The organism is Streptomyces sp. NPDC002809, assembly GCF_040295435.1.
Classification (GTDB): domain Bacteria; phylum Actinomycetota; class Actinomycetes; order Streptomycetales; family Streptomycetaceae; genus Streptomyces.
Genome location: NZ_JBEOVJ010000074.1, coordinates 1 through 41,202, shown reverse-complemented (window position 1 = coordinate 41,202; position 41,202 = coordinate 1). Strand labels below are relative to the sequence as shown.

At 71.8% G+C, this 41,202-nt stretch carries 38 protein-coding genes; 31 read left to right on the top strand and 7 right to left on the bottom strand.

Annotated features, from left to right (window positions below; all coding sequences use genetic code 11):
- Positions 1-1,035, bottom strand: a 1,035-nt coding sequence (locus ABT025_RS31125) for a hypothetical protein (protein ID WP_351001722.1), incomplete at its 3' end; no start/stop codon positions are given.
- Positions 1,036-1,065: 30 nt separating this feature from the next.
- Between ABT025_RS31125 and ABT025_RS31120 the strand changes: the two genes are divergently transcribed.
- On the top strand, positions 1,066-1,842 hold the full coding sequence (locus tag ABT025_RS31120) for a tetratricopeptide repeat protein (protein ID WP_351001720.1): 777 nt from the start codon (positions 1,066-1,068) through the stop codon (positions 1,840-1,842).
- Positions 1,843-1,900: 58 nt separating this feature from the next.
- On the opposite strand, the gene ABT025_RS31115 is transcribed toward ABT025_RS31120, so the two are convergent.
- Positions 1,901-3,178: a DUF1015 family protein gene (locus ABT025_RS31115; RefSeq protein ID WP_351001718.1), complete on the bottom strand. Its 1,278-nt coding sequence runs from the start codon at positions 3,176-3,178 to the stop codon at positions 1,901-1,903.
- A 71-nt stretch (positions 3,179-3,249) separates the two neighbouring features.
- Between ABT025_RS31115 and ABT025_RS31110 the strand changes: the two genes are divergently transcribed.
- On the top strand, positions 3,250-4,278 hold the full coding sequence (locus tag ABT025_RS31110; RefSeq protein ID WP_351001716.1) for an HAD-IIA family hydrolase: 1,029 nt from the start codon (positions 3,250-3,252) through the stop codon (positions 4,276-4,278).
- A gap of 42 nt (positions 4,279-4,320) precedes the next feature.
- Here ABT025_RS31110 and ABT025_RS31105 read toward each other — a convergent pair whose 3' ends face one another.
- Positions 4,321-5,202: a sigma-70 family RNA polymerase sigma factor gene (locus ABT025_RS31105; protein WP_351001714.1), complete on the bottom strand. Its 882-nt coding sequence runs from the start codon at positions 5,200-5,202 to the stop codon at positions 4,321-4,323.
- A gap of 81 nt (positions 5,203-5,283) precedes the next feature.
- On the opposite strand from ABT025_RS31105, the gene ABT025_RS31100 reads away from it, so the two are divergent.
- From ABT025_RS31100 to ABT025_RS31085, 4 genes are all read left to right on the top strand, one after another.
- On the top strand, positions 5,284-5,991 hold the full coding sequence (locus ABT025_RS31100) for an FMN-dependent NADH-azoreductase (protein WP_351001712.1): 708 nt from the start codon (positions 5,284-5,286) through the stop codon (positions 5,989-5,991).
- Between the two features lie 180 nt (positions 5,992-6,171).
- Positions 6,172-7,131, top strand: coding sequence for a FecCD family ABC transporter permease (locus ABT025_RS31095; RefSeq protein WP_351001735.1), 960 nt, complete (start codon positions 6,172-6,174; stop codon positions 7,129-7,131).
- A 104-nt stretch (positions 7,132-7,235) separates the two neighbouring features.
- Positions 7,236-8,225, top strand: a complete 990-nt coding sequence (locus ABT025_RS31090) for a FecCD family ABC transporter permease (RefSeq protein ID WP_351001733.1) — start codon at positions 7,236-7,238, stop codon at positions 8,223-8,225.
- 89 nt (positions 8,226-8,314) lie between these two features.
- The gene (locus ABT025_RS31085; RefSeq protein ID WP_351001711.1) at positions 8,315-9,127 is read left to right on the top strand and encodes an ABC transporter ATP-binding protein; all 813 of its coding nucleotides are present in this window, start codon (positions 8,315-8,317) and stop codon (positions 9,125-9,127) included.
- A gap of 49 nt (positions 9,128-9,176) precedes the next feature.
- Here ABT025_RS31085 and ABT025_RS31080 read toward each other — a convergent pair whose 3' ends face one another.
- The gene (locus ABT025_RS31080) at positions 9,177-9,524 is read right to left on the bottom strand and encodes an SCP2 sterol-binding domain-containing protein (RefSeq protein WP_351001709.1); all 348 of its coding nucleotides are present in this window, start codon (positions 9,522-9,524) and stop codon (positions 9,177-9,179) included.
- A 97-nt stretch (positions 9,525-9,621) separates the two neighbouring features.
- Here ABT025_RS31080 and ABT025_RS31075 point away from each other — a divergent pair, with 97 nt between their 5' ends.
- The 5 genes from ABT025_RS31075 to ABT025_RS31055 all read left to right on the top strand — a co-directional run bounded on the left by ABT025_RS31075 (position 9,622) and on the right by ABT025_RS31055 (position 14,951).
- The gene (locus ABT025_RS31075) at positions 9,622-9,909 is read left to right on the top strand and encodes a hypothetical protein (protein ID WP_351001731.1); all 288 of its coding nucleotides are present in this window, start codon (positions 9,622-9,624) and stop codon (positions 9,907-9,909) included.
- Positions 9,910-9,916: 7 nt separating this feature from the next.
- Positions 9,917-10,732, top strand: a complete 816-nt coding sequence (locus ABT025_RS31070; RefSeq protein WP_351001707.1) for a TlyA family RNA methyltransferase — start codon at positions 9,917-9,919, stop codon at positions 10,730-10,732.
- Positions 10,729-11,631 (top strand): NAD kinase, encoded by a 903-nt coding sequence (locus ABT025_RS31065; RefSeq protein WP_351001705.1) that lies wholly within the window; start codon positions 10,729-10,731, stop codon positions 11,629-11,631. Before ABT025_RS31070 ends, ABT025_RS31065 begins: the two co-directional genes overlap by 4 nt.
- 83 nt (positions 11,632-11,714) lie before the next feature.
- Complete coding sequence (gene recN, locus ABT025_RS31060) at positions 11,715-13,460, top strand: DNA repair protein RecN (protein WP_351001703.1); 1,746 nt, start codon at positions 11,715-11,717, stop codon at positions 13,458-13,460.
- Between the two features lie 393 nt (positions 13,461-13,853).
- Positions 13,854-14,951 (top strand): glycosyltransferase family 4 protein, encoded by a 1,098-nt coding sequence (locus ABT025_RS31055; protein ID WP_351001701.1) that lies wholly within the window; start codon positions 13,854-13,856, stop codon positions 14,949-14,951.
- 9 nt (positions 14,952-14,960) lie between these two features.
- Here the strand turns inward: ABT025_RS31055 and ABT025_RS31050 are convergent, their stop codons facing one another.
- On the bottom strand, positions 14,961-16,586 hold the full coding sequence (locus ABT025_RS31050; protein ID WP_351001699.1) for a PucR family transcriptional regulator: 1,626 nt from the start codon (positions 16,584-16,586) through the stop codon (positions 14,961-14,963).
- A gap of 175 nt (positions 16,587-16,761) precedes the next feature.
- On the opposite strand from ABT025_RS31050, the gene ABT025_RS31045 reads away from it, so the two are divergent.
- Positions 16,762-17,640 (top strand): sulfurtransferase, encoded by an 879-nt coding sequence (locus ABT025_RS31045; RefSeq protein WP_351001730.1) that lies wholly within the window; start codon positions 16,762-16,764, stop codon positions 17,638-17,640.
- Positions 17,641-17,867: 227 nt separating this feature from the next.
- Here the strand turns inward: ABT025_RS31045 and ABT025_RS31040 are convergent, their stop codons facing one another.
- Positions 17,868-19,670, bottom strand: a complete 1,803-nt coding sequence (locus ABT025_RS31040) for a glycoside hydrolase family 15 protein (protein ID WP_351001728.1) — start codon at positions 19,668-19,670, stop codon at positions 17,868-17,870.
- Positions 19,671-20,076: 406 nt separating this feature from the next.
- On the opposite strand from ABT025_RS31040, the gene pyrG reads away from it, so the two are divergent.
- The 14 genes from pyrG to ABT025_RS30970 all read left to right on the top strand — a co-directional run bounded on the left by pyrG (position 20,077) and on the right by ABT025_RS30970 (position 35,499).
- Entirely contained in the window at positions 20,077-21,738 is a 1,662-nt protein-coding gene (pyrG, locus tag ABT025_RS31035) for a CTP synthase (RefSeq protein WP_351001697.1), read from the top strand.
- Positions 21,739-21,826: 88 nt separating this feature from the next.
- A complete protein-coding gene (locus tag ABT025_RS31030) occupies positions 21,827-22,453 on the top strand; it encodes an NUDIX domain-containing protein (protein WP_351001695.1) in 627 nt (208 codons plus the stop codon).
- A gap of 204 nt (positions 22,454-22,657) precedes the next feature.
- Complete coding sequence (locus ABT025_RS31025) at positions 22,658-24,721, top strand: tetratricopeptide repeat protein (RefSeq protein ID WP_351001693.1); 2,064 nt, start codon at positions 22,658-22,660, stop codon at positions 24,719-24,721.
- Positions 24,722-24,864: 143 nt separating this feature from the next.
- Positions 24,865-25,980 carry an alanine dehydrogenase gene (gene ald, locus ABT025_RS31020; RefSeq protein ID WP_351001726.1) on the top strand — a complete coding sequence of 372 codons (1,116 nt, stop codon included), beginning with the start codon at positions 24,865-24,867 and terminating at the stop codon, positions 25,978-25,980.
- Positions 25,981-26,348: 368 nt separating this feature from the next.
- Entirely contained in the window at positions 26,349-27,467 is a 1,119-nt protein-coding gene (locus ABT025_RS31015; RefSeq protein ID WP_351001691.1) for a ParA family protein, read from the top strand.
- Complete coding sequence (locus ABT025_RS31010) at positions 27,464-28,066, top strand: hypothetical protein (protein WP_351001724.1); 603 nt, start codon at positions 27,464-27,466, stop codon at positions 28,064-28,066. The genes ABT025_RS31015 and ABT025_RS31010 overlap by 4 nt, the downstream gene beginning before the upstream one ends.
- Before the next feature lie 121 nt (positions 28,067-28,187).
- Positions 28,188-29,240, top strand: a complete 1,053-nt coding sequence (locus tag ABT025_RS31005) for a segregation and condensation protein A (RefSeq protein ID WP_351001689.1) — start codon at positions 28,188-28,190, stop codon at positions 29,238-29,240.
- On the top strand, positions 29,237-29,884 hold the full coding sequence (scpB, locus tag ABT025_RS31000; protein ID WP_351001687.1) for an SMC-Scp complex subunit ScpB: 648 nt from the start codon (positions 29,237-29,239) through the stop codon (positions 29,882-29,884). The genes ABT025_RS31005 and scpB overlap by 4 nt, the downstream gene beginning before the upstream one ends.
- Positions 29,884-31,074 carry a pseudouridine synthase gene (locus ABT025_RS30995; RefSeq protein WP_351001685.1) on the top strand — a complete coding sequence of 397 codons (1,191 nt, stop codon included), beginning with the start codon at positions 29,884-29,886 and terminating at the stop codon, positions 31,072-31,074. Before scpB ends, ABT025_RS30995 begins: the two co-directional genes overlap by 1 nt.
- 150 nt (positions 31,075-31,224) lie before the next feature.
- On the top strand, positions 31,225-31,878 hold the full coding sequence (gene pnuC, locus ABT025_RS30990; RefSeq protein WP_351001683.1) for a nicotinamide riboside transporter PnuC: 654 nt from the start codon (positions 31,225-31,227) through the stop codon (positions 31,876-31,878).
- Positions 31,875-32,954 (top strand): AAA family ATPase, encoded by a 1,080-nt coding sequence (locus tag ABT025_RS30985; RefSeq protein WP_351001681.1) that lies wholly within the window; start codon positions 31,875-31,877, stop codon positions 32,952-32,954. Before pnuC ends, ABT025_RS30985 begins: the two co-directional genes overlap by 4 nt.
- The gene (locus ABT025_RS30980) at positions 32,951-33,685 is read left to right on the top strand and encodes an NUDIX hydrolase (protein ID WP_351001679.1); all 735 of its coding nucleotides are present in this window, start codon (positions 32,951-32,953) and stop codon (positions 33,683-33,685) included. The genes ABT025_RS30985 and ABT025_RS30980 overlap by 4 nt, the downstream gene beginning before the upstream one ends.
- The gene (locus ABT025_RS30975) at positions 33,682-34,704 is read left to right on the top strand and encodes an ADP-ribosylglycohydrolase family protein (RefSeq protein WP_351001677.1); all 1,023 of its coding nucleotides are present in this window, start codon (positions 33,682-33,684) and stop codon (positions 34,702-34,704) included. Before ABT025_RS30980 ends, ABT025_RS30975 begins: the two co-directional genes overlap by 4 nt.
- Positions 34,705-34,707: 3 nt before the next feature.
- Positions 34,708-35,499, top strand: coding sequence for a nucleotidyltransferase domain-containing protein (locus ABT025_RS30970; RefSeq protein ID WP_351001675.1), 792 nt, complete (start codon positions 34,708-34,710; stop codon positions 35,497-35,499).
- A gap of 20 nt (positions 35,500-35,519) precedes the next feature.
- On the opposite strand, the gene ABT025_RS30965 is transcribed toward ABT025_RS30970, so the two are convergent.
- Complete coding sequence (locus tag ABT025_RS30965) at positions 35,520-36,242, bottom strand: nucleotidyltransferase domain-containing protein (protein ID WP_351001673.1); 723 nt, start codon at positions 36,240-36,242, stop codon at positions 35,520-35,522.
- Between the two features lie 172 nt (positions 36,243-36,414).
- On the opposite strand from ABT025_RS30965, the gene aroH reads away from it, so the two are divergent.
- From aroH to der, 5 genes are all read left to right on the top strand, one after another.
- Positions 36,415-36,777 carry a chorismate mutase gene (gene aroH, locus ABT025_RS30960; RefSeq protein WP_351001671.1) on the top strand — a complete coding sequence of 121 codons (363 nt, stop codon included), beginning with the start codon at positions 36,415-36,417 and terminating at the stop codon, positions 36,775-36,777.
- Positions 36,774-37,859 carry a prephenate dehydrogenase gene (locus ABT025_RS30955; RefSeq protein ID WP_351001669.1) on the top strand — a complete coding sequence of 362 codons (1,086 nt, stop codon included), beginning with the start codon at positions 36,774-36,776 and terminating at the stop codon, positions 37,857-37,859. Before aroH ends, ABT025_RS30955 begins: the two co-directional genes overlap by 4 nt.
- Before the next feature lie 192 nt (positions 37,860-38,051).
- Positions 38,052-38,768 carry a (d)CMP kinase gene (gene cmk / locus ABT025_RS30950; protein WP_351001667.1) on the top strand — a complete coding sequence of 239 codons (717 nt, stop codon included), beginning with the start codon at positions 38,052-38,054 and terminating at the stop codon, positions 38,766-38,768.
- Positions 38,765-39,427, top strand: coding sequence for a lysophospholipid acyltransferase family protein (locus ABT025_RS30945; RefSeq protein WP_351001665.1), 663 nt, complete (start codon positions 38,765-38,767; stop codon positions 39,425-39,427). Before cmk ends, ABT025_RS30945 begins: the two co-directional genes overlap by 4 nt.
- A 64-nt stretch (positions 39,428-39,491) precedes the next feature.
- Complete coding sequence (der, locus tag ABT025_RS30940; RefSeq protein WP_351001663.1) at positions 39,492-40,961, top strand: ribosome biogenesis GTPase Der; 1,470 nt, start codon at positions 39,492-39,494, stop codon at positions 40,959-40,961.
- Positions 40,962-41,202: the final 241 nt, after the last annotated feature.

Below are 41,202 nucleotides of genomic sequence, written 5' to 3'. Positions count from 1 at the left end.
GGTGGCTTCCGCCGTGATGACAACCGCGGTGGTTCGTCGACCGGTGGTGGCTTCCGCCGTGATGACAACCGCGGTGGTTCGTCGACCGGTGGTGGCTTCCGCCGTGATGACAACCGCGGTGGCTCGTCGACCGGTGGTGGCTTCCGCCGCGATGACAACCGCGGTGGTTCGTCGACCGGTGGTGGGTTCCGGCGTGATGATCGGGCTCCGCGTCGGGACGATGACCGTGGTGGGCGTCCGAGCGGTGGCTTCGAGCGTCGCGACGACCGCCCGCGCGGGCCGGGTCGTGACGACGACAACCGCAGCGGCGGCTTCCGGCGTGACGACAACCGCGGTGGCTCGTCGTCCGGTGGTGGCTTCCGCCGCGATGACAACCGCGGTGGTTCCTCGTCCGGTGGTGGCTTCCGGCGTGACGACAACCGCGGTGGTTCGTCGACCGGTGGTGGGTTCCGGCGTGATGATCGGGCTCCGCGTCGGGACGATGACCGTGGTGGGCGTCCGAGCGGTGGCTTCGAGCGTCGCGACGACAACCGCGGTGGTTCCTCGTCCGGTGGTGGCTTCCGCCGCGATGACAACCGCGGTGGTTCCTCGACCGGTGGTGGCTTCCGCCGTGACGACAACCGCGGTGGTTCCTCGTCCGGTGGTGGGTTCCGGCGTGATGATCGGGCTCCGCGTCGGGACGATGACCGTGGTGGGCGCCCGAGCGGTGGCTTCGAGCGTCGCGACGACCGCCCGCGCGGGCCGCGTCGTGACGACGACAACCGCAGCGGCGGCTTCCGGCGTGATGACAACCGCGGTGGCTCGTCGTCCGGTGGTGGCTTCCGTCGTGACGACAACCGCGGTGGCTCGTCGTCCGGTGGTGGGTTCCGCCGCGATGACAACCGTGGCGGCGGCGGTGGCTATCGAGGTCAGCGGGACGACCGGGACAAGGGCGGTTACCGTGGGCGCGACGACCGCGGTGGGTACGAGAGGCGCGACGACCGCGACCGTGAGCCCATCAAGCGGCTTCCGATCCCTGACGACGTCACCGGTCACGAGATCGACAAGGACGTCCGTCAGGAGCTGATGAGTCTCCCGAAGACTCTGGCCGAGGACGTGGCCAGGAACCTGGTCATGGTGGCCCGGCTCATCGACGACGACCCCGAGCAGGCATACGCCTACTCCCGTATCGCGCTGCGGCTCGCCTCCCGTGTCGCAGCCGTGCGTGAGGCCGCCGGCTTCGCCGCCTACGCGACCCAGAAGTACGCGGAGGCCCTGGCGGAGTTCCGGGCGTCCCGGCGGATGACCGGTTCCGTGGAGCTGTGGCCCGTCATGGCCGACTGCGAGCGCGGACTGGGCCGGCCCGAGCGGGCGATGGCCATGGCGGGCGAGCCCGAGGTGCAGAAGCTGGACAAGGCCGGCCAGGTCGAGATGCGTCTGGTGGCGGCCGGGGCCCGCAGGGACATGGGGCAGATCGATGCCGCCATCGTGACGCTGCAGAGCTCCGAGCTCGCTTCCAGCGCCGTTCACCCGTGGACGCCGCGTCTGCGGTACGCGTACGCGGACGCGCTGCTGGCCGCTGGGCGCGAGGACGAGGCACGTGAGTGGTTCGGCAAGGCGCTGGAGGCCGACAAGGACGGCTCCACCGACGCGTCGGACCGCCTTGCCGAGCTGGACGGTGTCGAGTTCGTCGATGCCCTCGGTGACGACGAGGACGCCACCGCCACCGCCGACGTAGAGTCGCCGGTCGTCGTCGATGCGGACGACGCCATCGATGACGATGACGATGACGATGACGACGACGTGGATGACGAGGACGAGGACGAGGACGAGGACGAGGACGACGGTCCGGTCAAGGCGTAACGCATAGGAGGAGGGCGGCACCCAATGGGGTGCCGCCCTCTTCTGCGTTCGGGGCGGGTCAGCCGAGAGTCAGGCTGCGCAGGACCAGGCCCGTGGCCGGCTTGGGGCCGAAGGAGGTCGACTTGCGGGGCATGGTCACACCCTGCCGGGCGAGGTCGCGAACGACCTCTTCGCGTACCGGATGCATCAGCACCGCCGTGGAGCCGTGGCGCTCGGCCTGTTCGACGGCTGCCTCGGTGTCGTGGATGTAGGCGATGTGCGCCGGGTCGTCGGGGATCTGCCAGACGTGGTCGAGCAGCGCCGAGTGCAGGACCGTCGCGTCGAGGGTGCGCCAGGCGGCCGGCCGGTCCACCGGGACGGTACGGGCCAGCAAGGGCTCGGACGGGCGGTCGGCCAGATGGAAGGCGCCGTCGCCTGCGAGCAGGAAGGCGTTGCCCTCCGCTGCCGCGTCGGCCAGGGCGTCCAGGGCCTGGGCGAGCGACCCCTCGATGATGCGGACGCGGAACAGCCCGTCCAGCGCGGCGAGCGCGTCGACGACGGGCAGCCCGTGCAGCAGCCGGTGTATGGAGCGGACCCGGAGCGGATAGCGAACGGTGTCGACCAGGAGGACCAGGCCGAAGTCCCAGGGGCCGGGGGCGGAGTGCTCCTGCTGGAGACGCAGGTAGGTGGCCCAGCGGTGATGGCCGTCGGCGATGAGAGCCTGATGACCGGCCAGGTCCGTTTCGATCTCCGCCCGGTCGGTGGGATCGGTGACCGCCCACAGCCGGTGGCTGTATCCGTCCTCGGTGGTGGTGGCGAGCAGCGGCGGACGCTGGATGGTCCGCTCGATGACCGCGGTCGCGCCTGTGGCGTTGCCGTCGCTGCGATAGGTCAGCAGCAGGGGTTCGAGGTGGGCCCCGGTGGTCCGCATCAGATCGGCCCGGTCCTCGACGACGTGGGCCATCACGTCCTCGTGCGGGAGCACGATGCCGTCCGCGGGGCCCGAGAGTGCCAGGGCGCCGACGACGCCGCGTTGCAGGATCTCGCCGTTGCGCTGCTCGTAGACGTACAGCGCCGGCTCGGCATCGGGGGCGAGCACCCCTTCGGCCAGCCAGCGGTTCAGGGTCGCGGCGGCCTGTTCGTGCCGGGCGGCCGCGGTGTCGGCCTGCGGGAGGATCAGCCGCACGATGTTGTGCGGGTCCGCGGACTCCAGGTGGTGCAGTCCGTCGGGCCGTACAACCACGTCGTACGGGGGCGAGGTCACCGCCGCGAGGCTGCCTACCCGCTCGGGGACGTAACGCAGTCCACGGAACGGAATGAGACGCAGTCCCTCGTCCGCGGGGCCTCGTGTGTTCATTTCTGCATCGTATGTGCGGTCCGGCGATGCGCGATGATCGGGGGACAGACAGGCTATGAGGAGCGCAGGATATGAGCCAGGCGAGCAGGACCGGACCGAGCGGGAGCAGCACCGCTCTGAGCGAGTCGTACGACACGGCGCTGCTCGATCTCGACGGGGTGGTGTACGCGGGTGGGCAGGCGATCAACCATGCCGTCGATGCTCTCCGTACCGCGCGGGACGGCGGGATGCATCTGGCGTACGTCACCAACAACGCGCTGCGGACGCCGGCTGCCGTGGCTCAGCATCTGACCGAAATCGGGGTGCCCGCCGAGCCCGCCGACGTGATCACTTCGGCGCAGGCCGTGGCACGGCTGGTCGCCGATCAGCTGCCGGCCGGGGCGCGGGTGCTGGTGATCGGGGGCGAGGGGCTGCGGGTGGCGCTGCGTGAACGCGGGCTGGAGCCCGTGGAGTCCGCGGACGACGACCCGGTCGCGGTGGCGCAGGGATACGGCGGGCCGGACATGGCGTGGGGCAGGTTCGCCGAGGCCTCGTACGCGATCAATCGTGGACTCCCGTGGTTCGCGTCCAACACGGACCTGACGATTCCGAGCGCCCGCGGGATCGCGCCGGGCAACGGAGCGGCCGTGGAGGTCGTACGGATCGCGACCGGAGCCGAGCCGCAGGTGGCCGGGAAGCCGCTGCCGCCGATGCACCGGGAGACGGTGCTGCGGACCGGTGCCGAGCGGCCGCTGGTGATCGGGGACCGGCTCGACACGGATATCGAGGGGGCGTTCAACGGGGGTGTGGACTCGCTGCTGGTGCTGACCGGAGTGACGGATGCGGCCCAGCTGGTGGCCGCGGTGCCCGAGCACCGGCCGACGTATGTGGACGCCGACCTGCGCGGGCTGCTGACGGGGCAGCCCGAGGTGACGCGGACGGACGACGCGTACGCGTGCGGCGGCTGGACGGCTTCCGTGCGCGGTGAGGAGCTGGTGCTGGAGGGCGACGGGGACGCGCTCGACGGTCTGCGGGCACTGTGCGGGGCCGCGTGGACGCACGCGGGGGACGGCTCGTGCGCACTGGATTCGGGCAAGGCGGTGGCCCGGCTCGGGCTGTAGCGGTGGTGAGGGGCTCCCCGCTGTCGGTGGCCGCGTTCCCGGTCAGCCGAGAACGGCGAGGTCCAGGCGCTGGAGGCGTGCGGGGTCGGCGATCACGTCGTACTCGGTGATCCGGTCGCCCTCGACGGTCAAGGTGAGCGCGAACAGCAGTCGGCCTCGTGGGGCCACGACGACCCCCACTGTGCCGTTGACCAGCGCCAGTTCGGCGAGCTGCGACCTGTGGGCGAGGGCGGCCGTCCCCTCCGCGACGGCTCGCGCGCCACGGGCCTCGGCCGCTCCGCCCGGCGGCACCGCGATGGCGTCGGCGCGTCGCACCACATCGGGAGCCAGCACCGCGAGGATCGCGGTGAGGTCACCGGCCCGTGCGGCGGCGAGGAACGCCGAGACGACCTGGCGGTTCCGGGCGAGTTCGTCCGCCGGGACCAGGGGAGTGCCCTGCACCTTGTGGCGCGCGCGGCTGGCGATCTTCTTCGTGGTGACCGGTGTGCGCTCGACGATGGGTGCGATCTGCCGGAACGGCACGGCGAACATGTCGTGCAGCACGAACACGACCCGTTCGACGGGCCCCAGGGTGTCCAGAACCACGAGCAGCGCACGGCTCACCGAGTCGGCGAGCACCGCCTCGTCCTCCGGGGGGCTCCCCTGAGCGGCGGCCTGGACCTGGTCGAGTACCTGTTGGCCGGCCAGGTCCTCCCGGCGGGACCTGCGAGAACGCAGCATGTCGAGGCAGATGCGCGTGAGCACGGTCCGTAGCCAGCCGGCCAGGTTGTCGACTTCGTCGGCGTCGACCCGGCACAGGCGGAGCCATGTCTCCTGGACGGCATCATCGGCCTCGTCCGGCGAACCGAGCATCCGGTGGGCTACTGCGCGCAGCCGGCCCCGCTGTGCCTCGAAGCGTTCCGCCAGTGCCTCGTGCTCGTCCATCGGTCACCTCTCCCGGTCCTGCTCCGTCACCTCTCTCGTCCCATGACGAACGAAACCCGGCTGAAGTGACAGGAGAAACCGGTGACCTCCCTGCTGCACCTGGATTCCAGTGCCAATCGCTCCGACACCTCGGTCAGCAGGCAACTGACCACGTTGTTCGCGCAGACGTGGCGGGCGGTGCACGGCCCGGCCGGATACCGCTACCGGGATCTGGCCGGCGCCCCGGTGCCGCCGCTGGAGACCGCCTACTGCTCGCTCGGCCGGCGAGTCGAACGAAACGGCCTCGTCTCCCCGGCCGGAGTGGACAGGCTGATCGCGAGCCCGGCCGAGAAACGGGAATGGGCGCTGACCCGTCCGCTGATCGACGAACTGCTGGAGGCCGGGACCGTGCTGATCGGAGCTCCGCTCTACAACTACTCGGTAGCGGCCTCGCTGAAGACATGGATCGACCGGGTGGGCTTCCCGGGAGCGTTCATCGACCCGGACACCGGGGACAGCCTGCTGCGGGGGACGAAGGTCGTGGTGATCAGCTCACGGGGCGGCGCCTACGGCCCAGGGACCCCACGGGAGGGCTGGGACTTCCAGACGCCCTATCTCCGGGCGTACTTCGGTGACAAAGGGGTGGAGGAGGAAGACGTGCGTTTCATCGACGTCGAGATGACCATGGCCGGCCTGGTCCCGGAGCTGGCCCGGTTCAGGCCCTTCGGGGCGAGCTCTCTGGCTGCGGCGCGCGCCGAAGTGACCGCGGTCGCGTCCGGCGGGCAGCCGGACCTCGGTGATGGCCGGTAGCAGCCGGTGGTGGTGGCCGGTGGTCGCCGGTGACGGAGGCCGGATCAAGGCCACAGCAGGCTAGGCTAACCTAACTCCGTGTTGGTTGAGAGTCCTCCGAACCCGAGCGCAGGCCCGATAGCCGCGCCGGACAGCGCCGTTCCCCCCAGGCGCCATGCGGTACGTGCCGCAGGGCTCCTGGTGGCGTCGGCCGCCCTGGTGCTGATGTGCCTGGCGAGCATCGCGATCGGCGCCAAGGGCCTGCCGCTCGCCGACGTGTGGCACGGCCTGTTCCACTACGCGGGGAGCGGTGACGACGTCCTCGTACGGAAGGTGCGCATCCCCCGGACCGTGCTCGGGCTGATCGTCGGCGCCGCACTCGGACTCGCCGGAGCAGTGATGCAGGCGCTGACCCGCAACCCGCTCGCCGAGCCCGGGTTGCTGGGCGTCAACGCGGGTGCGTCGGCGGCGGTCGTCTCCGCCATCAGCTTCTTCGGGGTCACCTCGCTGACCGGATACGTCTGGTTCGCCTTCGCCGGAGCCGCGATCGTCTCGGTCGCCGTGTACCTGCTCGGCGGCAGCCGGTCCGCCAATCCCGTACGGCTCGCGCTCGCCGGAACGGCCGTCACAGCCGCGCTGTACGGGTACGTCAACGCCGTGCAGCTGCTGGACTCGGCGGCGCTGGACCGGCTGCGGTTCTGGACCGTCGGCTCGCTGGCCTCCGCGAACATGGACACCGTCGGCAAGGTGTGGCCGTTCATCGCGCTCGGCGTGCTGCTCGCGCTGCTCATCGCGCGGCCGCTCAACGCCCTGGAGATGGGCGACGACACGGCACGGGCCCTCGGCGCCCATCTGACCCGGACCCGGGTCCTCGCGATGCTCGCCGTCACCCTGCTGTGCGGGGCCGCGACAGCCGCGTGCGGGCCGATCGTCTTCATCGGGCTGATGATCCCGCACCTGGTGCGTGCGATCACCGGCCCCGACATGCGGTGGATCCTGCCGTACGCGGCCGTGCTCTCCCCGGTGCTCCTGCTCGGCGCGGACGTGGTCGGCCGGGTCGTCGCCCGTCCGTCCGAACTCCAGGTCGGCATCGTCACCGCACTGCTCGGCGGGCCCGTCTTCATCCACCTCGTACGACGCAAGAGGATGTCCCAGCTGTGAAGGCCACCAAGGAGGAGACCGGAGAGACGGCGGAACCGAAGGCGCCGGCGGGAACGGCCCGGTCGGTGCGGGCCGTGCGGACGGCCGGCGGGTACTCGTTCCGGATGAACGTCCGGGCGTCCCTCGTCGTTCTGCTGCTCGGCGCCGTGGCAGCGATCGCGGCCGTCGTCCTCATCGGCAGCGGCGACTTCGCGATGACACCGGGCGAGGTCGTCACCACGCTCTTCGGACACGGCACCTTCCAGCAGGAGTTCATCGTCACGGACCTGCGCCTGCCGCGGGTGCTGGTCGGACTCCTCGTCGGGGCCGCGCTCGGTGTCGGCGGCGCCGTCTTCCAGACCATCTCGCGCAACCCGCTCGGCAGCCCCGACGTGCTCGGTTTCGGCCAGGGCGCGACCGTGGGTGCGCTGACCGTGATCGTCCTGTTCCAGGGCGGGGCGGCAGCGGTCGCGGGAGGCGCGGTCGTCGGCGGACTGCTGACCGGGGTCGCCGTCTACCTGCTGGCGTGGAAGCGCGGGGTGCACGGGTTCCGGCTCGTCCTGGTGGGGATCGGTGCTGCCGCCATGCTCACCGCCGCGACGCAGTACCTGATCACCAAGGCCAACCTGGTCGACGCGACCCGTGCCGTCGTCTGGATGACCGGCTCGCTCGACGGCCGGGACTGGGCGCAGGTCTGGCCCCTGCTCGCGGTCTGCGGTGTGCTGCTCCCGCTGGTGTTCGGGCACGGGCCCGCCCTGCGGGCGATGGAGATGGGCGACGACGCCGCGTACGCGCTCGGCGTACGGGTCGAACGCACCCGGCTCGTCCTGATGGGCTCCGCCGTGCTGCTCGTCGCCGTCGCCACGGCCGCGGCGGGACCGATCGCGTTCGTCTCGCTGAGCGCCCCGCAGCTGGCCCGCCGGCTCACCCGCTCCACCGGCCCCAACCTGGTGGCCGCGACCTTCATGGGGGCGGCGCTTCTCCTCGTCGCCGACTGGATCTCGATGGAGGCCTTCGGCGACCGGCAGCTGCCCGTCGGAGTGGTCACCGGAGTGCTGGGCGGCTGCTATCTGCTGTGGCTCCTGGTGTCCGAGCGCAAGGCGGGCCGTATATGAAGGCCCGTGCGCGGGGCGCGGAACGGGCGCCCGGCACCGAACCCGCACCCCAATCCCTCACCGATCCGACCCACCCCCGGAGTACGACCATGCAGCGCCTCACCGCGGACTCGGTGACCCTCGGCTACGACCAGCGGGTCATCGCGGAGAATCTCTCGGTCGAGATCCCCGACCACTCGTTCACCGTGATCGTCGGCCCCAACGCCTGCGGGAAGTCCACGCTGCTGCGGGCGCTCTCCCGGATGCTGAAGCCGACCCGCGGCAGGGTGCTGCTGGACGGTGAGGCGATTCACGGCCTGCCCGCGAAGAAGGTCGCCAGGACCCTGGGGCTGCTGCCCCAGTCCTCCATCGCACCGGAGGGCATCACGGTGGCCGACCTCGTGGCCCGGGGGCGCTACCCGCACCAGGGGCTGCTGCGGCAGTGGTCACCCGAGGACGAACGGATTGTCGATGAATCGATGGCATCGACCGGGGTCGGTGCACTGGGCAATCGCTATGTCGATGAATTGTCCGGCGGTCAGCGCCAGCGGGTCTGGATAGCGATGGCGCTCGCCCAGCAGACGCCGCTGCTGCTGCTGGACGAGCCGACGACATACCTCGACATCCAGCACCAGATCGACGTGCTCGACCTGTGCGCCGAACTGCACGAGACGCAGGGGCGCACGCTGGTGGCGGTCCTGCACGACCTGAACCACGCCGCGCGGTACGCCACGCACCTCATCGCCATGCGGGAGGGCGAGATCATCGCGGAGGGCGAGCCCGGGGAGATCGTCACCGCGGAGCTCGTGGAGCGGGTGTTCGGGCTGCGGTGTCAGGTGATCCCCGACCCGGAGACGGGGACACCGCTGGTGGTGCCTGCCGCACGAGTGCGGGCGCGGGTGCCCGTGTCCCGGGGCGCGTGACCCCGGGCCACGCCTTGTCCTCAAGCGCCGGACGGGCCTGACCGGGCGGTTACAGCAGCGATCTCAGCTTCAGGAGGTCGCGGAAACCGGCCTCCAGGCGTACCCGGCCCGAGCCCCACGCCTTGGCGAAGTTCAGTTCGCCGTCCACCATCGCCACCAGGTCGTCCCCGGTCATCGCGAGCCGGATCTCCGCCTTCTCCGGGGGCGGTCCCTGGACCGTGTCCAGGACCTGGATCCGGCCGCCTGCGAGGCGGCCGGTGAAGGTCACGTCGAGGTCCTTGATGTGGCAGCTGAGCGAACGGTCGAGCGCCGCCGCGCCGCGCACATCGCCGTCGGCCCCTGCGAGGTTGTCGGAAAGTCTGTCGAGTGCGCTGCGGCACTCCGCCATGGTCGCCATCGTGACCGACGGTACCGCAGCCCTTCGCGGTAGCGTTTCCCGCATGAGCGACTCGATGCCGGGGCCGGACCCGGCCGCCGCAACCGCGCCCGGGGAGATGCCGCAGGACGTACCGCAGGCGCCGCCCGCCGCGGTCTCGCACGAGCCCGCCGGCCCGGCGCCCCTCGGTGTCGTACGCACGCCCACGGGCAGCGCCGGCGTGGACGCGCACCTGGAGCGCCTGGCCGATGCGGACCACCTTCCGGCGGACGGACACATCGAGGTGTACGAGGATGTACACCGTGGCCTGCGCGACACGCTGACCGCGCTGGACGCCAGGCCCGCACCCGCGCCGGTGCCCGCACCGATGCCCCCGTACAACAACTCGTACAACAACAGGAGCTGAACCGAACGTGGCAGGAGTGGCCCGTCGCCGCCTCGACGCCGAGCTGGTGCGCCGAAAGCTTGCCCGCTCACGCGAGCATGCGAGCCAGCTGATCGCCGCAGGACGGGTGACCGTCGGCGGCAACACCGCGACCAAACCGGCCACCCAGGTCGAGACGAGTGCCGCGGTCGTCGTCACCAAGGACGACAGCGACCCCGAGTACGTCTCGCGGGGCGGCCACAAACTGGCGGGCGCCCTCGCCGCCTTCGTCCCGCTCGGGCTCGAGGTGGAGGGGCGGCGGGCGCTGGACGCCGGGGCCTCGACCGGCGGGTTCACCGATGTGCTGCTGCGGGCCGGAGCGGCCCGCGTCCTCGCCGTGGACGTCGGTTACGGGCAGCTCGCCTGGTCGCTCCAGTCCGATGAACGCGTCATCGTCAAGGACCGTACCAATGTGCGGGAACTGACCCTGGAGGCGATCGACGGCGAGGCGGTGGACCTGGTGGTGGGCGATCTGTCGTTCATCCCGCTCGGCCTCGTGCTGCCCGCCCTGGCGCGTTGCGCAGCCCCGGACGCGGACCTGGTCCTCATGGTCAAGCCGCAGTTCGAGGTCGGCAAGGAGCGCCTCGGCAGCGGCGGTGTGGTGCGCAGTCCCGAGCTGCGCGCCGAAGCGGTACGAGAGGTGGCCCGGCGGGCCTGGGCGCTGGGCCTGGGGGTCCGGGGTGTGACGGCCAGCCCGTTGCCCGGGCCGTCGGGGAATGTCGAGTACTTTCTGTGGCTGCGGGCCGGAGCACCGGAGCTGGATCCTGCGGATGTCGACCGTGCAGTGGCGGAGGGGCCTCGTTGACGACGAATGCGGCACGAACAGTATTTCTCTTGGCACACACCGGCCGGCCGGCCGCGATCCGCAGCGCCGAGCTTGTCGTCCAGGGGCTGCTCCGCAACGGCCTGGGCGTGCGGGTCCTGGCCCATGAGGCGGCCGACCTGCCGTTGCCGCCGTCCGTCGAGACGGTCGCCGACGCTCCCGAGGCGGTCGACGGCTGCGAGCTGCTGATCGTCCTCGGCGGGGACGGGACGCTGCTACGGGGAGCGGAGCTCTCGCGTGCCTCCGGGGTCCCGATGCTCGGCGTCAACCTCGGCCGGGTCGGCTTCCTGGCCGAGGCCGAGCGCGACGACCTCGACAAGGTCGTCGACCGGGTCGTCACCCGGGCGTACACCGTCGAGGAGCGCATGACGATCGACGTCCTCGTGCACAGTAACGGCGACATCGTCCACCGGGACTGGGCGCTCAACGAGGCGGCCGTGCAGAAGGTGTCGCCCGAGCGGATGCTCGAGGTCGTGCTGGAGATCGACGGCAGGCCGGTGACCGGGTTCGGCTGCGACGGCATCGTGTGCGCGACGCCCACAGGATCTACCGCGTACGCCTTCTCGGCAGGCGGCCCCGTCGTCTGGCCCGAGGTCGAGGCGCTGCTGATGGTCCCGATCAGCGCCCACGCACTGTTCGCCAAGCCGCTGGTGACCTCGCCGACCTCGGTGCTCGCCGTCGAGGTCCAGCCGCACACCCCGCACGGGGTGCTCTGGTGCGACGGGCGCAGGACCGTGGAGCTGCCCGCAGGCGCGCGTGTCGAGGTGCGGCGCGGCGCCGTACCCGTACGGCTGGCCCGGCTCCACCAGGCCTCGTTCACGGACCGGCTGGTGGCCAAGTTCGCGCTGCCGGTGTCGGGGTGGCGGGGCGCACCGCACTGACCCACGGCGGGCTCCCGTGCCGGGCGGATCCGACGCCGTGACCGCAGCCCGTGTGCGCGCGGGCCCCGAAACCTCGTATGGTCATGTGCGTGTTGGAGGAGATGCGGATACGGTCGCTCGGAGTCATCGACGACGCGGTGGTGGAACTGTCACCCGGTTTCACCGCTGTGACCGGTGAGACCGGCGCGGGCAAGACCATGGTCGTCACCAGTCTGGGACTGCTGCTCGGCGGGCGCGCCGACCCCGCCCTGGTGCGGATCGGCGCCAAGGCCGCCGTCGTCGAGGGCCGGATCACGGTGGCCGAGGGCGACGCGGTGGCGTTGCGGGCCGAGGAGGCCGGGGCCGAGATCGAGGACGGTGCGCTGCTCATCAGCCGTACCGTTTCGGCTGAAGGGCGTTCCCGGGCCCATCTCGGCGGCAGATCCGTGCCGGTGGGAGTGCTGGCAGAACTCGCCGACGAACTCGTCGCCGTGCACGGCCAGACCGACCAGCAGGGGCTGCTCAAGCCGGCCCGGCAGCGGCAGGCCCTGGACCGGTACGCGGGCGACGGTGTCGCCGTGCCCCATGCCAAGTACGCGGCGGCCTACCGGCGGCTGCGCGAGGCCGCCGGGGAGCTCGACGAGCTGACCACGCGTGCCCGCGAGCGCGCCCAGGAAGCCGATCTGCTGCGCTTCGGGCTGAACGAGATCGCCGCCGTCGAACCGCTGCCCGGCGAGGACACCGAGCTCGCCGCCGAGGCGCAGCGCCTCGGCCACGCGGACGCGCTGGCCTCGGCCGCCGCCCTCGCGCACACCGCGCTGGCCGGCAACCCCGAGGACCCGGAGGCCGTCGACGCGCGAGCCGTCGTCGCGGCCGCCGGGCAGGCCCTCGACGGGGTGCGCGCCCACGACCAGGCGCTCGCCGCTCTCGCGGACCGGGTCGGCGAGATCTCGATCCTGCTCTCCGACGTCGCGGGCGAACTGTCGGGCTACGCCGACCAGCTGGACTCGGATCCGCTGCGGCTCGCCGCGGTCGAGGAGCGCCGCGCCGCACTCACCGGTCTCACCCGCAAGTACGGCGTGGACATCGCCGCCGTGCTGGCCTGGGCCGAGGAAGGGGCGGCCCGGCTGACCGAGCTGGAGGGCGACGACGACCGGATCGGCGAACTGACCGCGGAACGCGACGCGCTGCGCGCCGAACTCTCCGGTCTCGGCCAGGCGTTGACGGATGCCCGTACGGCGGCCGCCGCGCTCTTCGCCGAGGCGGTGACCGCGGAACTCGCCTCCCTCGCCATGCCCCACGCCCGCGTCTCCTTCGACATCCGGCAGACCGAGGCGGCGGACGATGCGTCGGGCATCGAGATCGACGGACGCAACGTGGCGTACGGACCGTCCGGTGCCGACGAGGTCGAACTCCTGCTGGCCCCGCACCCCGGCGCCCAGCCTCGCCCGATCGCCAAGGGCGCGTCGGGCGGCGAACTGTCCCGGGTGATGCTCGCCGTCGAGGTGGTCTTCGCCGGCTCCGACCCGGTACCCACCTACCTCTTCGACGAGGTGGACGCGGGCGTCGGCGGCAAGGCGGCCGTCGAGGTCGGCCGGCGGCTGGCGAAGCTCGCCCGGTCGGCGCAGGTCGTGGTCGTCACCCACCTGCCCCAGGTGGCGGCGTTCGCCGACCGTCAGCTGCTGGTCGAGAAGACCGTGGACGGCTCGGTGACCAGGAGCGGTGTCACGGTCCTGGAGGGCGAGGACCGGGTACGGGAGCTGTCGCGGATGCTCGCGGGCCAGGAGGACTCCGAGACGGCCCGGGCGCACGCGGAGGAACTGCTGGCCACCGCACGGGCTGACGGCTGAGGGCCGCCCTGTACGCATGACGAGGACGTGGCCGACGCGTACCTGCTGATGGAGGGGTGCGCGTCGACGGGCGCGGCCCGGCTGTCCCCGGGGCGCTCGTCCTCGGGCCGGTGCGGTGCGCGCGTCGCAGGGGACGGAGACCGTCACCGCCACCACGTGATCAGTGCTCGCCGGGGTGCTCGGCAAGCGCTGATCCGGGCGTTCGGGCCGTCGGAGTCCGTCCGGAATTCACCCGTGCGGGTGGTGCGCCACGCCCGGTTTGTCGCGGTGCGCACCGGCGTATCGGTCCGGCCGTGCCGGAACGTGCGTACGGACTGGCATCCTTGGCGGTGTACTTACGGCCGTCGGGTGACGCCGTTACCCCCGACTCGGGAGCCCCGGGAGCCATTCAACGTGTCACAGCTGCGTACGGTCCAAGTGCTGGGCGGCGGCAGTGCGGGCAGCAGCGCCCATGTCGGATCGCTGGCGGCCGGACTGGTCGCGCGAGGCGTGCAGGTCACCGTCTGCGCGCCCGCGGCGCTGGAGCGTGCCTACGACTTCTCCGGCACGGGGGCCCGTTTCCTGCCCGTGCCGCGACGTAGTGACCCCGCCGCCGTCGCCGCGCTGCGCGCCGCCTGCGCAGGGGCCGACGTCGTGCACGCGCATGGACTGCACGCCGCCGTGCGGGCCGCGCTGGCGCTCGGCGGCCGACAGGTCCCGCTGGTCATGACCTGGCACGCCCGGGCCCACGCCGAGGGCGCGCGCCGCCGGCTGCTGCACCTGCTGGAGCGGAGGGCCGCCCGTGCGGCGTCGGTTGTGCTCGGCACGTCGTCGGACCTGGTCGACCGGGCCCGTCGCCGCGGTGCGCGTGACGCACGCCTCGCGCCCGTCGCCGTTCCCGCACCACGTGCCCCCGCGCCTGTTCCCGAGAGCAAGGTGCGGGCCGAACTCGGCGCGGTGGAGCGGCCGTTGGTCGTGGCGGTGGGCAGTCTCGTGCCGCATCACGGATACGGCACGCTGCTCGACGCGGCACGGATGTGGCGCCGGCTCGACCCCGTACCCCTGCTGGTCATCGCGGGTGAGGGGCGTGAGAGGGCGGCGCTGCGGCGCCGGATCAAGGCCGAGGACCTGCCTGTTTCACTGATCGGCAGCCGTACCGACGTTCCCGAACTCCTGGCCGCCGCCGACGTCGTCGTGCTGCCCAGCCGCTGGGAGGCGCGTTCGGTGCTGGCCCAGGAGGCGTTGCGGATCGGTGCGCCGCTGGTCGCGACCGCGGTCGGCGGAGTGCCCGAACTCGTGGGTGACGCGGCGGAACTCGTGCCGTACGCGAACGCGGAGGCGCTCGCCCGGGCCGTCGCCCGGCTGCTCGGCGATCCGGCGGAACGGGAACGGCTGGCAGCCGCCGGGCCCAGGCAGGCCGCGAGTTGGCCGACCGAGGACGACACGATCGCCCAAGTGCTCAGCGTGTACGACGAGTTGGCGCAGCCGCTCGCGGTGGCCCGTACCCGCTGAGGTCACCGGTCACGTCGTGTGGCGGCGGGCGCGCAGGGCCAGGCTCAGTGCCAGGACGGCCTGCGGGTCGTCCAGATCGGTGCCGAGCAGTTCACCGATGCGGGCCAGCCGGTTGTACAGCGTCTGGCGGTTCAGATGCAGTTCGCGCGCCGTCTCCGCCTTGCGGCCCGCATGGGCCAGATACGTCTCCAGCGTGGGCAGCAGCGGCGGGCGCGAGGTGCGGTCGTGATCGCGCAGAGGGCCGATCGCCCGCTCGACGAACGCCGCCAGATCCGGATGGTCCCGCAGCCGCCACAGCAGCAGATCGATGTCGAGCCGCCGGGCGTCGTACCAGGGCCGGTCGCCGAGCCCCTGCGCCGCCGTGGCCGTCTCCGCCGCGTGCCGCAGCCCCGCACCGGCCGCCGCCCAGCCGCCCGCCACCCCGACCACCACGACGGGGGGATGGGAACCCGCCCGCTCCAGACCGGCCCGCTCCACCCCGGCCCGCAACGCCGCGGCGACCCGGTCGGCCACCGCCGTACGCTCCGTCTCCGTGCGCAGCCCCAGCAGCAGCGGCACCCGGCCCTCCACCGGCCGCACCCCGAGCAGCACCGGCACCCCCACCGAGGACAGCTCCTCCAGGACCGCGCGCGCCAGCAGCGCCCAGTTCCCGGAGGGGGAGAGCTCCGGGGCCAGCCGCATCACCACGGGCAGCAGCGGCATCTCGCCCGGCTTGAAGCCCAGCACGCGGGCCTGCGCCGGCGCGTCCTCGGGGGTGATGCGGCCCTCCGCGAGGTCGGTGAGGAAGTCACCGCGGCCGCGCGCCGCGAGCTCCTCCTCCTGGCGGGCCTGCATCAGCACCACCGCGAGGATGCCCGCCGCCCGTTCCGCCGCCATCCGGTGCACCGGCACCAGCGGCCCGTCCACCGCCAGCAGGACCAGCCTGGCCCGCACCGAGCCGGTTCCCGGGCCGCCGCCCGGCACGTCCACCAGCACCGCGCCGACGGGGGGCGACTCGCGGGCGGTCCGGCCGCCGCGCATCCCGTCCCAGACCTGGAGCGGATCGGGGGAGGCCGGGCCCGACCCGGTGCCCGCCGCGTACAGCAGCTGGCCGTCCGCCGTCTCCAGGAAGACCGGGTTGGCCGTGAAATCCGCCAGGATGCCCAGCACCTGGGGCACCCCGCCGCCACCGAGCAGCGCCTGGGTGCAGCGTCGGTGGACCTCCTCGGCCTGCTGCAGGAGTGCGTAGTGACCGTTGACGATCTCGGTGTGGATCTCCTCCGTCACCGTCACGAACGGCACCTCGCGGTGCAGCTGGACCAGTGGCAATCCGGCCGCGCGGGCGGCGTCCACGATCGAGGACGGCAGCCTGCTGAAGCGCGGACCGAGCTCCACGACGAGGGCGGCGATACCGCGGTCGGCGAGCCGTCGGACGAACGCCCGCTGTTCGGCAGGGCGGGTGCCCAGCCCCAGGCCGGTGGTGAGGAGGAGCTCGCCGCCCTTGAGCAGCGACGCGATGTTGGGGACCTCGCCCGCGTGCACCCAGCGCACGGTACGGCCGAGCCGGTCGGCTCCGGTCACCACCTCGGGGAGTCCGCTGCGCAGCCCCGGCAGCTCAAGGGCTCGCTGCACGGTGATGCCGCCTTGGGTCTCCACTGGCTCTGGCCTCGCGTTCCGCGTCTGTCGGACCGGGCGGTCGCACGATTGCGGTCACCCTGGTCAGGAAGGTACCGGCCCGGGACGCCGCGGGCTCCGTCGGGGCGGTACGCCGTTGACAGGGTCCGGACCCGCTGCGATCTTGAAAATCTTGTACCCGGACGAGTGGGGAACCATGGGTGGCGATGTACCGCAGCACGACGATGTCCTGCCCGGTCCTCTGGTCGGCGCCGACTGGCTCGCCGGACGGCTCGGCTCTCCGGGGCTCCTGGTGCTCGACGCCTCCGTCGGTGCGCACCGGGGGTCCGCGCGGCGGATCGCGGGGGCGCGGCCGTTCGACATCGACGGCGCACTCTCCGACCCCGCGGGACCGCTGCCCCACACGATGCCCGACGCCGGCCGGTTCACGGAGGAACTGCGCACTCTGGGCCTCCACGACGGCGACACGGCCGTGGTCTACGACGCGGTGGGCATCTACTCCAGCGCCCGGGCCTGGTGGATGCTCCGTGCGATGGGCTTCGACAGGGTCGCGGTGCTCGACGGGGGCCTGCCCGGCTGGGCGGCTGCCGGACTGCCGACGGAGGACGGCGCACCCGCCGCCCCCGCGGAGCGCGGTGACTTCACCGCCGGGCCGCGCGCGGGACTGTTCGTGGGCGCGGACGTGGTGGCGGCGGCCCTCACCGATCCGGCGTCCGCCGTCTTCGACGCCCGGTCCCGGGAACGCTTCGGCGGTACGGCCCCCGAGCCGCGTGCGGGCCTGCGGGGCGGCCATATGCCCGGGGCGGTCAGCCTGCCCTTCGGCGAGGTCCAGCACGAGGGCCGGATGCGCCCGGAGGCTGAGCTGCGGGCCGCGTTCGGAGACCTGGCTCAGGACCGGGAGCGGCTGCTCTTCAGCTGCGGATCGGGTGTCACCGCCTGCGTACTGACGCTGGGCGCCGCGCTGGCCGGATACCGCGACCTGGCGGTGTACGACGGCTCCTGGAGCGAGTGGGGGCTGCCCTCGGGGCGGCGCCCGGTCGTGACGGGGCAGGAGACGGAGGCTTCCCGCGCTTGAAGCCGGGCGGTCCCGTGCAGCGGCTGAGCCGGGCGGTCCTGTGCAGCGGCGGGATGCGCGGCTGGAACCACGCGACTTCCCGGGCCGGCCTGCCGAACGGCGAGCAGCGAGGCCGCTCCTACCTGTCGTCCCTCCCCGGTCGTGCCAGGGAACCAACGAGCTGTTCTGCGGTGACCCGGCGGCGGTGCCGCGGTGAGCCGCCCGGCCCACCGCAGCACCGCGGCCCGTCAGCCCACGTACGCGCCGCTGGCAGTCAGCCGCAGCGCCGTGTCGATCAGCGGCACGTGGCTGAACGCCTGCGGGAAGTTCCCCACCTGGCGCTGCAGCCGTGAGTCCCACTCCTCGGCCAGCAGGCCCAGGTCGTTGCGGAGGGACAGCAGGCGCTCGAAGAGCTGGCGGGCCTCGTCGACCCGGCCGATCATCGCCAGGTCGTCCGCCAGCCAGAACGAACACGCGAGGAACGCGCCCTCGTCGCCCTCCAGGCCGTCCACACCGGCGTTCTCGCCCGTGGTGGGGTAGCGGAGCACGAAGCCGTCCTCGGTGGAGAGCTCCCGCTGGATCGCCTCGATCGTGCCGATGACCCGCTTGTCGTCGGGCGGCAGGAACCCCATCTGGGGGATCAGCAACAGGGAGGCGTCCAGTTCCTTCGACCCGTAGGACTGGGTGAAGGTGTTGCGCTCCTTGTCGTAGCCCCGTTCGCAGACGTCGCGGTGGATGTCGTCGCGCAGCTCGCGCCACTTCTCCAGCGGCCCGTCCGTGTCGCCGGACTCGATCAGCTTGATGGTCCGGTCGACCGCGACCCAGGCCATCACCTTGGAGTGCACGAAGTGCCGGCGCGGCCCGCGCACCTCCCAGATGCCCTCGTCCGGCTCGTCCCAGTGCTTCTCCAGGTACTCGATCAGCTTGAGCTGGAGACCGGTCGCGTAGTCGTTACGGGTCAGCCCCGTCATGTGCGCGAGGTGCAGGGCCTCGGTGACCTCGCCGTACACGTCCAGCTGGAGCTGGCCCGCGGCGCCGTTGCCGACGCGGACCGGGCCGGAGTTCTCGTAACCGGGCAGCCACTCCAGCTCGGCCTCGCCCAGCTCCCGCTCGCCCGCGATGCCGTACATGATCTGCAGGTTCTCGGGGTCGCCCGCGACCGCCCGCAGCAGCCACTCGCGCCAGGCACGGGCCTCCTCGCGGTAGCCGGTGCGCAGGAGCGAGGAGAGAGTGATCGCGGCGTCGCGCAGCCAGGTGTAGCGGTAGTCCCAGTTGCGCGAACCGCCGATGTCCTCCGGGAGGGAGGTGGTCGGCGCGGCGACGATGCCGCCGGTCGGCGCGTACGTCAGGGCCTTCAGGGTGATCAGCGAGCGGACCACGGCCTCGCGGTAGGGGCCGTGGTACGTGCACTGGGCGACCCACTCGCGCCAGAAGTCCGCGGTGGCCTCCAGCGAGCCCTCCGGGTCCGGGAGCGCGGGCGGCTCGTGGTGCGAGGGCTGCCAGCTGATGGTGAACGCGATCCGGTCACCGGGGGCGACGGTGAAGTCGGAGTACGTCGTCAGGTTCTCGCCGAAGGTCTCGGCGGGGGTGTCCAGCCAGACCGAGTCCGGGCCCGCGACGGCGACCGTACGGCCGTCCACCTTGTGCACCCACGGGGTGACGCGCCCGTAGCTGAACCGCATGCGCAGCTCCGAGCGCATCGGCACCCGGCCGCTGATTCCCTCCACGATCCGGATCAGCTGGGGTGCGCCGTCGCGCGGCGGCATGAAGTCGGTCACTCTGACCGTGCCGCGCGGCGTGTCCCATTCCGATTCCAGGATCAGTGAGTCCCCGCGATAGCGGCGACGGTCCGCCTGAGGCGGTTCCGCGCCCTCCGCGCGGGCCGGCCCCAGGCGCCAGAAGCCATGCTCCTCGGTGCCCAGCAGCCCGGCAAAGACGGCGTGTGAATCGAAGCGGGGCAGGCACAGCCAGTCGGCCGTGCCGTCCCGGCAGACCAGGGCGGCGGTCTGCATGTCTCCGATGAGTGCGTAATCCTCGATGCGCCCGGCCACGTGCGTCTCCAGTCGAACGGCCATGTCGCCCCGTGGGGCGCTTACTGCGGGTCAAGAGGTCGTTGCAGGGGGTTGAAGTGGGGGAACCTGCGTGCTCATACCTCGCCCGGAGCGAGTGTCCGAGCAGGATACGACGCACCCGGGTGATCCGCGCGACGCTCTTGGCAACAGAGGTGAGCCGAACGGGTGGGGCGTGAGAGACGTGCGGTGATCCCGTGTGCGGGATGTGCCGGGAGTGGCCGGAAGCAGGCTCCCCTCGTCGCTGTTACCCTGGTAGCCCGTGGACCGGTGGTCGTCTGCGACAGCAGACGAGGCCCCCGAACCGCAGCGACGGCACCTCCGGATTCTCCGGATGGGAATGCCGGTACGCACCTCACGATCGCGACCACGGGAGCCCCCTTTGGCTATGCAGCCCACATCCACGACGACCAAGCACATCTTCGTCACCGGGGGTGTCGCCTCTTCCCTCGGCAAGGGTCTGACTGCCTCCAGCCTCGGTGCCCTGCTCAAGGCGCGCGGCCTTCGGGTCACCATGCAGAAGCTCGACCCGTACCTGAACGTCGACCCGGGCACGATGAACCCCTTCCAGCACGGCGAGGTGTTCGTCACCAACGACGGCGCCGAGACCGACCTGGACATCGGCCACTACGAGCGCTTCCTCGACGTCGACCTCGACGGCTCGGCCAACGTCACCACCGGCCAGGTCTACTCGACGGTCATCGCCAAGGAACGGCGCGGCGAGTACCTCGGTGACACGGTGCAGGTCATCCCGCACATCACCAACGAGATCAAGCACCGCATCCGCCGCATGGCCACCGACGACGTCGACGTCGTCATCACCGAGGTCGGCGGCACGGTCGGCGACATCGAGTCGCTGCCGTTCCTGGAGACCGTCCGCCAGGTCCGCCACGAGGTGGGCCGGGACAACGTCTTCGTCGTGCACATCTCGCTGCTGCCCTACATCGGCCCGTCCGGCGAGCTCAAGACCAAGCCCACCCAGCACTCGGTGGCGGCCCTCCGCAACATCGGTATCCAGCCGGACGCCATCGTGCTGCGCGCCGACCGCGACGTACCGACCGCCATCAAGCGCAAGATCTCGCTGATGTGCGACGTCGACGAGGCGGCCGTGGTGGCCTGCCCGGACGCCAAGTCGATCTACGACATCCCGAAGGTGCTGCACTCCGAGGGCCTGGACGCCTACGTCGTGCGCAAGCTCGACCTGCCGTTCCGCGACGTCGACTGGACCACCTGGGGGGATCTGCTGGACCGCGTCCACAACCCCGACCACGAGGTCACGGTCGCGCTGGTCGGCAAGTACATCGACCTGCCCGACGCCTATCTCTCGGTCACCGAGGCCATCCGGGCCGGCGGCTTCGCCAACAAGGCCCGTGTCAAGGTCAAGTGGGTCGCGTCCGACGACTGCAAGACCCCGGCCGGTGCCAAGAAGCAGCTCGGCGACGTCGACGCCATCTGCATCCCGGGCGGTTTCGGCGAGCGCGGCGTCGTCGGCAAGGTCGGCGCCATCCAGTACGCCCGTGAGAACAAGGTGCCGCTGCTCGGCCTCTGCCTCGGCCTGCAGTGCATCGTGATCGAGGCGGCGCGCAACCTCGCCGAGATCCCCGACGCCAACTCCACCGAGTTCGACGCGGCCACCGCCCACCCCGTCATCTCGACGATGGAGGAGCAGCTGGCGTACGTCGAGGGCGCGGGCGACCTGGGCGGCACCATGCGGCTCGGCCTGTACCCGGCGAAGCTCGCCGAGGGATCGCTGGTCCGTGAGGCCTACGACGGCCAGCCGTACGTGGACGAGCGCCACCGTCACCGCTACGAGGTCAACAACTCCTACCGCGCCGAGCTGGAGAAGAAGGCCGGTCTGGTCTTCTCCGGCACCTCCCCGGACAACAAGCTCGTCGAGTACGTCGAGTACCCGCGCGAGGTCCACCCCTACCTGGTCGCCACCCAGGCGCACCCGGAGCTGCGCTCCCGCCCGACCCGCCCGCACCCGCTCTTCGCGGGCCTGGTGAAGGCGGCCGTCGCGCGCAAGACGGGCGCCACGCCGGGCAAGTAACGGCATCCCCGCAGGCGTTACGGTTGGCCGGGGTACGCATCCTTCGAGGACGCGTACCCCGGTCACTGTTTTTTGTGGGAGGACGTAGATGGGTTTCCAGGACACGCCCGAGGAATGGCCGGTCACCGCGACCGAGACTCCGTTCCGGGGCAACAAGACCAGCGTCCGCACCGACGACGTGGAGATGCCCGACGGCACGATCGCGCGCCGCGACTACCAGGTCCACCCCGGCTCGGTCGCCGTGCTGGCGCTCGACCACGAGGACCGCGTCCTCGTGCTCCGCCAGTACCGGCACCCGGTGCGTCACAAGCTGTGGGAGATTCCGGCCGGGCTCCTCGACGTACCCGGTGAGAACCCGCTGCACGCCGCGCAGCGCGAGCTCTACGAGGAGGCGTACGTCAAGGCCGAGGACTGGCGGGTGCTGACCGACGTCTACACGACGCCCGGCGGCTGCGACGAGGCTGTACGGATCTTCCTCGCCCGGAACATCTCCGAGGCGGACGGGGAGCGCTTCGAGGTCTCCGAGGAGGAGGCCGACATGGAGCTGGCGCGGGTTCCGCTCCAGGACCTCGTGCGGGGCGTCCTCGCGGGGGACCTCCACAACAGCTGCCTGGTGGTGGGGGTGCTCGCGCTCGCGGCGGCGCTCGCGGGCGACGGGACCGACTCGCTGCGGCCCGCGGAGGCGCCCTGGCCCGCCCGGCCGTTCGAGGCCTGACGACACGTCGGGAGTGCCGGGGGAGACGCTCGCGAGGTCCCGTGCGGGCGCTCCCTCGCATCCCCCGGTCGGAAAACCTGCTGATCCGATCGGGGGACCTCCCCGCCGCGCTCCACCCGATTCGCCCACTCGCCTGAACTACGCTCGGAATGCCCTGACCGGAGTCCCGGCGGGCGACGCGTGCAGCGAAGTGGAGCGTGGCCCGTGACGGATCAGGCGGTGGACACCAGCGGCCCGGCCGAGGCAGCGGGGACCGAGGAGCCGGCCGCCGTCGAACCACCCCGATTCTGCGGGCGCGAGCGCGAGTTGAAGGAACTGCGGGCCGATATCGAACGGGCCGGACTGGACACCATGGCCGGTCGAAAGAGCGGCCGGGCCCGGGTCCTGCTCATCGCGGGCCGCCCCGGTTCCGGCCGTACCGCACTGGCCGGTGAACTCGCCCGGCGGCTGCTCGAGACGGGCGACTACCCCGACGGGCTGATCCGTGTCCGGCTCACCGAACCCGGTGGCGCCCCCGTCCCCGCCGAAGGCGCCGCGCGCGAACTCCTGGGCGGGCTGGACGTGGCCGGCCCACCCGGCGCGGACGCGGACGAACTGTCCGAGATGGTCCGCGAGGCGCTCGCCGTACGACGTGTCCTGCTTTTGCTCGACGACGCGTCCGACGCCGAACAGGTCGACCCGCTGCTGCCGGACAATCCGGACTGTCTCGTCATCGCCACCGCTCAGGGCCCGCTGACAGGCATCCCCGGCGTCCGGCCCTGCACCATCGGCGGCCTGGACGCGGGCTCCGCCGTCGAGCTGCTCGCCCGTGCGATCGGCCAGGTCAGGATCACCGTCGACCCGCTGACGGCGGAGACCCTGGCGGAGGAGTGCGGGGGGCAGCCCGCCGCGCTGGTCATGGTCGGGGGCTGGCTGGCCACCCGTCCGACGGCCTCGGTGGCCGACGTCACCAAACAGCTGAGGGAACTGCCGGACGACACCGAACAGCCCACCGGAGCACGCCCGTTGGCCCGCGCCTTCCGGCTGGTCCACGACTCGCTGCCGCCGACCGCCGCCCGGATACTGCGGCTGCTCTCCCTCGCCCCGGCCGGGCTCGCCGACGCCCACACCGCGTCGGCGCTCGCCGGCTGTTCCGTCTCTGCCGCCCGGACCACCCTCGACGACTTCGTCCGGCTGGGGCTGCTGCGGAGCGACAGCGCCGAGGAGCCGCAGTACGAGGTGCCCGGCTGCCTCGCGGCGCTGCTGCGGGCGCTGCTGGAGGACCGGGACCGCCCGGCCGAGATCCAGCTCGCCCAGGCCCGGATGCTGGAGCGCACCGTGCGGCTGCTCCAGTCCTGCCGAGCGGTCACCGAACCCGAAGGCTCCCCGGCCCGGCGCAAGCTTGCCGGACTGCCGCGCTCCCTGCGGTTCCCCGGCCCCGAGGCGGCCGCCGCCTGGCTGCGGATCCGCAGGCCCGCACTGGTCGCCTCCGCCCGGATCGCCGTCGAGGACGGTGAACTCGACACCCTGGCAAGGCGGTTGGTGGCCGCTCTGGTGCGGGCGCTGGCCGTGCACGAAGGCACCGAGACGGCCGCGCCCGACCTCTACGGACTGCACGGTCTGGTGCTGGCCGTCGCGGAGCGGCGCGATCTGCCCCGGGAGCGGGCGGCCGCGCTGCTCAACCTCGCCGATCTGGACGCGGGCACCGGCCGGACCCGGGAGGCACTGGCCCGCTACCGGGCCGCGCTGGATGCCGGACGGGCCGCGAAGGACTTGTACGCCACCGGGCGCGCGATGGAATCCGTGGGCGGTGCCTATGCCGAGCTCGGCGACTTCCACCGGGCAGCCGACTGGTACGGCCGGGCGCTCGCGCAGCGGCTCACCCAGGGCGAACGGGCCGACGAGGCGCGGCTCTACGGGAGGCTCGGCACCGTCCACACCTACGCGGGCCGTTACGGCGAGGCGCTGCGGAACTGGCGGGCGGCGGCGGCCGGCTACCGCAGGCTCGGCGATGTGCCCGCCCAGGCGCGGGCGCTCAGCGAGGTCGCCCGGGTCCAGGAGTACGCGGGCCGTCCGCAGGAGTCGCTGCACACCTGCCGGGAGGCCGTGGAGTGGGCGCGCCGGGCCAAGGACCTGCGACTGCAGGCCGCGCTGGAGCTCCGGCTGGCCGACACCCTCGACCGCCTCGGCGACCCCGCGGCTGCGGGGCTGCACAGGGGTGCGGCCGAGAGATTGCTGGGCGAGGAGAGCGCAGCCTACGAAATCCGTAGTGCGACGACAGAAAATTAATGCTTTGTAAGGCTAGACAGGGAGAAGCCCTTCATTAGACTGGCTCTGCCGCGGGTGTTCGCGGTGTCTCCATTTACGCTGTGTCTATCCGGGTATGTATAGCTATGTCCGGATGACCCTCCGAGCCAAGGACCGTGATCGACGTGAAGGTCGGCATCCCCCGCGAAGTCAAGAACAACGAGTTCCGCGTGGCGATCACGCCTGCCGGTGTGCACGAGCTCGTCCGTCACGGCCACCAGGTCGTCGTCGAGGAGAACGCCGGGGCCGGCTCCTCCATCACGGACGAGGAGTACGTCGCCGCCGGAGCGCAGATCCTGCCCACCGCCGACGAGGTCTGGGCCGTCGCGGACCTGCTGCTGAAGGTCAAGGAGCCGGTTGCCGAGGAGTACCACCGCCTCCGCAAGGGTCAGACCCTCTTCACGTACCTGCACCTCGCCGCCTCCCGCGCGTGCACGGACGCGCTTCTGGAGTCCGGCACCACGGCCATCGCCTACGAGACCGTCGAGACCGCGAACCGCGCGCTGCCGCTGCTCGCCCCGATGTCCGAGGTCGCGGGCCGGCTGGCCCCGCAGGTCGGCGCGTACCACCTGATGCGTTCGGTCGGCGGCCGCGGTGTGCTGCCCGGCGGTGTCCCGGGCACGGCGGCCGGCAAGGCTGTCGTCATCGGTGGTGGCGTCTCCGGCTGGAACGCCACGCAGATCGCCGTCGGCCTCGGCTTTCACGTCACGCTGCTCGACAAGGACATCAACAAGCTCCGCGAGGCCGACAAGATCTTCGGCACCAAGGTGCAGACCGTCGTCTCCAACGCCTTCGAACTGGAGAAGGCCGTCGTCGAGGCCGACCTCGTCGTCGGTGCCGTGCTCATCCCCGGCGCGAAGGCCCCGAAGCTGGTCACCAACGAGCTCGTCGCCAAGATGAAGCCCGGAAGTGTACTTGTCGACATTGCAATTGATCAGGGTGGCTGCTTCGAGGACTCGCACCCGACGACGCACGCCGAGCCGACCTTCATGGTTCACGACTCGGTCTTCTACTGCGTCGCGAACATGCCTGGAGCGGTCCCGAACACCTCCACGTACGCCCTCACCAACGCGACGCTGCCCTACATCGTGGAGCTCGCGAACCGTGGCTGGGCCGAGGCGCTGCGCCGCGACGCCGCACTCGCCAAGGGCCTCAACACCCATGACGGGCAGGTCGTTTACCGCGAGGTGGCCGAGGCGCACGGCCTCGACCACGTCGAACTGAGCACGCTTCTCGGCTGACGGGTCAACACCGTCCGTCAACCTCACGCGTCCGGCCGGACCTTGCCGAGCAAGGTCCGGCCGGACGCATGTCGGGCCTTGCCGGGGCCGCGCGCAACTCGTCTCGAACGTAACCCTTTAACCGATTCGTGCACCTGTGAAAAGTGTGCCCGGGGGGCTGCGCGCCCTTGACAGCGGGGTGTTCGATTGCCGACACATCGGGCCGGGTCCGGCGGATTGTGTTGCTGCGGACCGGTGACACGCCATAGAGTCGCCAATCGTCGGCATGGTGCCACGCTGACCTATCGATAAGTTTCCTGGTCATGTCCAAGGAGGTAAGACGACTTGTGAATGAGTCGACATTTACTCCCGGGGGTGTTCATCCAGGGATGCCGGCGCGGGGCCAGAGCCCGAACGGGCTGGAGGCTGTCGGCTCCGTCGCTGTCCGCACCTTCGCCACCCACCAGCACATGACGACAGCCCCCCAGATGATGGACGGCCTACACGTGAACGCCATGGCCGGCAACGAGAGTGGCCGGGACACCGCCCACTTCGCCGACTTCGATGCAGCGCCCCAGGGGCACTTCTACGACCCGGACGCCGAGTACGAGCCCGATCCGGAGTACGCGGCCACCCTCGCGCCCGACGCCGCCCGGCAGCGCCGCGAGCGGATCGGCCCGACCGGCCGCCCCCTGCCCTACTTCCCGATCCCGGGCCCGCTGACCGACCACGGTCCCGCGAAGATCATCGCGATGTGCAACCAGAAGGGCGGCGTCGGCAAGACCACGTCGACCATCAACCTGGGTGCCGCGCTCGCGGAGTACGGCCGGCGTGTCCTGCTCGTCGACTTCGACCCGCAGGGAGCCCTGTCGGTCGGCCTCGGCGTCAACCCGATGGAGCTCGACCTCACCGTCTACAACCTGCTCATGGAGCGGGGCATGGCGGCCGACGAGGTCCTCCTGAAGACCGCCGTGCCCAACATGGACCTGCTGCCGAGCAACATCGACCTGTCGGCCGCCGAGGTCCAGCTGGTCAGCGAGGTCGCCCGCGAGTCCACGCTCCAGCGCGCCCTGAAGCCGCTGATGGCCGACTACGACTACATCGTGATCGACTGTCAGCCCTCGCTCGGCCTGCTCACGGTGAACGCGCTGACCGCCGCGCACAAGGTGATAGTGCCGCTCGAGTGCGAGTTCTTCGCGCTGCGCGGTGTGGCACTGCTCACCGAGACCATCGAGAAGGTCCAGGAGCGGCTCAACCCGGAGCTGGAGCTCGACGGCATCCTCGCCACCATGTACGACTCCCGTACGGTGCACAGCCGCGAGGTCCTCGCGCGCGTCGTCGAGGCATTCGACGATCACGTCTACCACACGGTCATCGGGCGCACGGTCCGCTTCCCGGAGACCACGGTCGCCGGTGAGCCCATCACCACGTACGCCTCCAACTCGGTCGGTGCCGCCGCCTATCGCCAGCTCGCCAGGGAGGTGCTCGCCCGGTGTCACGCCGAGTGAGTCTGCCCGGGGCCGACGAACTGTTCCGTACCACCGGGGGGATGGGGCTGCAGTCCTCGTCCCCCGCGGAGCGGCGGCGCAAGGCGAACGGCGAGGCCCGGGTACCGGCTCCGGCCGGCGAGGGGGATTCCGGGGACAGCACGTCGGGGGAGGGCTCCGAGGCCTCCGCGGGCGCGGCCCCCTCCTCGCAGGAGGAGCACTCCGCGGCCGACACCGACGCCAACGCCGGCGGCTCGCGCAGCCGCGGCGGTGAGAACGACCGCGTCGCGGTGGCCGCACAGGCCGGGCGCCGCCCGCAGCCGCCGTCCTCGCAGGAGCCGGTTCCGGCCCCTGTCGTGCAGCAGCAGCGCAGACGCGGTGGCGGGCGCGGGGCGAACCGCAGGCCCAGCGGCCGGGAGCGCCACGACGAGAAGATCACGGTCTACGTCTCCGCCGAGGAGCTGATGGACCTCGAACACGCGCGGCTCGTGCTGCGCGGCGAGCACGGCCTCGCCGTCGACCGCGGACGCATCGTCCGTGAGGCCGTCGCCGTGGTCCTCGCGGACCTGGAGTCGCGGGGCGACGCGAGCATCCTCGTACGGCGGCTGCGCGGCCGCTGAGCGGTGCGGCGCCGGTAGCCTGCCCGAAGGGCGGCCGCCGGCCGAGCCGTGCGGCCTGTCCCGTCCCGTACGGGTCGCCGCCCGCCGGCACTGTCCATGTACCGTCGCCCCCTGGATCTCCATGCCGACTCCCGACCAGCCCGCCCGCACCTCCCGCCGCCCCCTGGGCCGCGGGCCGGGCGGTGGTCCCGTGTCCGTGGGCGGACCGGGGGCGGGGGATGCCCTCCCGGCTCCGGTGGTGGACGGGGCTCCGGTGGTGGATGAGGCTCCGGTGGTGGATGAGGCTCCGGCGGTGGACCACGTTCCGGCTCCTGCTCCCGACGACGGGCGTTTCACCGTCCGGCTGGCGAACTTCGAGGGGCCGTTCGATCTGCTGCTCCAGCTGATCTCCAAGCACAAGCTGGATGTCACCGAGGTCGCCCTGTCCAAGGTCACCGACGAGTTCATGGTGCACATCCGGGCCATGGGACCGGACTGGGACCTCGACCAGACCACCGAGTTCCTCGTGGTCGCCGCGACCCTCCTCGATCTGAAGGCGGCCCGGCTGCTGCCCGCCGCCGAGGTGGAGGACGAGGGTGACCTGGCGCTGCTGGAGGCCAGGGACCTGCTCTTCGCGCGGCTGCTGCAGTACCGCGCGTACAAGCGCATCGCCGAGATCTTCAGTGCCCGCCTCGAATCCGAGGGCCGGCGCTTTCCCCGTACCGTGGGGCTGGAACCGCACCACGCCGAGCTGCTGCCCGACGTCGTCATCAGCATCGGGGCCGAGGGCTTCGCCCGGCTCGCCGTGAAGGCGATGCAGCCGAAGCCCAGGCCTCAGGTCTACATCGACCACATCCACGCCCCCCTGGTCAGCGTGCGCGAACAGGCCGGGATCGTGGTGGAGCGGCTGCGGGAAGTGGGGGAGATCAGCTTCCGGGAACTGACCGAGGACGCTCCGGACACCCTCACCGTCGTCGCACGGTTCCTCGCCCTGCTGGAGCTCTACCGGGAGAAGGCCGTCGCCCTGGACCAGGACGAGGCGCTCGGCGAGCTCATGGTGCGCTGGGCCGGGGGAGAGGGAGCCGAGCCCACCGTGACGGACGAGTTCGACCAGGAGGCACAGAACGTGCGCGACGCGCAGCAGGACGTGAAGGCACAGAACGTGCGCGACGCGCAGCAGGACGTGAAGGCATGAGCGAGCAGGACGTCACCGGCTCCGCCGTCGCGGACCTCGATCTCAAGCCCGCGCTGGAGGCCGTCCTCATGGTCGTCGACGAACCCGCGACCGAGGAGCACCTGGCCAAGGTGCTGGAGCGGCCCCGGCGGGCCGTCGCCGACGCACTGCGGGAGCTGGCCGACGAGTACACCGTGCAGCGCCGCGGTTTCGACCTCAGGCTGGTCGCGGGCGGCTGGCGCTTCTACACGCGCCCGGAGTACGCGCCGGCGGTCGAGGGCTTCGTCCTGGACGGGCAGCACGCCCGTCTGACGCAGGCGGCACTGGAGACCCTGGCGGTGGTCGCGTACCGCCAGCCGGTGAGCCGGTCGAGGGTCTCGGCGGTGCGTGGCGTGAACTGTGACGGGGTCATGCGGACCCTGCTGCAGAGGGGTCTGGTCGGGGAAGCGGGCGCGGAACCCGAAACAGGTGCGATCCTGTACAGGACGACGAACTACTTTCTGGAGCGAATGGGCCTGCGTGGCCTGGACGAGCTCCCGGAGCTCGCGCCCTTCCTCCCAGAGGCGGACGCGATCGAGGCTGAGACGCTAGAGGGTGTGCCGTCGTTCGATCCGGACGCACCGGACACCCCGGATACTCACGCACACGACAAGACGGAATTTTGATGCGAAGCAGTGGCAGGAACAGCGGCAGCAGCGGCGCCGGCGGCAGGAGCGGCGGCAACAGCGGCGGCGGCGCCAGGAGCGGCGGCAGCGGCGGCAGGAGCAGCAGGAACAACTCCGGCACCGGCAGGAACAGCAACCCGAACGCCCGTACGCCCGGCTCCGGGCGCGACGACGAGCAGGAGCAGCGCCCCCGCCGCCCCCGCCCCGAGGAGCGGCGCTACGACGTCGGCAACGACAAGCCGGGCGGCGACGGCGGCACCCGCAAGGGCCGCGGCGCTGCGGCCCGGGGCGGCGCCAAGGGCGGCCCCAAGGCCGCGACGAGCGGTTCCAGGAGCAGCGGCCGGCGCGCCCCGTACGGCGCCCCCGCCCGCCCGCGCGAGCTCGACGCCAAGATCGAGCAGCGCAACCGTGACAGGTACGCGGACAAGCCCGAGATCAAGACGCCCAAGACCCACCCGGGCGCCGAGCAGGAGGGTGAGCGGCTGCAGAAGGTCCTCGCCCGGGCCGGCATGGGCTCGCGCCGCGCGTGCGAGGAGCTGATCGAGCAGTCCCGCGTCGAGGTGAACGGCGAGATCGTCGTCGAGCAGGGCAAGCGCGTCGACGTGCACAAGGACGAGATCAAGGTCGACGGCCTGACGGTGGCCACCCAGTCGTACCTCTTCTTCGCGCTGAACAAGCCGGCCGGTGTCGTCTCCTCCATGGAGGACCCGGACGGCCGTCAGTGCCTCGGCGACTACGTCACCAACCGTGAGACGCGTCTCTTCCACGTCGGCCGGCTGGACACCGAGACCGAGGGCATCATCATGCTCACCAACCACGGCGAGCTGGCCCACCGTCTCACCCACCCGAAGTACGGCGTGAAGAAGACCTACCTCGCGGCCATCCAGGGCCCGCTCCCGCGCGACCTGGGCAAGCGGCTCAAGGACGGCATCCAGCTGGAGGACGGCTACGCCCGCGCCGACCACTTCCGCGTCGTCGAGAACACCGGCAAGAACTACCTCGTCGAGGTGACCCTCCACGAGGGCCGCAAGCACATCGTCCGCCGGATGCTGGCCGAGGCCGGCTTCCCCGTCGAGCGGCTCGTGCGTACGTCGTTCGGGCCGATCCCGCTGGGCGACCAGAAGTCGGGCTGGCTGCGCCGGCTCACCAACACCGAAGTGGGCATGCTGATGCGCGAGGTCGGTCTGTAGACCACCCGCACACCGCACACCGCACACCGCACACCGCACACGGCCCGCGGCCGGTTCCTGGATTTTCGACTTTCGAACAGGAACCGGCCGCGGGCCTTTTGCTGTCCTCGTTCTGCCTTTATAGTCAGAGTGACTATTAAGGAGGCGGGCGTGAGTCTCGCGGATGTACTCGACCCCCTGCAGCAACCCCTGGTGACGGTTCTGGACACCCCGGTCAGCTGGACCGAGGTGCTGGGCTTCGGCAGCGGAGCGCTGTGCGTCTGGCTCGTGGCCCGCCAGCACCTCGCCAACTGGCCGATCGGCATCGCCAACAACGTCTTCTTCATCCTGCTGTTCGCCCAGTCCGGTCTGTACGCGGACGCGGGCCTCCAGATCGTCTTCATCGCCCTTGCCGCGTACGGCTGGTGGACCTGGACCCACGGGGGTGGACCAGGGATGGACGGCCTGCCGGTGCGGCGCACCACCCGCACCGAGTGGACCGGGCTGCTCGCGGCAGGGGTGGTGGGGGCCCTCGCGCTGACCGTCCTGCTCGACCGGGCCACCGACTCGACGGTGCCCTTCTGGGACGCGGTCACGACCGCCCTGTCGCTCGCGGCGACGTACGGGCAGTGCAGAAAACTCGTCGAGTCGTGGTGGCTGTGGATCGCGGCCGACGTGGTCTACATCCCGCTGTACGCGTACAAGGAGCTCTATCTGACCTCGCTGCTGTACGCCGGCTTCCTGACGCTGTGCCTGATCGGCCTGCGCAACTGGAGGCGGGATCTCACCGTTCGGTACCCGGAGCCCGTGGAGGCCCAGGCATGAAGCGCTTCGCACACGGGCTGGTGCTCGGGAAGTTCTACCCGCCGCACGCCGGCCACCACCACCTCGTCCGTACCGCCCGGGACCGCTGCGAGCGGCTGACCGTACTGGTCTGCGCCGCCTCGGTGGAATCCGTGCCGCTGGCGGACCGGGTCGCCTGGATGCGCGAGGTGCACCCGGACGTGACGGTGGTGGGCGCCGTCGACGACACCCGGATGGATCTCCACGACCCGGCGATCTGGGACGCCCACATGGCCGTCTTCACCGCGGCCGTGCCCGAACCCGTGGACGCCGTCTTCACCTCTGAGTCGTACGGCGACGAACTCGCCCGTCGCTTCGGCGCCGAGTCCGTCTGCGTGGACCCGGGCCGCACGGTCTTCCCGGTCTCCGGCACCGCCGTCCGCGCGGACCCGGCCGGCTGCTGGGACTTCCTCGAACCCCCGGTCCGGGCGGCGCTCACCCGCCGCGTCGTCGTCCTCGGCGCCGAGTCCACCGGCACCACCACCCTGGCCCGCGACCTCGCCGCGTACTACCGGCGGCGCGGCGGCATCTGGGCGCACACCGGCTACGTCGCCGAGTACGGGCGCGAGTTCAGCGAGCAGAAGCTCGCCGCGCTGCGTGCCCGGTGGCCCGAAGCCCAGTGGGAGGACGTCTCCTTCACCACTCACGACTTCCCCCTCATCGCCGAGACCCAGAACGCCCGCGAGGAGGCAGCCGCCCGCACCGGCTCCCCGCTGCTCGTCTGCGACACGGACTCCTTCGCCACGACGGTGTGGCACGAGCGGTACGTCGGGGGCCGCAACCCCCTGGTCGAGCGCACAGCCGACCGGGTCACCCACCACCTGTGGCTGCTCACCGACCACGAGGGCGTCGCCTTCGAGGACGACGGACTGCGCGACGGCGAGGAGCTGCGGCCCTGGATGGCCGACCGATTCCGGGCCGAACTCACCCGTACCGGAAGGACGTTCACCGAGATCACCGGCAGCCGCCAGGACCGTCTGACCGCAGCCGTCACGGCCGTCGACGCCCTGCTCGCCACCGGCTGGGACTTCGCCGCACCCCTCCCGGAGCGTCGATGAGTGCCGCCGCCCCCGAGGGCTACGACCCGCACGCCTTCGAACCCTTCGCCGTCACCGTCGACCTCGCCGTCTTCACGGTCCGCGAGTCACGGCTGCACGTCCTGCTCGTCGAACGCGGCGAGGACCCGTACAAGGGCCGCTGGGCGCTGCCCGGAGGCTTCGTGCTGCCCCGGGAGTCCGCCGGGACCGCGGCGCGCAGGGAACTGGCCGAGGAGACCGGACTGACCGAGGACACCGTCTCGGCCCTCCACCTGGAGCAGTTGCGCACCTACAGCGACCCGGACCGCGACCCGAGGATGCGGGTCGTCTCCGTCGCCTACGCCGCGCTCGTCCCGGATCTGCCCGAACCGCGTGGCGGCGGAGACGCGGCCAGCGCCCAGTGGTGGGACGCCGGACGGCTCGGCACGCTCGCCTTCGACCACGGCCTCATCCTCGCCGACGCCCGCGCCAGGATCGGCGCCAGACTCGAGTACACCTGCCTGGCCACCGCGTTCTGTCCGCCCGAATTCACCCTGGGAGAGCTCCAGCAGGTGTACGAGACGGTCTGGGGCGTCGAGCTGGACCGGCCCAACTTCCGGCGCAAGGTCCTTGCCACGCCCGGCTTCGTCCAGGCCTCGGAAGGATCACCGCGCCGGACCGGCGGACGGGGGAAACCGGCCGCCCTGTACCGGGCGGGTGCCGCGACCGCCCTGCACCCCCCATTGCTGCGACCGGAAGGAAGAAGCACATGATCGTGACCAGGACCCTCACCAAACAGGCCGCCACCGGCGCGCTCACCGGGCTCGCGCTCGGCGACGCACTGGGCTTCCCGACCGAGTTCAACAACGTCCCCTCGATCCTCGCCAAGTGCGGCCCGTGGCGCCAGATGCGGCTGCCGAAGCCGGCGATCGTCACCGACGACACCCAGATGACCCTGGCCCTCGGACGCGGAATCCGCACCGCCATGGACCGCGGACTGCTCACCCCGCTGCGCCTCGTACGGCCGGTGCGCGACGAGTTCGTCGACTGGTACCACTCGCCCGACAACAACCGCGCCCCCGGCCGCACCTGCATGACCGCCTGCCGGATGCTCGACAGCGACCGGATCTGGCAGGAGGCCAGCCAGACCGGCTCCAAGGGCTGCGGCGCCAACATGCGCGTCGCGCCCGTCGGGCTCGTCCCCGGCCTGAGCGAGGAACAGCGCGCCGGCGCCGCCCAGCTCCAGGCCGCGCTCACCCACGGACACCCGACCGCACTCGCCGCGTCCGACCTGATGGCCCGCGCGGTCCACCTGCTGGCGCAGGGCGCGGAGCCGATGGGCCTGATCGGACAGCTGCGCAGCTACGCCTACGAGAACAGCAGCCGCTACCTCACACGCTGGCTCGGGGACCTCTGGCGCTACGCGGGCGACTCCTCCCCGGAGCTGTACATCCAGCGCGGCTGGGACGAGTGCCTCACCGCCCTGGCCCGGGTCCAGGACGCCCTGCGCCACCCGTCCCCGGAGACCGACCCCTGCGAGAGCACCGGCGACGGCTGGATCGCCGAGGAGGCTCTCGCCACGGCCCTGCACTGCTTCCTGCTCTTCCCCGAGGAACCCGTCACCGCCCTGCGCAGGGCCGCCTGCACCCGGGGCGACTCGGACTCCCTCGGCTGCCTGACCGGCGCTCTGGCGGGCGCACACCTCGGCTCGGCGGCCTGGCCCAAGGAGTGGTCGGAGCGGATCGAGTACCGGAGCGACCTCCTGTCGCTGGGGGCGCTCTGGGACGCTTGAGCCATGCCTACGGACACCACGCACCTCCAGGACGCCGGGCTGCCGGTCACCGACCTCGGCCCGGTCCTCGCCGGTGAACGCCACCCCCTGCTGTTCGCCACGGTCTCCGGGGCGCACCTGTACGGGTTTCCCTCCCGGGACTCGGATGTGGACCTGCGGGGGGTCCACGTCCTGCCCGCGGAGGATCTCCTCGGGCTCAGGGAGCCCGAGGAGACGTGCTCGCGGATGTGGGACAGCGACGGCGTGGAGATGGACCTCGTCACCCATGACCTCCGCAAGTTCGTCCGCCTGATGCTGAAGCCGAACGGCTACGTCCTGGAGCAGCTGCTCTCGCCCCTGGTCGTCCACACGACCGCCCTGCACCGGGAACTGGTGGCGCTCGCGCCCGGCGTCCTCACCAGCAACCACGCCCACCACTACCGCGGATTCGCCGGCACCCAGTGGCGTCTCTTCGAGAAGACCGGCGAACTGAAGCCGCTGCTCTACGCCTTCCGGGCGCTGCTCACCGGCATCCATCTGATGCGCAGCGGCGAGGTGCTCGCCCATCTGCCGACGCTCCTCAACCGGGTGCCGGCACCGTCGTACCTCCCCGGCCTGATCGAGGCCAAGGCCACGGCCGAACACAGGAGCGCCGACGGGACGGACGTTCGGGCGGTGGCCCGGGACATCGAGTCGCTGCACCGGACGCTCGACGGGGCACAGGCGGACTCGGAGCTTCCGTACGCGGCGAGCGGGTTCGAAGCGCTGCACGAACTGGTGGTGCGGGCGCGCCTCGTTCCGGCCCCGGCCGGCTGATCCGCGCAGCCCGCCCGGCCTCAGCCGGCTGAGCTGTCCGCGGCCGACGGGGCGGCCAGGGCCGACGCCCGCCTGGCGCGGATCAGGAAGTCCTCGACCCGCGCCCGGTCCGGCTGCGCCGGCAGCGGGGAGACGGCGGCCGCCGCGTCGTTCTCCTCGGCCAGACTCGTCATGCGCCGCTCCACCTCCGCCCAGGAGACCTCGCCCCGCTTGACCGAGAGCAGATCCTCCCGGGCCGCGCCCACGTCGATCGAGAGCTCTCCCGTACGCAGCAGATCCCGGCTGCCGGCCAGCAGCCGCAGCAGATGCATGGCGTGCTTCCAGCGCGGCGCCCCGTACTGGCGCACGTCCGCCTCCAGTTTCCTGCGCTGACCCAGCGCGTAGCGGACGAAGGTTCCGTGAGCCTGCCGTGACAGAAACGCTCCACGCAGCGAGAGGAGCTCACGCCCGGTCGCGTCGATCTGCTCCACCAGCGGCGAGTGCAGGCACTCCAGCACGTTGGGATTGGCCCGCAGCGCCAGTTCGCAGAACCGCTCCAGCTCCCAGGAGAACTGTTCATCGGCCGGGCCGTCGATATGGGTCGGCGGCTTGTCGAACCGCCAGAACAGCGGAGTCGGGGCGAGGAACACCCCGCGCCGGTCCGTGTCACTGTCCTCCGTGGCGAGCCCGAAGGCACGCGAGCCCATCACGCAGGAGTAGACCGTGTGGTCGCGGACCAGTGCCTCGTCGCCGGGGGAGATCATGCGGGGAGGGTACGCGAGGGAGGCGCGCCCGTCCGGGCGGCGGCGGTTCCCCGGCTCGGGACGCGCGTACGCCGCCGCGTCTCACGGACAGGGCACCCCGGCACGGGACGGTGCCGCCCCTCTAGGCTGAAACGCAAGCGCAGACGCGGCAGGCACAGGCAAGGAGCACGACGTGGCGGTACGAGCGGTCCGCGGAGCCGTCCAGCTGGAGCGGGACGAGGCAAGGCACATGGACGAGCAGGTCAGCGCCCTGCTCACCACCGTCCTGGAGCGCAACAGCCTGGTCGCGGACGATCTGATCAGCATCTGGTTCACGGCCACACCCGACCTGCACTGCGACTTCCCGGCAGCCGCGGCGCGCGGGATCGGTATCGTCGACGTACCGCTGATCTGCGCCCAGGAGCTGGACATCGAAGGGGCCATGCCCCGGGTGGTCCGGATCCTCGCCCACGTCGAGACGTATCTCGCCAAGTCCGAGATCGCCCATGTCTACCTCGGCGCCACCGCCTCCCTTCGCAAGGACATCGCCCAGTGAGAACCGCCGTCGTCATCGGAACGGGCCTCGTCGGCACCTCCGCGGCCCTCGCCCTCGCCGGGCGCGGCATCAAGGTCCACCTCGTCGACCACGACCCGGAGTCGGCCCGCACGGCGGCCGCCCTCGGCGCCGGCACGGACGAGCCGCCCGAGGGCCGCGTCGACCTGGCGGTCGTCGCCGTACCGCCGGCCCACACCGCGACCGTGCTCGCCACCGCGATGAGCGGCGGTGTCGCCCGCGGCTACCTCGACGTCGCGAGCGTGAAGGGCGGGCCGCGCCGCGAGCTCGAAGCGCTCGGCGTCGACCTCACCCCGTACATCGGTACGCACCCCATGGCGGGCAAGGAGCGTTCCGGGCCGCTCGCCGCCACCGCCGACCTCTTCGAGGGCCGTCCCTGGGTCCTCACGCCCACCCGCGACACCGACACCGAGGTCCTCAACCTCGCGCTGGAGCTGGTCGCGCTCTGCCGTGCCGTCCCGGTCGTCATGGACGCCGACGCCCACGACCGGGCCGTCGCCCTCGTCTCCCACACCCCGCAGCTGATCTCGTCGATGGTCGCCGCCCGTCTCGAGGAGGCCGACGAGACCGCGGTGCGCCTGTGCGGCCAGGGCATCAGGGACGTGACCAGGATCGCGGCCTCCGACCCCCGGATGTGGGTGGAGATCCTGTCCGCCAACCCCGGCCCCGTCGCCGACGTCCTCGCCGGGGTCGCCGCCGACCTCGACGAGACCGTCACCGCGCTGCGCGGGCTCCAGTCAGCCGACGAGGAGAAGCGGCGCAAGGGCACCGAAGGCATCCAGGACGTCCTGCGCCGCGGCAACGCCGGCCGGGTCCGGGTGCCCGGGAAGCATGGCGCCGCCCCCTCCTCGTACGAGGTCGTGGCCGTCCTCATCAGCGACCGCCCCGGCGAGCTGGCCGGGATCTTCGCGGACGCGGGCCGGGCCGGGGTCAACGTCGAGGACGTACGGATCGAGCACGCCACCGGTCAGCAGGCGGGTCTCGTGCAGCTGATGGTCGAACCGAGTGCGGCCCCGGCCCTGAGCGCGGCACTGCGCGAGCGGGGCTGGTCGATCCGCCAGTAGCCCTTGAAGGCGTCTCGCCGGTTCAGGACCGGGGCCGCGACGCCCGGCCGGCCCTGATCGGCGGGACACCCCTTGGGACGCAAGGCCGGGAGGCACTTTTCCACAGGGGTGGTCGGGCTTGCCCCGGCACTCGGTAACCTTGTGCGGGGCGGGTTCACGCGCCCCGTCCCGCCCACCCCGTGTACCAGGAAGGTGTCCACCACCGTGGAAACCGTAAGCGCCGCCGCCCGGACCGCCCCGGCCGCAGTGATCGTCGCCATCGACGGCCCCTCCGGAACCGGCAAGTCCAGCACGTCGAAGGCCGTCGCCTCCCAGCTCGGCCTGAGCTACCTGGACACCGGTGCCCAGTACCGGGCGATCACCTGGTGGATGCTGAACAACGGCATCGACGTGCACGACGCGGTGGAGGTGGCGACCGCGGCCGCCAAGCCGGTCATCGTCTCCGGCACCGACCCCGCCAACCCGACGATCACCGTCGACGGCGAGGACGCCTCCGCCCCGATCCGTACACAGGAAGTCACCTCCAGGGTCAGCGCCGTCAGCGCCGTCCCGGAGGTGCGCACCCGGATCACCGAGCTGCAGCGCACCATCGCGGCCGGAGCGGAGAGGGGCATCGTGGTCGAGGGCCGGGACATCGGCACCACCGTGCTGCCCGACGCCGACATCAAGATCTTCCTGACCGCGTCGCCGGAGGCCCGCGCGGCCCGCCGCAGCGGCGAGGTCAAGGGTTCCGATCTGGCCGCCACCAAGGAGGCGCTGATCAAGCGGGACGCCGCCGACTCCGGCCGCAAGACCTCGCCGCTCGCCAAGGCGGACGACGCGGTCGAGGTGGACACCACCGAGCTGACCCTCCAGCAGGTCATCGAGTGTGTTGTCACCCTCGTCGGGGAGAAGCAGGCCGCGAAGTGACACCTGCCACGGGGGCGCCCACGCTGCGCGGAGCGGCGGTCGGACGCGGCATCGGGATCGGGCTGATGTACGGGCTCTTCAGGCCCCGTGTCCTCGGCGCATGGCGGGTCCCCGCCTCCGGACCCGTCATACTCGCGGTGAACCACTCGCACAACATCGACGGGCCGATGCTGATGGGCACCGCGCCCCGGCCCGTCCACTTTCTGATCAAGAAAGAGGCGTTCGTCGGCCCCCTGGACCCGTTCCTGCGTGGAATCGGTCAGCTGAAGGTGGACCGCTCGATCGCCGACCGCACCGCCATCACCCACGCCCTCGGCGTGCTGGGGGACGGCGGGGCACTCGGGATCTTCCCCGAGGGCACCCGTGGCGAAGGAGACTTCGCCTCGCTGCGCGCCGGACTCGCGTATTTCGCGCTGCGCAGCGGGGCGCCGATCGTGCCCGTGGCCGTACTGGGAAGCACCGAGCGCCGCGGACGGTTGATATCGGCACTGCCGCCACTGCGCAGCCGTGTCGATGTCGTCTTCGGTGAGGCGTTCGCTGCCGGAGACGGCAGCGGCCGTCGGACGCGCGGCGCGCTGGACGAGGCGACGTTGCGGATCCAGGGACGGCTGACCGGCCACCTGGAGCAGGCCAGGCGCCTCACCGGGCGCACCGAGTAAGACTTGAGTAGTGGACCGCGTGCTGCGTGGTCCATCGATGATGATGCAAAGAGGAACGGACTTCATGAACGACCAGATTCACTCCGGCGGCTCGGACCACGAGCACGGAGCGCTTGGCGATGCCGAGTACGCGGAGTTCATGGAGCTCGCCGCGCAGGAGGGGTTCGACCCCGAGGACGTCGAGGGTGCCATCGGTGAGGCCGGTCACGGACCGCTCCCCGCTCTCGCCGTCGTCGGCCGTCCCAACGTCGGCAAGTCGACGCTGGTGAACCGGATCATCGGCCGTCGCGAGGCCGTGGTCCAGGACAAGCCCGGCGTCACCCGTGACCGCGTCAGCTACGAGGCCGAATGGGCGGGCCGCCGATTCAAGGTCGTCGACACCGGCGGCTGGGAGCAGGACGTCCTCGGTCTGGACGCCTCCGTCGCGGCCCAGGCCGAGTACGCGATCGAGATGGCCGACGCGGTCGTCTTCGTGGTCGACTCCACGGTCGGCGCCACCGACACCGACGAGGCCGTCGTCAAGCTGCTGCGCCGGTCCGGCAAGCCCGTCGTGCTCTGCGCGAACAAGGTCGACGGGCAGAGCGGCGAGGCGGACGCCACCGCGCTCTGGTCGCTGGGCCTCGGCCAGCCGCACCCCGTCTCCTCGCTGCACGGCCGCGGTACCGGCGACATGCTGGACGCGGTGCTGGAGGCGCTTCCCGAAGCCCCGGCCCAGTCGTTCGGCACCGCGGTCGGCGGCCCGCGCCGTATCGCGCTGATCGGCCGTCCGAACGTCGGCAAGTCCTCGCTGCTGAACAAGGTGGCCAACGAGGACCGCGTGGTCGTCAACGAGCTGGCAGGCACCACCCGCGACCCGGTCGACGAGCTGATCAACCTCGGCGGCATCACCTGGAAGTTCATCGACACGGCCGGTATCCGGCGCAGGGTCCACCTCCAGGAGGGTGCGGACTACTACGCCTCGCTGCGTACCGCGGCCGCCGTGGAGAAGGCCGAGGTCGCCGTGATCCTGATCGACTCCAGTGAGTCGATCAGCGTCCAGGACCAGCGCATCGTCACCATGGCCGTCGAGGCCGGGCGCGCGATCGTGGTCGCCTTCAACAAGTGGGACACCCTCGACGAGGAGCGCCGCTACTACCTGGAGCGCGAGATCGAGACGGAGCTCGCGCAGGTCGCGTGGGCCCCCCGGGTCAACGTCTCGGCCCTCACCGGCCGCCACATGGAGAAGCTGGTCCCGGCGATCGAGACCGCGCTGGAGGGCTGGGAGACCCGCGTTCCGACGGGCCGGCTGAACGCGTTCCTCGGTGAGATCGTCGCCTCCCACCCGCACCCCATCCGTGGTGGCAAGCAGCCGCGTATCCTCTTCGGCACCCAGGCGGGCACCAAGCCGCCGCGCTTCGTGCTCTTCGCCTCCGGCTTCCTGGAGCACGGCTACCGCCGCTTCGTCGAGCGCCGGCTGCGTGAGGAGTTCGGCTTCGAGGGCACACCGATCCACATCTCGGTGCGGGTCCGCGAGAAGCGCGGCCGCAACAAGTAGGCAACCGCGATGACGCCGTCCGGCGCGTGAGGCGCCAGGCAGGCCCCTGACAGCCCCCTGGGGCCTGCCAGGGAGCCCCGGCAAGACTCTGGGGCCCCCGGGGGCCCGGGAGGGGCAGAGGGGCTCGGACGGCCGACCCCGGCCTGTACGACGGAGCCCGGCCTGCACGACGGAGCCCACGAGGTCAAGGCGGGCGAAGTCCCCCTGGGCGTACGCGTCCTGCCGGCGGAGCACCCCGAGT

Excerpts from the sequence above, each read along its gene's own strand:
- ABT025_RS30975 (WP_351001677.1), top strand. The coding sequence starts at position 33,682 with ATGATCGTGACCAGGACCCTCACCAAACAGGCCGCCACCGGCGCGCTC.
- ABT025_RS30985 (WP_351001681.1), top strand. The coding sequence starts at position 31,875 with ATGAAGCGCTTCGCACACGGGCTGGTGCTCGGGAAGTTCTACCCGCCG.
- der (WP_351001663.1), top strand. The coding sequence starts at position 39,492 with ATGAACGACCAGATTCACTCCGGCGGCTCGGACCACGAGCACGGAGCG.
- ABT025_RS30995 (WP_351001685.1), top strand. The coding sequence starts at position 29,884 with ATGCGAAGCAGTGGCAGGAACAGCGGCAGCAGCGGCGCCGGCGGCAGG.
- ABT025_RS31115 (WP_351001718.1), bottom strand. The coding sequence starts at position 3,178 with ATGAACACACGAGGCCCCGCGGACGAGGGACTGCGTCTCATTCCGTTC.
- ABT025_RS30980 (WP_351001679.1), top strand. The coding sequence starts at position 32,951 with ATGAGTGCCGCCGCCCCCGAGGGCTACGACCCGCACGCCTTCGAACCC.
- ABT025_RS31105 (WP_351001714.1), bottom strand. The coding sequence starts at position 5,202 with ATGGACGAGCACGAGGCACTGGCGGAACGCTTCGAGGCACAGCGGGGC.
- ABT025_RS31090 (WP_351001733.1), top strand. The coding sequence starts at position 7,236 with ATGAACGTCCGGGCGTCCCTCGTCGTTCTGCTGCTCGGCGCCGTGGCA.
- ABT025_RS31080 (WP_351001709.1), bottom strand. The coding sequence starts at position 9,524 with ATGGCGACCATGGCGGAGTGCCGCAGCGCACTCGACAGACTTTCCGAC.
- ABT025_RS31005 (WP_351001689.1), top strand. The coding sequence starts at position 28,188 with ATGCCGACTCCCGACCAGCCCGCCCGCACCTCCCGCCGCCCCCTGGGC.
- ABT025_RS31045 (WP_351001730.1), top strand. The coding sequence starts at position 16,762 with ATGGGTGGCGATGTACCGCAGCACGACGATGTCCTGCCCGGTCCTCTG.
- ABT025_RS31085 (WP_351001711.1), top strand. The coding sequence starts at position 8,315 with ATGCAGCGCCTCACCGCGGACTCGGTGACCCTCGGCTACGACCAGCGG.
- ABT025_RS31075 (WP_351001731.1), top strand. The coding sequence starts at position 9,622 with ATGCCGCAGGACGTACCGCAGGCGCCGCCCGCCGCGGTCTCGCACGAG.
- ABT025_RS30965 (WP_351001673.1), bottom strand. The coding sequence starts at position 36,242 with ATGATCTCCCCCGGCGACGAGGCACTGGTCCGCGACCACACGGTCTAC.
- ABT025_RS31030 (WP_351001695.1), top strand. The coding sequence starts at position 21,827 with ATGGGTTTCCAGGACACGCCCGAGGAATGGCCGGTCACCGCGACCGAG.
- scpB (WP_351001687.1), top strand. The coding sequence starts at position 29,237 with ATGAGCGAGCAGGACGTCACCGGCTCCGCCGTCGCGGACCTCGATCTC.
- ABT025_RS31015 (WP_351001691.1), top strand. The coding sequence starts at position 26,349 with ATGCCGGCGCGGGGCCAGAGCCCGAACGGGCTGGAGGCTGTCGGCTCC.
- recN (WP_351001703.1), top strand. The coding sequence starts at position 11,715 with ATGTGCGTGTTGGAGGAGATGCGGATACGGTCGCTCGGAGTCATCGAC.
- ABT025_RS31120 (WP_351001720.1), top strand. The coding sequence starts at position 1,066 with ATGAGTCTCCCGAAGACTCTGGCCGAGGACGTGGCCAGGAACCTGGTC.
- ABT025_RS30970 (WP_351001675.1), top strand. The coding sequence starts at position 34,708 with ATGCCTACGGACACCACGCACCTCCAGGACGCCGGGCTGCCGGTCACC.
- ABT025_RS31110 (WP_351001716.1), top strand. The coding sequence starts at position 3,250 with ATGAGCCAGGCGAGCAGGACCGGACCGAGCGGGAGCAGCACCGCTCTG.
- pyrG (WP_351001697.1), top strand. The coding sequence starts at position 20,077 with ATGCAGCCCACATCCACGACGACCAAGCACATCTTCGTCACCGGGGGT.